Here is a 45026-nt window from a genome sequence, read left to right as displayed (position 1 = left end):
AGGATTCGACCGACAGCAGCTCGGCCGGCAGTTCGGCGATCTTCAGGTGATAAAACTGTTGCGGCGGCATGGCGGAGTCTCCAGGTGGACTTGCCCCTCGGGCCGTGGAGGCGGCCCGAGGGAGCGCTTAGTTCTTGGCCTTGGGCATTTGCGAGACCAGGGACAGGTTGATGTCCAGGCCTTCCACCTGGAAGTGAGGCACGATGAACAGCTTGACCTTGAAGAAGCCCGGATTGTCTTCGATGTCTTCGACGACGACCTGGGCGTCGCGCAGCGGGTGCGAGGCTTGCAGTTCGTCGCTGGGGTCGGTCATCTCCGTGACCAGGAGCTTGATCCAGGTGTTGAGCTCCAGTTCCAGCAGACGGCGGTCCTTGGTGGCGCCGATGTTTTCGCGCTGGATCAGCTTCAGGTAGTGCGCCAGCCGCGACAGCAGGAAGATGTAGGGCAGCCGCGCGTTGATGCGGCTGTTGGCGCTGGCTTGCTTGGTGTCGTACAGCGCCGGTTTTTGCGTGGAGTTGGCGGAGAAGAAGCAGGCGTAATCGCGGTTTTTGTAGAAGGACAGCGGGATGAAGCCCAGGTTGGCGAATTCGAATTCGCGGGTTTCCGGTATCAGCACTTCGGTGGGGATCTTCACCTGATTGCCTATGCCCAGGTCGTACAGATGAATGGGCAAGTCTTCCACCAGGCCGCCGGCCTGCGGACCGCGCACTTGCACGCACCAGCCGTTGCCGATGAAGCTGCGCACCATATTGGCGGCAAAGGCGAAGCCGGCATTGGTCCATAGGTAGCGCTGATGGTCCGGGCCTTTGACGTTTTCGGCGTAGTTGAAGCTGCGCACCGGCACGGTGTCGGGGCCGTAAGGCAGGCGGGCCAGGAAGCGCGGCAAGGCGAGACCGATGTAGCGGGCGTCGTCGCTATCGCGGAAGCTGCGCCATTTGATGTATTCCGAGCGGTCGAAGTAGTTGGCCACGTCCTGGATGGCGGCGACTTCGTCCATGCTCTCCTTGCCGAAGAAGGCCGGTCCCACGGCGCCGATGAAGGGCATGTGGGCGGCGGCGGACACTTTGGCGATGTCGCGCAGCAGGGCGATGTCCTGCGGCCCGCGGTCGAATTCGTAGTTGGAGATGATGGCGCCTATCGGTTCGCCGCCGGGGGTGTCGTATTCCTGGATGTAGGTGTGTTGGTAAAGGCCGCTCTGAATCACTTCCGGCGCGTCGTCAAAGTCGTTGCGCAGGTCTTCCTTGCTGACGTCCAGCACTTCGATCTTGACGTTTTTGCGGAAGTCGGTGCGGTCCACCAGGAAACGCAGTCCGCGCCAGGCGGATTCGATTTGCTGGAAGGACGGGTTGTGCATCACCGCGTCCAGCTGACGGCTGATTTGCGCGTCGATGCGGGCGATGTGGAAGTCCAGCAGGCTTTTGTCCAGGCGGTCCACTTTTTGCGAGGATTCCTGAATCATTTTCAGGAATACGTTCACCGCCACGGCGATGCGTTCGTCCAGCGGCGCGTCCGACATCGCTTCCGCGGTTTGGTAAGCCTCGATGGGCTGGGCGCTGGCCACCGGGGACAGGTTGATCTTGGCGCATAGCGATTCATACACGCTGGCCGGGGACTCCAGCACGATGGTGTCCTCGGGCTGCTGTTGTTTTTGGGTCGACATGAGCGGGCTCCTGATTTAGTGGGCGGCTTGGCTGAGCGGGATGATGCGTTCCAGTTCGCTGCGCAGGTTGGCGGAGAGGGAGTCGTCGCGCAGGATTTTTTCCAGCTCGCGGCGGAAGGAGGCGTTGTCCAGCAGATTGGCTTTGAGGTCGCGCAGCAGATTGCGCATCGCCAGCAGCGCGCGCAGTTCCGGAATCCGCGCCGCCACCTGTTCCGGGTGAAAGTCCTTCATGGCCTTGAAGTCCAGTTCCACCGCCATTTCGGAACCGTCGCCGGCCAGCGTGTTTTCCACCACCAGCTTGGCCTTGGGGTTGAGTTCGGCCAGCACCGCGTCGAAGTTGTTTTTGTCGATGGACACCTTTTCCCGTTCCGCCAGAGGCCGCTGTTCCTGGCCATGGCTGTAGTCCCCCGCCACCAGCAGTTTCAGCGGGAGTTCGACTTTCTTCTGCGCTCCGCCGGTATGCAGGTCCAGCTTGATGTTGACCCGCGCGGCGGGCACTTCGTTTTGAAAGCTTTCAGCCATGGTGTTTCCTCCTGCGATCAAGGTTTGAAGCATGTCCATTTTCCATGCGGGCAAATGGGCGGTTGGCCATCTTTCGCGTCGTCGCCGTGTTTTTTGCGATGCGCGATCTGGCGGGTATTCTGTGTTTTCCCCTTTTTTATTTAGGTCAACAAGCTTGCGTTATTTGATTTTGTATTTATGTATGTTTCGTTTTGTTTTTCAATGTTAACCAGATTATGGGGTTTGAGGCAATATGGTCGTTGGGTTGACAGGGTGGCTTGTTTGGTGGCTAGAATACGCCATGTTTATGGCTTCGTGCCTTGTTGATTTCAATGTCATAAATAGTTTATTTGTTTTTTTGGATTGATTTTATGGTTTAATTTTTGAAAATGTTTTTTGTTTTTATTGATTATTTATTTTTGATTTTTTATTGTGATTGGCTTGCTGTGAATTTTCAAAAACTCCGTGCGCTGTTTTCAATGTTACGGCGTGCTGTTTCAGAGCCTAATCAGAGGTTGTCCGCATGAAAGTTTTTCGTCCGATGTGGGTGGAGGGCGCTTTATTGTCCCCTCAGCATTTTCAGCAGCAGTCCTTGTGGTTTTCCCATTTGGCGGCCTTGTTCGGACGTTTGGCTCAGCCCTATTTTTGGGGCTGTTGGGAGGTGGAGTGGGATGAGGCCGCGCTGAGCCTGGGCAAGCTGAAGCTGGAAAGATTGCGTTTGGTCCTGCCGGACGGCGCCGTGGTCGACTGCGCCGAGGCGGACCGCTTGCCGCCGGCGCGGGATTTTGCCGCGCCGGCCGAGGCGCTGAGCGTGCAGGTTTTTCTGGGCTTGCCTTTGTGGGAGGCCGGGGGAGGCAATTGCGAGCGCGAAGGCGAGACGCCGGCGCGGCCCAGGCGGCAACGTTGCGAATACCTGGAAGTGGAGGACTTGTACGACGGCCCGCCGGCGGAGCTGGCGGTGGAGCGCGGCAATTTGCGCTTGCTGTTGGAGTTTGAGGAGCGGGCTGACTATGTCTGTTGCCCCTTGCTGCGTTTGAGCCGCAACGGTCAGGGAAGATGGACGCGGGATGCGACGTTCTGGCCGCCGGCGCTGCGTTTGGACACCGCGCCGGGTTTGCTGGACATGCTTGGGCGGATAGAGGAGATGCTGCTGGCGCGCAGCCGCCAGTTGTCGGAGCGCCGCCGCGAGCGCGGACACGGCTTGGTGGATTTTTCAGTGTCGGACGCGGGCCTGTTCTGGTTTTTGCACTGCGTGAACAGCGCCTGGCCGGTGCTGGCGCATTTGCGGCAGACGCCGGCCAGCCACCCGGAAACGCTGCACCGAGCGTTGGCGCAGTTGTGCGGCATGCTGTCCACGTTTTCGCTACAGCAAGATCTGGCGGATATTCCCGCTTACCGGCATGAAGACGCCAGGCCGGGTTTCCTGCGGCTGGAAGACTGGATCAGGGGCTGCCTGGATACGGTGATCCCCTCCCAGGTGGTGTCGGTGCCTCTGCAGAAAGGGGAGTCGTCGATGTGGCATGGCCAGTTGGCTGATCCCAGGCTGGGCGAGCAGGGCGGTTTTTATCTGTCGGTGAGGGCGGATATGCCGCCGGCGCAGTTGCTGGAGCGTTTTCCGGCGGTGTGCAAGATCGGCGCGCCGGAGGATGTGGAGACCGTGGTCAGCACCGCTTCCGGCGGCGTGCCTTTGAGCGTGCCGCCGCGTTTGCCCGCCGCCTTGCCGGTGCGGATGGAAAACCTGTACTTCGTTCTGGACGCCGGCCATCCGGCCTTCCAGCGCATGTTGGCCGCGCAGGCGTGCTCTTGCTATGTGCCCGCGTCTTTGCCGGGCGTGGTGGTTGAACTCTTCGTGGTGTTGAAATCATGAGCAAGCAATTTCCGCCGGAGGCTTTGGCCCGCAGTTTCCGGGACACCGCGCTGACGGTGTCGATGTTGGCCGACAAGGACGCGCCGGAGCATGTGGAGGATTGGCGCGAGCACGCGGCCGGACTGGTGAGCGCGACGCGCGAGGCGCTGCGTCAGGCCGGCGCAGGCGAGGCTTTGATCGAGCGGGCCAGTTACGCGCAATGCGCCTTGCTGGACGAGGCGGCGCTGCGCCGACTTGAGGGCGCGAAGCGGGCGGCTTGGGCGCGGGAGCCTTTGCAAGTGCGCTTTTTCAACAGTTATCAGGCCGGCGAGGTGCTGCTGGGACAGATGCGGGCGCATTTGGCGCAGCCGGCCGCGGAGCCGGCGCTGGGCTGGTGCTATGCGATGGTGCTGGCCTTGGGGTTTCGCGGCGGGGAGGATGACGCGGCCAGTCAGGTTCTGTTGGGGCAGTTGAGCGCGGGCCTGCCTGCGCCCTTGCCGCTGCCTTCCGGCGAATTCGACGGTGGGGTTGCCATGTTGCGCGGCGGCGCGTCCCGGCGTTTCCGGCGCTTGGCTTTGCCGCTGGCCGCGGCTGGGGCGGGCTTGCTTGCGGTGTGGCTTGCGCATGCCGCGCTGAGCGGCTGGTTGAATGCCGCCGATGCCGCCTTGGCGTTGACGTAAAGGGGGCGGGCGATGCGTATTCACGCGCATTTTTTCTGTTTATGGGCGCTGTCGCTGGCGGCGGCCTTGTGGTGGTTGGTGCAAATGGCGCCGTGGAGCGGGGCGGCGCGCCTGGGCGCGGGGCTGGCGGCTACGGCGTTCTGCTTGGGCTGGGCGGGCTTGAGGCTGCGGCGCTGGCGCCGCGACGGCGCGACGTGGGAGCTGTTGCTGCCGGGTTTGCTGGATTTGCCGCAGGGCTGGCGCAGCGGGCGCGCTGCGGTGGTGGAACTGGAAAGCCGGCGCGGCGCCTATGTGGCGGTGGAGGACGGCGTGCTGAGGGTGATGGTGCCGACTCCGGCTTTGCTGGAGCGCGCGGTAGCGGAACTGGTGGCCTGGCGGCGGGGTTCGCCGCCGGACGCCTTGGCCTTGCGTTTGGACGCGGCGGCCGAATGCAGCGAGCCGGCCTGGTTGGGGCGCTTGCAGGCGTGGCGACAGGCGATTGCCGACGTGGAACGTCGTTTGGCTTGCCGCTTGCCGGTTTATTTATTGGTGGGATTCCCCGCGCCGGCGCGCAGCGCGGGCATGGACGGCGCTCTGGGCGTGGTGTTGCAAGGCGCTCCGTGCGCCAGCCTGCGGCAGTGGCGAGAGCGGTTGGAGGATTGGCGCGGCCGGATGGAACTGCAGCCGCCGGCCTTGGGCGACGAGGGCGCGCGAGCGCTTTTCGATTTGCGTTTGCGCGCCGGCGCGGTGGGAGGCTGGCTGGGCGCTCAGGTCTTGCCCGCCATATTGCAGGGGGCGACGCCGGCCCCGGCGCCCGGCTTGCAGGGCATCGCCTTGCTGCCGGCTCAAGGGCGGGACGCGGCGCTGTCGCCGTGGGGCCGTTGCCGGCAGGCCTTGAGCGGTTTGGCCGTGCGTTCGCTAAGCCTGGACACGGGCGAGCCGGAAGGTGTGCCTGGAAGCTGGCTGTTCGGTTTGGCACCGGGCGCGCGCCTGCCTGCCGTCTGGCGGCTGGTTTTGAGTCTTTGGCTCTTGGCTTGCCTGACGGCCGTGGCGGCGTTCGCCGCTTCGGCCTGGTCCAACCGAGCGTTGCTGGAGCGCTTGTCGGCCAATGTCGCGCATTATCGCGCGCTGCCGATAGAGCGGGACGAGGCGCGTCGCCAGGCGCTGCTGACGCTGGAAGGCGACGCGCGCGAGTTGCGGAGCCATGTCGATCTCGGCGTGCCTTTGCGCTTGGGATTCGGCTTTTACCGGGCTCAGCCGTGGCGGGAGCGCATTGCCCGGCTGATAGCCGATTACCGCCCGCCGGCGGCGGCTCCGGCCTCGGTGTCACTGGACAGCCTGTCCTTGTTCGATAGCGGCAAGGCGGTGTTGCGCGCCGGAGCGGAGGCGGCGTTGCAGCCCGCATTGGCGGCGCTGGCGCTTTATCCGGAGCGAAATGTGCTGGTGGCCGGCCATACCGACAGCGTGGGCCAGGCGGAAGCGAATCAGCGCTTGTCGTTGCAGCGCGCCGCGGCGGTGCGCGACTGGCTGGCGCAGGAGACCGGCTTGCCGCTGACCCGTTTTGCCATCCAGGGCTACGGCGCTACGCGGCCGCTGGCGGGCAATGAGGATGAGGAGGGCCGGGCGCGCAATCGGCGAGTAGAGATTACCTTGCTGCCGGCGCTGCCCGTCGGGTGACGGGCGGCAGGCGGCGAGGAGGCCGCAGGGTGCGGCGCGCTCGCTCCGCGGCGTCGAGCTAGGACGAGACGGCGAGCGAGCTTGTTTAAACTTAAGTTATTAAGTTAAACCAAGGAGGGTTTGATATGGCGATACCAGCGTATATGTGGTTGAAAGACGACGGTGGCGCGGACATCAAGGGTTCTGTGACGGTGCAAGGCCGGGAGAACAGCGTGGAGGTGGTGGAGTTCGACCACGCGGTGCGCATTCCCACCGATGGCAATACCGGCAAGTTGACCGGCACCCGCGTGCATGAGGCGCTGACCCTGGTCAAGGAGTTCGATGCTTCATCGCCTTATCTGTACAAGGCGGTGACCAGCGGCCAGACGCTGAAGGAGGTCGAGTTCAAGTGGTATCAGATCGACGACGCCGGCAGCGAGCAGGAGTACTTCAACATCAAGCTGGACAACGTCAAGGTCGTGTCGGTGGCGCCTAAGATGTACAACATCAAGGATCCGGACCGCGAGCGCTACAACCACTTGGAGGAGGTGGAAATGCGCTACGAGAAAATAACTTGGGCTTACAAGGACGGCAACATCATCCACTCCGACAGCTGGATTGAAAACCGTTAGCGCCGCCGCGCACGGCAAGCGCGGGGCTTAGGCGAGCGGCCGGCTTGGCGGTTCGTCGCAGCGCCTCGCGCTTGCCGGCGGGGGTCCAAGGGAATTAGCGATGCCGGCCTTTCTGGCCGGCATGCGCTTTGTTTGGGAAAAGACGGACATGACTCTCGATTCTGTTCATTTGCTGCGGAGACTGAACGAGCACTGCGCCCGGGCGCTGGAGGCGGCGGCCGGGTTGTGCCAGGCGCGCACGCATGCCGAAATCACGGTTGAGCACTGGCTGGTGAAGTTATTGGAGCAGGGAGACGGCGATCTGGCCGCTTTGCTGCGGCATTACGAGATCGACGTGGATGAGATCTGGCAAGACTTGCTGGCCGCGCTGGAGCGCCTGCCGCGGGACCGGCGCGGCAAGCCGGGCTTGTCGCGAGGGCTGCAGGAGTTGCTGCAGGCCGCCTGGTTGATCGCTTCGCTGGATTTCGGCGGCCAGCAGATGCGTTCCGCTCATCTATACCTCGCCTTGCTGGCGGCGCCGGAGCGTTTGTCTTGCCGGCAGGCCTGGCCATTATTCAGTTTGTCCGCCGCGCAGGTGCGCGCGCGCTGGGCCTGGCTGGAGCAGGTGTCGGCGGAATCCGAGGCGTTGGGATCTGTGGAGGCCGCGGCGTCTGCGCCGCCGGAGGCCGGCCGCGACGGGGCCGCGGCGGCGGATGAGCTGCCTGAGGTGTTGAGCCGTTTTGCCGGCGATCTGACCGCCAAGGCGCGCGAGGGTTTGATCGATCCCGTGTTGGGGCGCGACAAGGAAGTGCGCCAGATGGTGGATATCTTGCTGCGTCGGCGCAAGAACAATCCGATCCTGGTGGGCGAGCCGGGGGTGGGCAAGACGGCTTTGGCCGAGGGCCTGGCCTTGCGCATTGCGGCGGGTGAGGTGCCGGAGGCATTGCGCCGGGTGCGTCTGCTCGTGCTTGATCTGGGCTTGTTGCAGGCCGGCGCGGGGGGCAAGGGCGAGTTCGAACAGAGGTTGAAGCAGGTGATAGAGGCGGTGCGCACGGCGGCGGAACCGATTTTGCTGTTCATCGATGAAGCGCATGTGCTGGTGGGCGCCGGCAATTCCGCCGGCGGCAGCGATGCGGCCAATCTGCTGAAGCCGGCGCTGGCGCGCGGCGAGCTGCGGACGATAGCCGCCACTACCTGGTCCGAGTACAAGCAGTATTTTGAGCAGGACGCGGCGCTGGAGCGTCGTTTCCAGATGGTGAGGGTGGACGAGCCGGACGATGCCGCGGCCTGTTTGATGCTGCGGGGTTTGAAGCCGCGCTATGCCGAGCATCACGGGGTGGCGATCCGCGACGAGGCGATTACGGCGGCGGTGAGCTTGTCGCGGCGCTACCTGGCCGGCCGGCAGTTGCCGGACAAGGCCGTGGATTTGATCGACACGGCGGCGGCGCGGGCGCGGATGAGCCTGGAAGGGGCCGCGGCGGAGCTGCAGGGTGCGCAGGCGCGGGTCTTGGCGCTGGAAAGCGAGAGCGAGGCTTTGCGGGAGGATGCGCGGCTGGGCGCGGGCAACGCGCAGCTTGAGTCCCGCCTGAGGGCGATCGAGTCGGAACTGGCGGCGGCGCGGCTTGAGAACGAGGCTTTGCAAGGGCGTTACCAGCAGGAACGGCAGGGCGCAGAGGCGCTGCGCAGGCTATGCCAGGAGTGGGCCGGGCGGCCGGACGGCGCGGCGCGGCTGGCCCAGGCGCGGGCCGATCTGGCTGCTTTGCAAGGGGAACGCCGCCTGGCGGCCGCCGACGTGGACGCCGCCTTGGTGGCGGAGGTGATTGCCGATTGGACCGGGGTGCCGGTGGGCAAGCTGCTGGCGGATGACGCGGCCAATCTATTGGGTTTGGCGCCGGCCTTGCGGGAACGGGTGCGCGGTCAGGAGGCCGCGGTGGCCGAGATCGCCCAGTCCCTGCTGGCGGCCAAGTCCGGATTGGCGCCGGGGCGAGGCCCCTTGGGCGTGTTCTTGCTGACCGGGCCGTCCGGCGTCGGCAAGACCGAAACCGGCCTGGCCTTGGCCGATCTTTTGTTTGGCGGCGAGCAGGCCTTGCTGACCATCAATCTATCCGAGTATCAGGAGGCGCATACCGTCTCGCAATTGAAAGGCTCGCCGCCGGGTTATGTCGGCTATGGCCAGGGCGGGGTGCTGACCGAGGCGGTGAGGCGGCGGCCGTACAGCGTGATCTTGCTGGACGAGGTGGAAAAAGCGCACCGCGATGTGCTGAACCTGTTCTACCAGGCGTTTGACCGGGGTTTCATGCGGGATGGGGAGGGCCGCGAGATCGATTTTCGCAATACCCTGTTTCTGATGACGTCGAATCTTGGCAGCGAGCTGTTGCTGGAACAGGAGGGGGAGTGGGAGCGCGGGGCCTGGCTGGACGCGTTGCGCCCCGTGTTGCTGGCCCATTTCCAGGCGCCGCTGCTGGCGAGGATGCAGGTGGTGCCGTTTGGGCTGCTGTCCGAGTCCGCCTTGGCGGAGATCGCTCAATTGAAGCTGGCGACGCTGGCCGCGCATCTGAAAGAGTCGCAAGGCATTGAGCTTGAGGCCGGAGAGGACTGCGCGCGGGCGATGGCCGGCGCTTGCGGTAGGCGAGACAACGGCGCGAGAGGCCTGGATCATCTGATCCGGCAGCAGTTGTTGCCGGAAATGGCGGCGCAGTGTTTGCAGTGGCGTTTGGAGCGGGGGGGCATGCCGGCGCGGATTGCGCTGGCGGCGGGGCAGGACGATCAGCTGGAAATGACGTTGTTGTAATCGTCCCGGAGCCTCGCCGATACTTGGCTTCGTCATTTTTCAGCGCTAGTGAATATCACCTTCCATGTTTTTTGCAGCTGGGAAAGCGGATTGATACAATTCAATCCGCTTTTTCTATTATGAATAGAATAAAAGTCGTGCTGTAATGGAAATCGCAGCGATCCGAAAAATCACAAAGACAGGACTTGACGCATGTTCGTCGGAATCGGGTACCTCATAATTCTTGGCTCCGTGCTGGGGGGATTCGTCGCTGCGGGGGGGCATCTCGCCGCGTTGATGCAGCCGCTGGAGGTGGTGATGATCGCGGGCGCCGCGCTCGGCGCTTTCGTGGTGGCCAACGGCGGCGCGCCGCTGAAGGCCACGATGAAGGCTTTCCCCACCGTGTTCAAGGGCACGCCTTACAGCAAGGCCTTCTACATGGAGTTGTTCTCGCTGCTGTTCGAGATTCTGACCAAGGTGCGCAAGGAAGGCCTGATGTCCATCGAGGCCGATGTCGAGAATCCGGAAGCCAGTCCTGTCTTTTCCAAATACACCACCGTTCTGCACGACCACCACGTGGTGGAATTCATCTGTGATTACCTGCGCCTGATGGTGGGCGGCAACCTCAACGCTTTCGAGATCGAGAACCTGATGGACGTGGAGATCGAAACCCACCATCACGAGGGCGAAGTGCCGGTCAACGCGGTCAAGGGCCTGGCCGACGGCTTGCCGGCCTTTGGTATCGTGGCGGCGGTGATGGGGGTGGTGCACACTATGGAGTCCGTGGGCGCGCCGCCGTCCGAGCTGGGCATGCTGATCGCCCACGCGCTGGTGGGCACCTTCCTCGGTATTTTGCTGGCCTACGGCTTTGTCGGCCCGCTGGCCACCATTCTGGAGCACAAGCTGGGCGACGGCACCCGAGTCTACCAAACCATCAAGGTCACCATTCTGGCCAGCCTCAACGGCTACGCGCCGCAAGTGGCGGTGGAGTTTGGCCGCAAAGTGCTGGCTTCGCATGATCGTCCGTCCTTCAAGGAACTGGAAGACCATGTGAAACAGGCGAAGAAATAAGCGGGGGGCGCGATCATGGCTGACGAATCGCAACGGCCCATTATCGTCAAACGCATCAAGAAGGGCGGCCACGGCCACCATGGCGGGGCCTGGAAGATCGCCTACGCCGACTTCGTGACTGCGATGATGGCCTTCTTCCTGCTGATGTGGCTGCTGGGTTCCGCGTCGCAGGGCACCTTGAACGGCATCGCTGAATACTTCAAGACGCCGCTGAAGGTGGCGCTGTCCGGCGGCGCCGGCGCCGGCGACGCCACCTCGGTGATCAAGGGCGGCGGCAATGATTTGACAAAGCAGACCGGCCAGGTCAACAAGTCCGGCTCGCCGCAAGACGAGATCATGCGCAAGCAGCAGGAAAAAGCGTCGATGGAGCAGCTGCAGAACAAGATCCAGAGCACGGTGGATCACAGCGAGCTGCTCAAGGAGTACAAGAATCAGCTCAAGCTGGAAATCACCCCGGACGGGCTGAAGATCCAGATCGTGGATGAGCAGAACCGTTCGATGTTCGACTCCGGCAGTTCGCGCATGCTGCCGCATACCCGCGTCTTGCTGCAGCAGCTGGCGAAAGAGCTGAACATGATGCCGAACAAGATCAGTATCTCCGGCCATACCGACGCCAAGCCATTCGGCAGCGGCCAGGGCGGCTACAGCAACTGGGAGCTGTCGGCGGACCGCGCCAACGCGGCGCGGCGCGAGCTGGTTGCGGGCGGCCTGCAGGACAACAAGGTCTTGCGCGTGGTGGGCCTGTCCTCGGCCAACCCGCTGGTGAAGACCAATGTGTTCAGCCCGGAAAACCGGCGCATCGCCATCGTGGTGCTGAACAAGGAAGCCGAGAGCAATATCCTCAACGACGGCTACAAGCCGCAGATGAACCAGGATGTGATTGGCGGGCCCGCGGAGGGCGGGGCGGAGCCGGCAGAGGCGCCGGCGGAAGCGCCGGCCAAATAATGCCGATGCGAGCCTTGCCTTGTTGAGCCGCTTGCGCCATCTGGGCCTGCAAGTGCTGGCGGCCTTGGCGGCGATGTATTTCGTCGCCCCCGCCGCCCAGCCCTTGGCTTGGGCGATCCTGCAGGGCCTGTGCGCGGCGGCCTTGGCCATTTTCATGCGCCTGCCGGGCTGGCAGCGTTTGCTGCACGGGCTGTTCGTGCCGGCGCTGGCCTTGATGCATCAGGCGGCCTTGCCGCCTTGGGTGTATTTGCTGGGACTGGCGCTGACTTTCGCGTTGGGCCGCAACGCTGTGCTGGAACGCGTGCCCTTGTATCGCTCTTCCGCTCAGGCGGCGGAGCGCCTGGCCGAGCGCCTGCCGGGGCGGGCCGCCTTGCTGGAGGCTGGCTGCGGAGACGGCCGGCTGGCGGTCTGGCTGTGCCGGCTGCGGCCGGATGTCAGGGTTAGGGCGCTGGAAAGCGCCTGGGGCAGCTGGTTGTTGGCCCGCGCGCGCTGGTGGCTGGCGCGGCGGCCGCGGCGGCTGGAGTTCGCCTGCCGCAGTTTTTGGAGGGAATCTTGGGGAGAGTACGATGCGGTGTACGTGTTTCTGTCCCCGGAGCCGATGGCTAAGGTCTGGCGCAAGTTTGTGGCGGAAGGCCGGCCCGGCAGCCTGCTGGTCAGCAACACCTTCGCCGTGCCCGATGTCGAACCCGATGAACGCATCCCGCTGGGAGGCGCTTTGCAAACCGAATTACTGATCTGGCGCCACCCACATGGAGCTTGCTAACTGGATCAAGTCCATCGCCGAACGGCGTTGGCCGATTCTGCCCAATACGCTGGGCGAGCTGAAGGACATCTGCGCTCGCCACAGCGATCTGATCAATTTCACCGACCTTGCCAATCTCTGTCTGTCCGACCCCTTTCTGCTGTTGGACCTGGTCCGGGTGGTGGGCGGTTCGCGCGCCTTGCAGCGCAATGAAAGCATTCCCTCGGTGGAGCAGACGCTGCTGCTGATGGGGCTGGAGGCGGTGACCAACCGCTTTGGCCGCGTCGCCGCGCTGGAGGCGGTGCCGGACAAGCTGGACACCGAGGTGCTGGAGGCGGTGGAGGACTGGCTGGGCCGCTCCCGGGTGGCCGCCTTGCTGATCAAGGAGTGGCTGTCTCTGCAGGGCGATCACAAGGTGGAAGACTGTTTCGTGGCCGCCTTGCTGTACAATCTGCCCGCCTGCCTGTTCATGATGCAGCGCAATCAATTGCCGGACCGCCCGCTGCTGCAGGAAATGTCCAACGCCTTCGATTGCGATTACGCCCAGGTGCTGGAGCAATTCATCAAGCTGATGCCCTTGCCCACCGGCCTGAACGCCCTGCTGGGGCCGGGCAGTCCGACCAAGCGCCGCCAATTGCTGCGCCTGGCGATGGCCACCGCCAACTCTCTGGAGCAAGGCATTTGGCGCAGCACCTGGCAGGTGGGCGTGGAGGCCGCGGCCAAGCTGATAGGCTGCGCGCCGCATCTGGCGCATCAGGCGGTGGTGCACGCGGCCTTGTCGGTGGCGCGCCACCCCCGGGCGGTGGGCTATATGTACCCGGTGCGCAGTCTGTTGATGCTGGAAGGGGAGTACAAGCGGCCCAGCTTGCAGAAAACCGCGGCCTTGAGCGACGCGGAGCAGATGGAAAAGGCGATACGCGAATCCATCCGCCACCTGGCCAACGATCTCAAGTTCGAGCGGGTGTTGTACTACCGTTACGATCAGGACGCGCATGCGCTGAAGCTGCGTTATCAGCTGGGCCTGGGCGACAGCCATCCGCTGCGCAAGCTGGCCCTGGGGCTGGAGCCGGGCTCTTTCTTCGCGGTGTTGACCAGCAAGCCGCAAAGCTTTCACGCGCCGGCCTTGGTGCGCCAGCAGTTGGAGCGGCGCTACGAGGACCTGTTTTTCGAGCATGTCGGGGACAATGAATTCGCCCTGATCACCCTGTTTGTCGGACATGCGCTGTCCGGCGTGTTCTATGTCGACAACGGCCATAGCGGCCAGGCGATCGACGAGGACAGTTACCACCGTTTCAAGGATTTAGTGGCGCGCCTGACCCTGCTGCCGCAATAGGACACATGTCGTACATCAGCAAAACCATCACTTCCGCCCATAACGACGAAATCAAGCAATTGGCGCGCCTGGCGCAAAGCCCGCGCGAACGCCGCAAGCAACAGTTGATGTTGCTGGAGGGCATTCATCTGACCGAGTCCTGCCTGGACGCCGGCATCGTTCCCGAGCGGGTGTATCTCAACGAGGCGGCGCAAGCGCATCCTGAGGTGCAGGCCTTGTTGCGGCGCCTGAGCGCGCCGACGGTCGTGGTCACGGTGCCGGAAGCGGTGTTGGCCAAGGCCACCGCGCTGGCCAGCGCCGGGGAATTGCTGGCCTTGTGCCCGCGGCCGCAAGCGCGGCCCTGCCCGGAAGCCGCATCGCGGGTGATGCTGGAGGATATCCAGGATCCGGGCAATCTGGGCACCATTCTGCGGTGCGCGGCGGCGGCTGGCGTCAGCGAACTGATGTTGTCCAAGGGCTGCGTCGACGTCTATTCGCCCAAGGTGCTGCGCGCCGGCATGGGCGCGCACTTCGTGCTCAATATCCACGAGCAGGCCGATCTTTGCGCCGAACTGGCGCGCTACGAAGGCCGCAAGCTGGTCACCCATCTGGAAGGCTCGACTTCTTTGTACGCGCAGGACCTGCGCGGACCGGTGGCTTTCGTGTTCGGCAACGAGGGCGCCGGCGTCAGCGCGGAGGCGCTGGCCCTGGCCGATGCGCGGGTGCGGATTCCGATGCCGGGCCACGCCGAATCGCTGAATGTGGCGATGGCGGCGACAGTGTGTTTGTTCGAGCGGGTGAGGCAGCTGGAGACGGATGCCTCATCCTGAGCATTGAGAACGCTGGACAAGGGGGGATATATGACTAGGTTCGCGCTGGCGGAGCGCATTCTGCCCAATTATCAGTTTGTCGAGACGCATTCCCGCATTCTGGCCGCCGATGCGGCCTCGACGCTGGACGCGGTGCAACGCGTCGCGCCGGCGGACGACCCTTGGGCGCGGCGCTTCATGGCGCTGCGCGAACTGCCCGGCCGCCTGAGCGGCGCCTTGCCCGGCAATTGTCCGCCGTTCGGCATGCACAGCTTCACGCCGCTGGCGCGCGACGGCGATAGCGAATTGACGCTGGGCCTGGCGGGCGCCTTCTGGCGCGCGGACTTCGGCCTGCGCGAGATCGGCGGCCTTGAGGATTTCATGGCTTTGAATGAGCCGGGCGTGGCCCGGCTGTTGCTGAGCTTTCACTGCGAAACCGTCGCCGAAGGCGTGCGCCTGTCGACTCAGACCCGCGTGCATTGCCCCGATGCGGGCACCCGTTGGCGTTTTGCGCCGTACTGGTATCTGATTCGTCCGGTCAGCGGCCTGATCCGCCGGCGCATGCTGCGGCAGGTGGAGCGGGAGTTGTTGCGCGACCCGGCAAGGGCTTGAAGCCTTGCGCATGAAAATTGAGTAGCGTTTGATTTTTATTTTGCCTGGTTTGCTTTATCATGCGCCGGAGATATTTAAACGGCAAATTGAAACAAAGGAAACCAGCACAGATGAATGAGACCGCGCTTGATTCTTCCTCATCCCGCTTCGGCGGGCTTTCTTCTTTTCTGCGGCAGCAGTGGGCCACCATCGGCCTGGTGCTCGCCAATCTGATCGTTTACGTCTGGATGGGCGCCTCGGGCGTTTCCTGGACCGAGCCCGATCCCGAGCAACTGGTGAGCTGGGGCGCCAATCTGGCGCCGTTCACTCTGGGCGGCGAAAGCTGGCGGCTGCTGAGCAGCATGTTCGTGCACGGCGGCGCCATGCACCTGCTGCTCAATATGTATATGTTGCTGCTGATCGGCCCCTTGGCGCAGAAGCGCTTCGGCGGCATCGGCTTTCTGGCGATTTACCTCGCCACCGGCCTGACGGCGGGCCTGGTCAGCGCCTGGTGGTACGGCACGCATCCGGTGACCAATCTGCTGATGCAGAGCAGCATCCGCCTGGTGGCCAGCGTCGGCGCGTCCGGCGCCTTGATGGGCCTGGCCGGGGCGCTGTGCGTGGCCGGCCTCAGCGACGCCGACATGGGCGGCTCGCAGGGCAAGGCCTTGGCGCAAGTGGTGCTGCTGAACCTGGGCATGGGTTTCATGGTGTCCGGCGTGGACCAGGCCTGCCATATCGGCGGCCTCCTGGCCGGCTTGCCCTTGGGTGTGCTGGGCTGGCTGCGCCTGCGTCCGCTGCCGCGGCTGTTGATGTTCGCGGCCTTGGCCGGCGCGGCGGCGCTGGGCGCGCATCAGGCGAGCCAGGCGCTGGGGTCCGAAGATCTGAGCGAGTTGGCGGCGCAGCTGCGTCAAGCGCCTGCCGCGGAGCCCGCGCAGCCTTGACGCGGCGGTCCGCTGGCCGGCTAGTCCAGCGGGATGTAGACTTCGCCGCGCATCAGCGGCCTGGCGGTGCGGGTCATCACCACTTCGCTGATGGTCCAGCCGTATTCGTCCGAGTGGCCCAGCACCGCTTCCACCGTTTGTCTGCCGCTGGCGTGGCTGAAGGTCAGCGGCATGCCGCGCACCGGCGCGCCGGCCACTTGCTGCGGCAGCGTGCCTTCGGTGGCGCAGGCGCAGGCCAGCGCGATGGCGCCGGTACCGGTGTAGGCGTGGTGGAGCGAGCGGCCGGAGGTCAGGATGCGGGCGTTGATCTGGCAATCCTCGTCCCGGCTTTCCGATAGCAGGCTGATCCGCGGCGAGCCGGGCCGTTCCCGCCGGGCGGCGAAAATGTCGGGCGCCAGGCCCATGACCACGGCGGCGATTTCCCGCGCCCATTCCAGCCGGTGGCGCGCTGTCTCAGGCAAGGCCGCCATTTCTTCGTCGCCCTTGAGGCCGAAGTCCCGGGCGCGGACGAACACCGTGGGGTTGCCGGCGTCCACCAGGGTGGCTTCCACCCGGCTGCCGTCCGGCAGCGTCAATTCGTCCACCAGCTTGCCGGTGGGGTAGAGTTCGCCGGAGCTGCCGCCGGCCGGGTCCAGGAAACGCAGCCGGATCGGCGCGCCGGGAAAGGCGACGCCGTCGATGCGGTAGTCGCCTTGCCAGACCGGCTGGCCGTGCATGATTTCCAGTTCGGCGACGATGCGCTTGCCGACATTGGCTTGCCAGATGCCAATGGAGGCCACGCCGTCGCGCGGCTCCACCAGTTTTTCCATCACCGCGAACAGCGGCACCGCGGCGCTGAGGTTGCCGCAGTTGCCGGACCAGTCTATCAGCGCGTGTTCTATCGACACATGGCCGAACAGGCAATCGACGTCGCAATCGTCGCGCCGCGACGGGCTGAGTATCATCACCTTGCTGGTGCTGGCCCGGCCGGTGCCCAGGCCGTCGATCTGCTTGCCATGCGGGTCCGGGCTGCCGATGGCGCGCAAGAGCATGCGTTCCCAGGAGGAGGTGTCCTCGGGCAGCGCGTCGGCGCGGATGAACAGACCCTTGCTGGTGCCGCCGCGCATCAGCGTGGACGGCAGACGGTAGATCGCGGCCATGTCAGTGCGTCTCCAGTTGCTCCTTGCGGACGGCGATGGCGCGGGTCCGGGCGCGATCTATCGCTTCCGGCAGCGTGCGCTTGTCTTCCCACTGGCGGGCGATGCCGCCGGCGTCCACCGCCAGCGCCGCGTCCAGCAGCGCGGACAGGTAGTCCGCCTGCGGATAGGGCCGGTCGTGGAAGCCCAGGCGTCCGCGCGCGTCCGCGCGGCAGGCGTCCAGCATCAGCAAGAAGCGTTCCGGCCGCCGCAAGGCGTCGGTTTGCTTGAACAATCTCAATATTGTGCTTGGCTTCAATTCGAAAGCACAGTGTACTTTGGTATGGCTCAACAGCGTGACGCGCGCCAGGTCGCGGCAGTCGGCCGGCACCCGCAAACGCTGACACAGCGTCAGCAGCGGGGCTTCGCCGGCGGCCTCGTGGCCGATGTGGCGCGGCAGCACGTCCGCCGGCGTCAGCGCCTTGCCCAGGTCATGGGTCAGCGCGGCGAAGCGCGCCGCCAGCGGCAGGCCTTGCTCGGCGGCGCAGTCCAGCGCCCGCATCACGTGGTCGCCGGTGTCGATTTCCGGGTGGTGGTCGGCCCGCTGCGGCACGCCGAACAGCGTGTCCAGCTCCGGCAGCACGCGGGCGAGGGCGCCGCAGGCGCGCAGGACCAGGAACATGCGCGACGGCCGCTCCTCCATCAGGCCCTTGGCCAGCTCCTGCCACACCCGCTCCGCCACCAGGGCGTCGGCTTCGCCGTCCGCCACCATTTGCCGCATCAGCGCCATGGTGTCCTCGGCCACGGCGAAGCCGAAACGGGCGGCGAAGCGCGCCAGCCGTAAAATGCGCACCGGGTCTTCGGCGAAGGCGGGGCTGACGTGGCGCAGAACGCCGGCCTCGAGGTCGCGCCGGCCGTGGTAGGGGTCGATCAGGCTGCCGTCCGCCGCCTCGGCGATGGCGTTGATGGTCAGGTCGCGTCGGGCCAGGTCCTGTTCCAGCGTCACGTCCGGCGCGGCGTAGACGGCGAAGCCGTGGTAGCCCTTGCCGGTTTTGCGCTCGGTGCGCGCCAGCGCGTATTCCTCGTGGGTGTCCGGGTGCAGGAATACCGGAAAGTCCTTGCCCACCGGCTTATAGCCCAGCGCCAGCATCTCTTGCGGGCTGGCGCCCACCACCACCCAGTCGCGGTCTTTCACCGGCAGTTTCAGCAGGCGGTCGCGCACGGCGCCGCCGACGATATAGCATTGCATTGATCCGTTTCCCGTTCAGCGCGCGATCTGGCGGCGGTAGGCGGACATCTGCAGATTGAATTCCTCCGCGCCCAGCAAGGCCGGCGCCAGCGCTTCCAGCGCCGTGGGGCTGAAGCCCAGCAGAGCGGCGGGGAAGGGCTGGTCGCTGACATTGTCCACGCTCAGCGAGCGCACATTGTCGCGGCTGATCAGCGCCGGTCCGGGCAGGCATTCCATCAATGCGGCCTGCAGCATGGCCAGGCCCTGCGGCAGCGCGATTACCGGACGCGGTTTGCCGATATGGCGGCCCACCAGGCTTACCAGTTCGGCCAGCGTGTAAACGCCGGGGCCGGCCAGGTCCAGGCTTTGGCCGATGGCGGCGCGGCGCGACAGGCAGGCCGCCACCGCGTGGGCGACGTCGCCGGCCCAGATCGGCGCGAAGCGCGTCTTTGCGCCGGCCAAGGGCAGAAAGGGCGCTTTGCGCAGCAGGCCGGCGAACATATTGAGGAAGCTGTCGCCGTGGCCGAACACCACGGACGGCCGCAAGAGGGTCCATTCCAGGCCGCTTTCGCGCACGCGCGCCTCGGCGCGGCCCTTGCTTTGCTGGTACAGGCTGGGGCCGCGCTCGTCGGCGCCCAGCGCGCTGATGTGGATCAGCCGGCGCACGCCCTGGCTGCGGCAGGCCGCGATCACCTTCTCGGTCAATTGCACATGGGCTTTGTCGAACTGCGCGGCGCTGCCGTGCAGGATGCCCACCATATTGATCACCGCGTCGTGGCCGGAAATCAGTTGTTCCAGCGCTTCCGGACGGTGGATGTCCGCTTCCACCAGCTGCGCGCCGGGCAGCACCAGCAGCGAGGCCTTGGCGCGTTCGCGCCGGCGGGTGGCGATGGTCAGCTGGCAGTCTTGTTCGGTCAGCCGTTCCGCGATGTAGCTGCCGATGAAGCCGCTGCCGCCGATGACGCAGATGCGTTGATAAGTCATGGGTTCCCTTTCTTCGAGCCTGCTCAAAGCCTGCTGCGCGTCGCCGATACGGCGTTAAAAACGATTTCGAAATGCTCATGCACCGCATGTACATTCCGCTTTCTCTATCGTTTTCGCCTTGTCTCGCTCTCGCTCGCTAGCCCTTGAACAGGTTCTTTATGGTACTTGTGGGAGGGCGCGCCGCCCTTGGGCGGCGCAGGCTTTCAGCGGGACGGCACCACGCCCATCCGGTTTTTCAGCGAGATGTTGGCGTGGCCGAAGGTGCTGGAGTAATAAGCGGCGTTGGCCATCACTTTCTGCACGTAGTCGCGGGTCTCGGTGAAGGGGATGGTTTCGGCGTAGATGGTGCCGTCCAGCGTGCGGTCCGCCTGCCAGGCGCGCGCGCGCCCCGGGCCGGCGTTGTAGGCGGCGGTGGCCATCACTTCGTTGCTGGACAGGCTGTCCAGCACGTAGCGCAGATACCAGGTGCCCAGTTGCACATTGGTTTCGATGTCGTTGACCGCGTATTGGCCCAGGCCGATTTTCTTGGCCACCCATTTGGCGGTGGCCGGCATCAGCTGCATCAGGCCGGAAGCGCCGACGCCGGAGCGCGCCATGGTGATGAAGCGGCTTTCCTGGCGGATCAGGCCGTAGACCCAGGCGTCGTCGATGTCCAGCTGCTTGGCGTAGCGCTGGGTGACGTCGCGGTAGGGCGTCAGGTAGCGCAAGGAGTAATCGTGTTCTTCCTTGGTGCGTTCGGCGCTGTAGATGGCCATATCGTAGAAGCTGGCGCGGCGGCCCACTTCGGCGGCGGCCAGCAGTTCGATGTCGCTGCGGTTGCGCATCGCCCAGCGCCATTCGCGCTGCGCGTCGGCGCGGAACTCGGGCTTGACGTGGCGTTCGGCCAGCTCCAGCAGCGCCAGCGCGCGTTTGATCGCCGGCTCCTCGCTCATCTGCTTGATGTCGTCCTTGGCCGGGCCGCTTTTGCTGGCCGGGGTGGACAGGCTGTTGCCCAGTTCTTCCAGCGACAGCAGCGCGTAGTAGTTGTGGCCGATGCTGGCCTGGCTGAACAGCGGCGTCGCCTCGTTCTGCCGACCCAGCTGTTGCAGCGAGCGGCCGCGCCAGTAGCGCCAGGCCGGTTTGGCGCTGACGGTGACAGGCATGGCGCGGATGATTTTCTCCAGCTGGGTCCATTGCTCCAGGCGCAGCGCCGAGCGCGCCCACCATTCCCATTGCTCGGAGGTCAGCTGGTCGGCGTCGGCCTTGTCGAACCACTGCAGCGCTTGCGCCGCCTGCTGTTTGCGCGCGGACAGCAAGGCCAGTTGGCCCCAGGCGAAGCCGGCGCGTTCCTTGCTCAAGGACTTTTCGTGATCGAGCAGTTTGCCCAGGCCGTTGCTGATATTGGCCTTGCCCTTGATCACGATGTCGTAGACCGCCGCTTCCTGGCCGCCGGGGGTGGACAGATCGGCGTTGGCCGGCTTGCTGAGCGCGGCGTTGTCCAGCGGCAGGCCGGTGTTGGCGGCCAGTTGGCGCGCCTGGCTCAGGTAGTTGCCGGCCAGGAGCAGGCGGGCGCGCTGCCACAGCCAGTCGCGCTTCACGACGCCGCGGCGTGCGGCCTCGGCGATCAGGCGGTTGCAGCCTTCCGGCAGCGGACGGCTTTCCAGGAAGCGGTCCAGATCCGTCGGCGCCTTGCCCTGATTCAGCTCGTTGAGTTGACCGTAGCAGCTGGATTCTTCGTCCCGGCCTTCCGGCGGCAGTTTTTTCCACTCCGCGGCGAAGCGGCTCCAGCTTTCGCGCGCGGCCAGTTTTTTCAGCCATTCGTTGCGCACGCGCTCCGGCATCAGGCCTTCGTCCACGCGGGCCAGGAAGTTCTGGGCCGGGCCGTCGTCGTCGCCGTCCAGCGCCTTGAGCGCCAGCCAGTAAGCCGGGTAGTCCTTCAAGGGGTAGTTGGACGGCATGCCGCCCGCCAGGCTGGCCAACTGGCCCAGCTTGTTGCCGCGAAAGGCGTCGCGGGCGGCGATCAGTTCGTCGTCGGCGCCTGCGAAGGCGGGCAGGGCGGCCGTCAGCGCCAGGCTGAGGGCGAGCATGCGGCTGGGGGCGGTGAATGTCATAGGGTTCATGATCCGGTTTCGTCTTTATTATCCGGCGCGGGGCGCCGCTTTGGTTCAGACCCGCGCGCGGCGGGTAAATTCTTCGCGTCCTATTTGCGCCAGAAGGCCGGCGTGAACAGGATCAGCAGGGTAAACACTTCCAGCCGGCCCAGGAGCATGGCCAGGCTGCAAGTCCATATCTGGAAGTCGGACAGCGACGCGTAGTTCGACGCCGGCCCGACCACGCCGAGCCCGGGCCCGGCATTGTTGATCGAGGCGATCACCGCGGTGAAGGCGCTGAGAAAATCCAGGCCGCTGGCGATCAGCGCGAAGCTTAGTATCACTATGCACATGCAGTAGACAAATATGAAGCCCATTACCGACAGCATCACGTCTTGCGGCACCACTTTGCCGCCGATTTTCACCGGGCGCACCGCCGCCGGATGCAGCAGCCGCGTCATTTCATTGACGCTTTGCTTGCTCAGCATCAGGGTGCGCACCATCTTGATGCCGCCGCCGGTGGAGCCGGAGCAGGCGGTGACGCTGGACAGGAAGAGCATCCACAATGGCACGAAGATAGGCCAGCGCGCGTAGTCCACGCTGGCGAAGCCGCTGTCGGTGGCGATGGAGATCAGATTGAAGCTGACGTGGCGCAGCGCGGTGGGGAAGTCGTAGACGCGGTGGGCCCACAGATAGGCGCTCATCGCCAGAATGCTGCCCAGCAGCAGCCACAACATGGCTTTGGCCTCCGGGTCGCGCAGATAGGCGCGCAGCGAGCGCTGACGCAGCGCCAGGAAGTGGGTGGCGAAGTTCATCGCGCCGACTATCATGCCGAAGCTCAGGATCAGTTCCACCGGCAGGGAATCGAAGGCGCCCACGCTGCTGTCCCGGGTGGAGAAGCCGCCCAGGGACAGCGCGGCGAAGGCGTGGCACACCGCGTCCAGCCAGCTCAGGCCGGCGGCTTTCAGGGCCAGGGCCACCGCCAGCGTCCAGCTGCTGTAGACCAGCCACAGGTTCTTGGCGGTTTCGGTGATGCGCGGCGCCAGCTTGCTGTCCTTCATCGGCCCCGGCGTTTCCGCCTTGTACAGCTGCATGCCGCCGATGCCGAGGATGGGCAGGATGGCCACCGCCAGCACGATGATGCCCATGCCGCCCATCCAATTGAGGAAGTGGCGCCAGAAGTTGAGCGAGGCCGGCAGGGCGTCCAGGCCGCTGATCACGGTGGAGCCGGTGGTGGTGAGGCCGGACATCGCCTCGAAGAAGGCGTGGCTGAAGGACATGTCCGGCCGCGCCAGCATGAAGGGGAAGGAGGCGGTGATGGCGAAGCCCACCCACAGCGTGGTGACCAGGATGAAGCCGTCGCGCGGCTTCAGTTCGCGCTGGTAGCGGCGGGTGGCGGACCACAATGTGAGGCCGATGGCCAGGCCGGCCACGGCGGCGGTGACGAAGGTGTCCAGCGCGCCGTCGCGGTACAGGATGGAGACCAGAGCCGGCGCGAGGAAGGTGCAGGAGAACAGCATGATCAGCTTGGACAGCACATAGAGGATGGCGAGTATCTTGCGCATGTCTCAGTCCCGCGGCTGGTAGAACTCGAGCGGCAAGCCGTCCGGGTCCGCGCAGAAGAAAAAGCGCGCGCCGGTGTATTCGTCCACGCGGACATCCTCCACCGCCACGCCCTCGGCCAGCAGGCTTTGGCGACAGGCGGCGAGATCGGCGCAGGCGAAGGCCAGGTGGCGCAGACCGCAGGCTTCCGGCCGCGTGGGGCGCGGCGGCGGCGAGGGAAAGCTGAACAGTTCCAGCTGGCCGCCGCCCGGCGCGGCCAGGTCCAGCTTCCAGGACTGGCGCTCGGCGCGCCAGTGTTCGGCCAGGATGGGCAGGCCGAGGACGCGGTGGTAGAAGTCGCGCGAGCGGGCGTAGTCGGAGGCGATGATCGCCACGTGGTGCAGGCCGGTCAGATGCATGGTCACAGAAAGCCCAGTTTGACCTGAATGAGTTTTTCCACCTGGCGGATCACCCGGCGGCGCGACAGGAAGATGATCAGATGGTCGCCGTTTTCCACCGTCAGATCGTGATGCGCCATCAGCACCTGTTCGCCGCGGATGGCTGCGACGATGTGGCTGCCGTGCGGCATGTCGATCTGCTCGATGCGGCGGCCGGTCAGCCGCGATTGCTGCGCGTCGCCGTGGATGATGACTTCCATCGCCTCCGACGCGCCGCGGCGCAGCGGATGCACCGCCTCCACGTCGCCCTGGCGGATATGGGCCAGGATGGAGCCTATGGTGGACAGGTGGGGCGAAATCACGATGTCGATGCGGTGGCCTTCCAGCAGGTCCACATAGCTGGTGCGGTTGACCAGGGCCACCACCCGGCGCGCGCCCATGCGCTTGGCCAGCAGCGTGGACATGATGTTGTCCTCGTCGTCGTTGGTCAGCGCGCAGAACACGTCCATCTCGTCCACGTTCTCGGCGTCCAGCAGCTCTTCGTCGGTGGCCTCGCCGCGCAGCACCAGCGCGTGTTCCAGCCGTTCCGCCAGCCATTGCGCGCGTTCCGGCCGCGCTTCTATCACTTTGACGCTGAAATCGTTCTCCAGCAGTTTGGCCAGCCGGTAGCCGATATTGCCGCCGCCGGCGATCATGATGCGCCGCAAGGGCCGCTCGCTGAAGCGCAGCTCCTTGAGCATGGCCTGCACGTGCTCGCGCGCGGCGACGAAGAAGACCTCGTCGCCTTCCTCCAGCACGGTGTCGCCGTCCGGCACCAAAAGCGTGTCCCGGCGGTGGACGGCGCAGACGCGGCAATCCGCGTCCGGCATGTGTTCGCGTATATGGCGCAGCGGCATGCCCAGCAGCTTGCCGCCGGAGTGGGCGCGGGACACCACCAGTTGCAGCTTGCCGTCGGCGAAGTCCAGCACTTGCAGCGCGCCGGGGTAGGCGAACAACTGATAGATGTGGTCGGTGACGATCTGTTCCGGACAGATGGCGGATTCGATGCCGAAGTGGGCGAGCGGATCGCCGTGCTCGGATTCCAGGTAGTCGCTGGAGCGGATGCGGGCGATGCGGGTGGGGATGTTGAAACAGGCTTCGGCCATTTTGCAGGCCACCAGATTGGTTTCGTCGTCGCGGGTCAGCGCCAGCACCATGTCGCTGTCCGCCGCGCCGGCATCGGCCAGCACCTGAGGATGGGCGGCGTTGCCGGCCACGGTGCGGATGTCCAGCCTGTCCTGCAGCTGTTTGAGCCGCGCGGCGTTTTGATCCACCACCGTGATGTCGTTGTTTTCCGAAAGCAGGTTTTCCGCCACATTGGCGCCGACCTGTCCGCCGCCGAGAATCAGAATCTTCACCGCGTTGGCCTGATTGTTGGTTTGTTTATGCAATTTTAACGGTTAGCGCGGCCGCTTGCTTGTCGATTAAAAAAGCAAATCAGCAGCCTTGCCACAATCAATTAGACGAATTTGCTCTCAGCTATCAGAATGCATCCATCGATTTATTAAACCTGTCAGTCAATCCAAACAAGGAGTCTCGCCATGTTGCAAAACCGTGAAGGCCAACGCGTACCGAATGTCACTTTCCGTGTTCGTGACAACAACGAGTGGAAAGATGTCAGCACCGCCGAACTGTTCGACGGCAAAACCGTAGCGGTGTTTTCGCTGCCGGGCGCGTTCACCCCCACATGTTCCTCCACCCACCTGCCGCGCTTCAACGAGCTGGCGCCGGCCTTCTTCGCCAACGGCGTGGACGCCATCCTCTGCGTATCGGTCAACGACACCTTCGTGATGAACGAATGGGCCAAGGATCAGGAAGCGCAGAACCTGGTAATGATCCCGGACGGCAACGGCGATTTCACCGCGGGCATGGGCATGCTGGTGGACAAGCAGGACCTGGGCTTCGGCAAGCGCAGCTGGCGCTACTCCATGCTGGTGAAGGACGGCGTGGTGGACAAGATGTTCATCGAGCCGCAAGAGCCGGGCGATCCGTTCAAGGTGTCCGACGCCGACACTCTGCTGGACTACGTCAATCCCAGCGCCAAGAAGCCGGACCAAGTGGTGGTGTTCTCCAAGACGGGTTGCCCGCATTGCGCGCGCGCCAAGGCGGTGCTGAGCGAAAACGGCTACGACTTCGTCGAAGTGCCGCTGGACAACAAGGTGCGCGGCAAGGTGCTGGGCGCCGTGGCCGGCAAGATGACCGCGCCGCAGGTGTTCATCAACGGCCAACTGATCGGCTCCGCCGACGAAGTGGAAAAGTACTTCTCCAAATAAGCCTCAACCGTGTTCGTCCCCGGTGGCTCGGGCCCTGATGCCACCGGAGTTGTTGCGGGCCGGATGCTCCGTCCGGCCCTTTTTTTACCGGGATACGAGACGGCATGCCCAGCGTGCCGTGCCGTATCCCGATACCGAAAGGAATGAAATGCATACCTTGAACATCGATGTCGCCGTGATCGGCGCCGGCACCGCCGGCCTCGCAGCCTACCGCGCCGCCAAGGCTCGCGGCGCCAGCGCCGTGGTGATTGAAGGCGGTCCTTACGGCACCACTTGCGCCCGTGTCGGCTGCATGCCGTCCAAGCTGCTGATCGCCGCCGCCGAGGCCGCGCACGAACTGCGTCACAGCGCGCCTTTCGGCGTACATGTGGATGGGGACGTGCGCATCGACGGCCGCGAGGTGATGGACCGCGTCAAGCGCGAGCGCGACCGTTTCGTCGGCTTCGTGCTCAAGGGCGTGGAAAGCATTCCGCCGCAAGACCGGCTGCGCGGCTACGCGCGCTTCATCGACAACACCACCTTGCAAGTGGACGAGCACACGCTGGTGCAGGCGCGCCGCGTGGTGATCGCCACCGGTTCCTCGCCTTTGATCCCGCCGCCGTTCCAGGTATTCGGTGATAGATTGATCATCAACGACGATGTGTTCGATTGGGACACGCTGCCGGACAGCGTGGCGGTGTTCGGCCCCGGCGTCATCGGTCTGGAACTGGGGCAGGCGCTGTCCCGCCTGGGCGTCAAGGTTCGCGTGTTCGGCCGCGGCGGCGGCGTCGGCCCGCTGTCGGACCCCGCTGTGCGCGACTACGCCAGCCGGGCGCTGGGCCGGGAGTTCTATCTGGACCCGGACGCCAAGGTGCTGGAAATGGGCCTGGTCGACGACAAGGCGCAAATCCGCTACGTCAATCTGGACGGCGAAGAAGTCTGCGAGCGTTTCGATTACGTGTTGGCCGCCACCGGTCGGGCGCCCAATGTGCGCGGTCTGGCGCTGGAAAACGCCGGCCTGGAACTGGACGCGGGCGGCGTGCCCAAGTTCGATCCGCGGACGCTGCAGTGCGGGAATTCGCCAATTTTCATCGCCGGCGACGCCAACAACATCCTGCCGCTTTTGCACGAGGCCGCCGACGAAGGCAAGACCGCCGGCGACAATGCCGCGCAGTATCCGGCGGTACAGCCCGGCCTGCGCCGCTCCAGCATCGCCGTGGTGTTTTCCGATCCGCAGATGATGATGGTGGGCAGCCGCTTCGCCGATTTGCCGGCGGATGGCTTCGTGGCGGGCGAGGTCAGTTTTGAAGACCAGGGCCGCAGCCGGGTGATGGGCGTCAACCAGGGTCTGCTGCATGTATACGCCGAGCGCGGCAGCGGCCGCTTCCTGGGGGCGGAAATGATAGGTCCGCGCGCCGAGAACCTGGCTCACCTGCTGGCCTGGAGCCATCAGCAAGGCCTGACCGTTGCCCAGATGCTGGAGATGCCCTTCTATCACCCGGTGATAGAGGAAGGCTTGCGCACCGCGCTGCGGGACGCCGCCGCCAAGCTGGCGCAAGACTGAGTCTTGCCGGCGGCATTCCCAAGCGGGATGTCGCCGTTTTTCCGCCCGTCCATGGTCCCCGCCATGGCGGGCTTTTTTGCGTCTGTCTAAGACCCGCTAACCAAACCCCTGATCCTGTGTTGCGCCTCCTTGTCGTACGGCTGGCGCTGCCTGCGTCGGCGCGCCTTGGCTCAGCTACGCTGCGCGGCTTGTTAGCGGCTCTAAGTGGAAGGCCATGAGGGAAATCCTCAACAACTCTAAATATTAATATATTAATTATTTAGATTTATTGATTTTTTTGAAGTGATGTGACTGAGGTTTGTTGTGCATTTTATGTTTGTGAATATTGAAATGGAATTGGTGTGCTTGTCGTTTTTTTAGGAAAAATCCTATTGTGACTGTTCTCGCGAAAAAGCAAGATGGCCTCGCCGCGAATCAATAGCGGGTGCCGCCGGAATGGGCGGCTGTCTTGCAAGAAAACATCGTCAAATACGAATGGTTTGATTGCGAACTTTCATCTAATTGGAGGTTTAATCATGAAGAAGCAGAATATGATTTTGGTGGTGGCCACGGTTTTTGCCGGAGCCGCTCAATGGGCTTCGGCAAATAGCGCGGATTTGCTGATTACCGGCAAATTGGTGCCGCCCGCGTGCACGCCGGCTTTGAGCGGCGGCGCGGTGATTGATTATGGCGATATCCCGGTCTCCAATCTGAGCAGTAGCGCCGCGTACACGCTGGAAGATCGTGATGTCAGCCTGACGGTAACCTGCCAGGAGGATACCGCGCTGGGCATACGCATCACCGATGCCCGCGCGGAGAGCAAACCCTTGCTGGGAGGCGAAATTCCGCAACCGGTCAAGCATTCTCAGTCCAATCTTATTGTTGCTACCAACAATAACCAAACCATGGGTTTGGGAAATGACGGAGCAGCGGGCAAGCTTGGCGTGTGGTGGATGACTATTGATAAAACCAAGCTGAAAGCAACCAATAGCCAATCCGAAGAAGTAAGCGAGCCCAAATTGTTGTACTCGGCCAATAATGGTACGAGTTGGGCGGAAACTCCCGCTGCACCGCTGGATCCGCATTTTGCCGGAGCCGGAGTAGGAGCTTTCGCGATCAAGAGAATTGGGTCATTTAGTCCTGCAGTGGCTTCCATTCACGAGTTTCCCATGGTGGTGGGGGCGGCATTGAATACCAAGGGGCGCTTGAGCGTGAAGGACGACACTAAGCTGGATGGTAAGGGTACTTTCACTATTTATTACCAGTGATTGGGTTGCGCGAGTCGGCGCTGAATAAGTCTTGAGTCAGCGTGCTTGAATACGGGCCGGCGGCATGCTTGCTGGCCCGGTTGATACGGTTTGACGCGGTGAATCAACGCCGTCCTTGATGGAAAAGAGTTTCATATGATGCATGCGCTGAATGTGTTCGCCGTTGCGGTCCGCGGCGGCGCTATGGCCGGCGCCTTGGCGCTGGCCCTGCTGCCCGCGGCGGCCTGGTCCGCCGGCGTGGTGCCGGAAACCTCGCTGGTGGTGGTAGAGGAAGGCGACGGCGAGGGCGTGATCAACGTCAAGAATACCGACGCCCACGCCAGCCTGATGTATGTCCGGCTGGAAAACCTGCCCGAGGACCCGGAGCAGCTATTGCTGGCGACGCCGCCGATTTCCCGGGTGGAAGGCGGGGAGAAACAACTGGTCCGCTTTTTGTTGAAATCGCCGCAGCCGCTGCGGACTGAGCGGCTGATGCGGGCGTCCTTCGAGGGCATTCCCGCGGTATCCGCCGATAAGGGGCATCGCATTCAGATGACTTTCAATCAGAACCTGCCGGTACTGATCCGTCCCAAAGGCCTGCCGCGCGAGCGGGAGCCGTGGGTCAAGCTGCAGTGGGACCTGACGGAAGACGGCCGGGTGGAGGTCAAAAACGACAGTCCTTACGTGGTGCGCCTGTCCACGCACAAGGTGGAGTTGCAGCCCGGACGGCAAGGGCTGGAGCTGCCCAAGGCCTATATCCTGCCCGGCGAGCGCTTGCAGCTGGCGTCGACCGGCCAGACGCCCTTGGACGCCACTCACGTCAAGCTGTGGCCGGCGACCAGCTACGGCTATGCGGTGGACTCCTTTACCGCGACCTTGAACTGAGCGGCCTAGCCCGTGATGAAATATCGCCAAGCAATCGCCGCCGCGCTATGCGCATCCATGCCGGTGCTGGCGGCGAACGCGCCATTCGCACTGACGGCCGAGGTGGTGCCGCCCAGCTGCACGCCCGGCTTTTCCCATAACGGCGTGGTCGATTACGGCCTCATCCCCTGGTCGGCCTTGAATCCAGGCGCGACGCTGCTGGGCGAGCGGGAGATCAGCTTGCATGTGCAGTGCGATCAGCCGGCGCTGGTGGGTTTGAGCATACGGGACAACCGCGGCGACAGCCGCGCCGGCATCGCCGCCATGGCCGGGCTTCAGACGACGGGGGCCGCATCGCCGTCGCTGCCGGCGGAGGCGGAGCAGACTCTGGGCCTGGGCCGGGACAGCCGCAAGCAAGCGCTGGGCTATTGGTGGCTGAGCCTGATCGAGGCTCATGCGGACGAGCGTCCGGCGACGCTGATGCGCAGCGCCGGCCGGCAGGAAGGCTGGTTGCAGGCCGGCGGCGAACCGCTAAACCTGCGTTACGGCTATGCCTTGGGCTCGCCGCAGCGCCAGGCGCTGCAGCCGGCCGGCACCCACGTGTTCAAGCTGCGCATCGGCGCGGCGCTCAGGGGGCGGCAGGCGCTCAGCGCGCGCGAACCGGTGCGCTTGGACGGCCACGCCACTGTCACGGTCTTCTATCCCTGACGTCTCCATCCATCCAATCTTGGGTCCTGTTAGATGAAGTGTTCAATTGAATGGCTGCTCAGACCCATTCCGCTAGTGCTGTGGCTGGCCGGGGCGTTCCCGACGGCGTCGCTGGCGGAGACCGGGGCGCGCGACGTGCCCGGCGAGGGCGTGCAGTTTGACCTGGGCGTGTTGAAGGCGAGCGGCATCGATCCCGGCGTGGCGGAGTACTTCAGCCTGGGCGCGCGCTTTGCGCCGGGCAGGAATCGGGTGTCCTTATTCGTCAACGGCGCCGGTCGCGGCGGCGCCGAGGTGAGCATAGACGAGGGCGGCCGCCTGTGCGTCGACGACGGATTCTGGACGGCAGCCGGCTTGCTGCCCGCGGACGGCCAACCGCCGGCGGAGGCCGGCTGCCGCGAGCTGACGGCTTTTTATCCGCAGGCGGTGGTCAAGCTGCGGCCGGAGCTGGCGCGGGTGGACATCCTGGCGCCCAGCGGCGCCTTGCAGCGCGAGCAGGAGCCACTGGGCGGCTACGACAGCGGCGGCACGGCCGGCCTGTTCAATTACGAGGTGTTGGCCATGCGCAGCAGCGGAGGTGGGCGGAGCCAGCAGTATCTGCAAGGTTTCACGGAAATCGGCTTCAATTGGCGGGACTGGATGGTGCGCAGCCGGCAAAGCTTCGCGCGCAACGAGGCGAGCAATCGTTTCCAGTATCTGTACAGCTATGCGCAGAAGACCCTGGTGGACAGCAAGGCCATCCTGCAAGTGGGCGAGTTGTCGCTGAACAACCCTCTGTTTGCCGGCGTGAATTTCTCCGGCGCGCAGTGGCTGCCGCAAGGGGCCTTGCTGCCGCGCGGCAATCGGCCGCAGGTCAGGGGCATCGCCCAGAGCGAGGCCCGGGTGGAGGTGAGGCAGGCCGGCGCTTTGGTGTACAGCACGCTGGTGCCGCCCGGCGCTTTCGAATTGAACGATGTGCCCATCCTGTCGGCGGGCTTCGATCTGAATGTCACTGTCACCGAAAGCGATGGCGGCCAGCACGCCTTCACCGTGCCGGCGGCGGCGTTTTTCGCCAGCCCGGGCGGCGACGTCGAGGGCTTTAATATGGCGGCGGGCAAGATGCGCCAGTTTGGCGGCCAGGACGGCGACACGCCGTGGCTGTTTTCCGGCAGCCGCAGCTGGCGGCTGGGCCGGGAGCTGGACCTCAGCCTGGGCGGCCTGTGGTCCGAACGCTTTCATTCCGTCGGCGGGGCCTTGTCTTATCTGTTGAGCCCCGGGCTGGTGGCCGGCATGCGCGCGGTGGCCTCCCGCGACGGCGAGGCGGGGCGGAGCGGCGCGCAATACAGCGCGTCCTTGAGCGCGAGCTGGGGCGAGCGCCTGTCCGGCGCGCTGAACCTGAGCCGGCAGAGCGCCCACTTCCGCACGCTGTCGGATTACGCGGCTCGTCAACAAGAGGCGCCGGCCGCGCTGACGCAGTACGGCCTGTCCCTGTCCTACCACCATGAATTCATGGGCGCGTTCAGCCTGGGCGCGACCCGCTCGCATCACGGCGGCGACGCCTCGCAGCGCTTGAACGGCGGCTGGTCGCGGCGGATGTGGGGCGCCAATGTCTCTTTGAACGTGGGCCGAGATTTGAGTCGGGGCGCGGGCGCGCATCGCAATCAGTTTTACTTGAACGTGGATCTGCCGCTGGAGCGGGCCAGCCTGAGCGCGTATCTGCAACGCTATGGCCAAAGCCAAACTTTGGGGACCAGCTACCGCGAAGTTGTCAGCGACAGCTTGAATTACGGCGTGGCGGTGGATCGCGACGCGGACCGGAACAGCACCGGCTTCAACGGCAATCTGCACTGGATTCCGCGTTACGCCCAGCTGGGCCTGGGCATGAGCCAGCGCGGCGGCGCGCAGTCGTACAACGCCAGCCTGCGCGGCGGCGCGCTGCTGCATGAGGGCGGACTGACCTTCTCTCCCTATCCGCTGCGCGACAGCGTCGGGGTGCTGTCGGTGGGCGGCTTGCCCGGCGTGAAGTTCAGCACGCCCAGCGGCCCGGTGTGGAGCGATGGCGACGGCCACGCGGTATTGGCCAATCTGAACGCTTACGCCGATACCCGAGTGGAACTGCAGACGCCTAGCCTGCCGCGGAATGCGGACGTGGCGAACGGCTTGAAAGTGGTGCGCGCCGGGCATGGCTCGGTCAGCCGGGCGGAGTTCTCGGTGCTCAAGACCCAGCGCTTGCTGATCCAGATCGCGGCGGAGGACGGCGAGGCCTTGGCGTCCGGCCTGAGTGTGGTGGATGGGGAAGGGCGTTTCATCACGCTCACCGGGAGCGGGGGCGAGGTGTTTCTGGATCAGGCGACCGCGCGGAACGGGCTGTATGTGGAGTCTCCGCCAAGGCGGCGCTGTCGCTTGGACTATGTCTTGCCGGACGAGGACGCTTCCGCCTTGTACCAAACCGTCAGGGCGCGCTGCGCGCCGGGTTCGCTGCTTGAAGCGGACGCATCGGAGCGCGGCGTCGGAGATCGAGGAGTTGAGGGATGAGCATGGGGAAATGGGTTTTGATGGCGCTGACGGCCTTGAGCGCCGGCGCGGCGGCCGAGGAAGGGCCGTGCGCGTTGAGCTTGAGCACGCCCAATCTGGACTATGGCGTGCTGCCCTTGGCCGCCTTGCGAGAGGGCTTCGGCCGGGGCGCGCCGGGGGGCGGCCTAGAGGCGCGTACCTTGAGTTTGCAGGCCGTTTGCGAAGAGCCCCGGGCTTTGGCCCTGCGTTTCAACGGCCCGGCGGCGGACGCGGCCTCGTTCCGCTTCGGGCCTCAGGGCGCGGCGCGCCTGATCTTGCGCGCGGCGACGCTGGATGGCCGCGACGCCTATTTCCGCGTGGAGGGGGAGAGCGGCGGCGAGCGCCTGCGCTCAGCCCCGCTACGCCCCGGCCAACTGGTGCGGGTGTATCCGGACAGCGGCGGCGGGACGGGGCGGGCCTTGCGCTTGGAGCTGGAAGTCCAGCCGCTCTTGCCGGCCGGCGCGGCGCATGCCCGCGAGCGGGAGCGCTGGCGGATGGACGGCGTGTTCGAACTGCAGGCCTCCGCCGCGGAATGAAGCGCCGGCCTCAGTCGCGCAGCGCGCGCAGCCAGTCCAGCCGTTGCCGCCAGATCACCGGCGCGGCGCTGAGCAGGTGCAGGGTGGCCAGGATGTTGAGCGCGGCGGTGGCCAGCAGCAGGATGGCGATGCTGTCGTAAAGCTTCAGCGCCAGCGCGCTGCCGATGGCGGCGGCCACCATGTAGAAGCCGTTGGCGATATTGTTGGCGGCCACGGCCTGAGAGCGGAAATCGTCCGGGCTGGCGGTTTGCAGCCAGGTGTACAGCGGCACGGTGAAGAAGCCGCCGAAGAAGCCCAGCAGCGCCACGTCGACCATATTGCGCCAGCTGCCGGCGCGGGCCAGGTAATCGGCGAGACCGATCAGCTCGCCGCGGTAGTGCGGCAGCGCGGACAGCGCCAGATCGCCGCCGAACAGCGTCATGCCGACGCTGCCCACCAGCACCATGCCCAATTGCAGTTTGCCTTGCGACAGCTTGGCGCACACCACCGAACCCAGGCCGATGCCGATGGAGAACAAGGCCAGCAGCAGGGTGTAGACGGCGGCGTCCCCGCCCAGATGCAGGCGGGTGAAGGTGGGCAGCTGGGTGGTGTAGACCGCGCCCATCAGCCAGAACCAGGAAATGCCGAGGATGGCGCAGCGCACGTCGCGGAGGCGCCAGGCGTCGCGCATCAGCAGCACGGAGTCTTTGAGGAAGTTGAAGGACAGTTTCAGCTGCGGCGCGCCGGGCCGGGCCGGCGGCATCTCGCGGCTGGCGCCGTAACCCAGCACGGCGGTGGCCAGCAAGGTGGCGGTGATCAGCAGCGGGCCGCCGGTGGTCAGCATGCTGCCGCCGATCTGGCCGATCAGGATGGCGAGAAAAGTGCCCATCTCGATCAGGCCGTTGCCGCCCACCAGTTCTTGTTCTTTCAGATATTGCGGCAGCACCGAGTATTTGAGCGGGCCGAAAAAGGCGGAGTGGGCGCCCATCAGGAACAGCGCGGAAAGCAAGAGGCCGGCGGAGTGCAGGAAGAAGCCGGTTCCGGCCAGCAGCATGATGGCGATCTCGGCCAGCTTGATCCAGCGGGCGATGGCGGCCTTGTCGTAGCGCTCCGACAATTTGCCGGCGGTGGCGGAAAACAGGAAAAAGGGCAGGATGAACACGCCGGCGGCCAGATTGACCAGTTGTTCCGGCGGCAGCCCGGCCAGGCTGAGTCCGTGAAAGCTGATCAGCACCACGATGGCGGTTTTCAGCAGATTGTCGTTGAAGGCGCCCAGGAACTGGGTGCCGAACAGCGGGAAGAAGCGCCGGGTGGCGAAGAAGGAAAAGCCTGCTTTCACGGGGATGCCGATCTTGTGTCATGAGCCGGAAACGCATGCTAGCGGATTCGCGCCGGCCTGTCAGCCGAGTGGCGGCGGGTTTTCCGTATAATGCGGCGCATGAAGCTACGTCTGTGTTGTTGCCTATTGATCTGCCACGCGGCCTGGGCCGGCGAGCTGTCGTCGCGGCTGGACGCCGCCTTGGCCGAATCGCGGCCGGCGCGGTCTTTGGCGCTGACGCGGATTCAGTCGCTGGACGAGGGGCTGATCGCGCCGGCGTCGTTGCAGCCGGCCTGGTCCCGCTACAGCCTGCGCGCCTTGCGGCAGCTGGAGGCGCACGAGCGTCGCTGCGAGGGGGATCTGTCTGCCCTGCCGGCGCTATGGCGGGATTTCGAACGTCGGCGCTGCGCGGACGGACGTCTGCCGGACGACTGGCTGCGCCTGCATCCGGTTCATCCCTTGGGCGGCAGCAGCGCCGCGCACTGGCGGCAGGGCCGGCCGCGGGCGGCGGTGGCGGACTGGCTGCATGTGCGCGAACGCGACGACGATCTGGGGCTGTTGGGCGGGCTGTCGGACGACAATCTGGACGCCTTGCTGGCCGGCGCGCGTTGGCTGTGGCAGGACGGCGCGCTGTGGCGGCTGCGGGACGGCCAATGGCGGCTGTACCCGGCCGCCGCCTGGCGGGAACGGGCGGAAGCGGCCGGGGTCAGGGTGTCCGCGGCCGGCGCGGGCGTCTGCGCGGAGCGCCAGGACGGACTGTGCTTGAACCCGACGCCGGCGCCGGCCTGGCCCTGGCGGGCTTTACTGGCGGGCCTCGCCGGGCTGGCGCTGGCCGCCGGCGGCTGGCTGGCCTGGCAGCGGCGGCGCCTGGAACGGGAGCGGCGTTTCGCCTTGCAGATGCTCACTCATGAATTGCGCACCCCCATCGCCGGCCTGGCCGGCGTGGTGGAGGGGCTGCGCCGGGATTTCGACCGCCTGCCGGATTCCGCTCAAGATCAGTTCGGACATTTGGCCGGCGGCGTCAGCCGCCTGCGTCAGTTGGCCGAAGCCAGTCGCCATTACTTGTCCGCCGAACGCCTGGACGAAGGGCGGCAAGCGGTGCGGCTGGCGGAATGGCTGGACGCGATCACGGAGCGGCATCAGGCCGCGTTTTGTCTGAATGAGGACGCGACTGTGCTGTTGCCGGCCTATTGGCTGGGCTTGTGCCTGGACAATTTGCTGGCCAACGCGCGCCGGCATGGCCGGCCGCCCTGGCGCGTGCTGGCGGATTGGGACGGCCGCAATTTGACGCTGACGGTGTGTGACGGCGGCCGCCTGAGGGATTATCGGCTGCGCCGACTGGCGCGGCGCGACGGCGGCGGCGAGGGCATGGGGCTGGGCCTGGCCATCGTCCGACGGGTGCTGAAGCGGCTGGGCGGCCGGTTGAGCCTGTCCGGGCCGCCCACGCGCTTTAGCTTGCAACTGCCCGTCAAGCGGGCGCCGCGACAGGATTCCCCGCGATGAACACTTTGCTCTTGATTGAAGACGACGCAACGCTGGGCGACGGCCTGAGCCGCTTTCTGGAGGATGCGGGTTATCGCTGCCTGTGGCTGCGGCGGGCGGAGGACGCGGCCGCGCAGTGGCTGCGCGCCGATCTGGTCATCCTGGACCGCAGCCTGCCGGACGGCGACAGCCTGCGGCATTTGCCCGGCTGGCTGGCGCAGAAAGCCTTGCCGGTGATCGTGCTGACGGCGCGGGTAGAGGTGGGCGACCGGGTGGCCGGGCTGGAGGCGGGCGCGCGCGACTATCTGAGCAAGCCTTTCGCCCATGCCGAGTTGCTGGCGCGGATTCGCGCCCAGTTGCGGCCTTTGGGCGACGGCAGCCTGAGCCTGGGGGCCTTGAGCCTGCAGCCGGCCAGGCAATCGGCGAACTGGCAAGGACGGGAGGTGGCGTTGACGCGCACCGAGTTCGAACTGCTGGCGTTGTTGGCGCGCATGGCCGGACGAGTGATGAGCCGCGACGAATTGCTGAATCAGGTCTGGGGCTACGACAGCTTTCCGTCCACGCGCACCGTGGACACTCACATCCTGCAACTGCGGCAGAAGCTGCCCGGCATCGCCATCGAAACCGTGCGCGGCGTCGGCTACCGTTTGGAGAAGAACTGATGCTGCGCGCATGGTGTTTGTGGCTGGCGCTGGCCGCGCCGGCCGTCGCGGATCCGCTGGCGGCCTTGAACCGCGCCTTGCTGGGCGCGGACGACGCGGCCGCCTGGCAGGCGCTGTCCGAAAGCTGGCCGGCCTTGCGCAGCCAGGCGCAGCGGCAAGCCTGGGCGCAGGCCTTGGCGGCGCTGAGCGCGGAGCACTGCGGCAAGGACGTGCCGCTGACGCTGCCGGCCTGGCTGCCGCAGCTGACGCTGGAGCTGTCGCAGCGTGACATGCCGCTGGCGCGCGCCTACCGGGTGGTGCTGAGCGGCCGCGGCGCGCTGGAGGACGCCCGGCTATTGGACGCTCAGGGGCATGACCTGCTGCGCGGCGGCTTGCTGGAGCGGGAAGACGGCCAAGGCTTCCGCCTGGAAAGCGCGGACCTGAGCCGGCCGCTGGCGGCGGGCGCTTACCGCTTGCAGCTCAGCGCCGTCGGCCGGCAATGGCAGGCCGAGCTGGCCTTGCCTGAGGTGGCCAATCTGGATTGGCTGTCGCGCAGCCCGCTGGCGGTGTCGCGCTTGCCGCCGCCGCGCGCGGCCTGCGCCCAGCCCTGGCTGGAGCAGTCGCTGTTGCGTCGCAGCGACTACGGCTTTGTCTGGTGGCGGCGGCGCGAGCTGGGCGAGGCGCTGCGCTGGCCGCCCGGCCGGGGCGAGTTATGGCAGAGCGTGGCCCTGGTGCGCGTCGAGGCGCGCGGCCAATTGGTGTTGAGGCTGGCGCACCGTCAGGTGGGGCCGCGCTGAAATCCTGACATTGGCCTGACAATCGGGGCGGCCTTTGCCTTTTTAATCTCTCCGTCTTGATTCCCATACGGAGAGTGCCCGCAATGCCGATATCCCCTCATTCCCTTGTTTTTGCGCTGGCGGCGATGTGTCTGCCCCTGAGCGCCTGGGCGCAGATCCGGCTGGAGAACGCGCAATGGAGGGTGGCGCTGGACCCGGCCACTCTGGCGGTGACCGCGACGCCGGCCGGACAGCCGCCGCTGGCGGTGTCGAGCGGCGGCCCGGCGCGCGCGGTGGCGGATCTGAACGCGGACGCGGCCGGCGCCGCCTGGTCCTGGGAGCGCGGCCGTTATCGCTTGAGCGCGCGCCTGGACGGGCCGGACTTGACGCTGACGGTTCAGGCCGGAGCCGGCGCCGCGGAGACCGTGCCGCTGCTGCGGCAGCCGGCGGCGGCGATGGGGCGCGGCTTGCTGCTGCCCTTGGCCGAGGGCAGTTATGCGCCGGCCGGCGACCCGCTGTGGCTGGATTTCCTGCCGCGCTTCGCCGGCGACGGGCTAAACACCTCGGAAAACCTCAGCCTGCCCTTGTGGGGCATGGACTACGGCGCGAGCAGCCTGCATTGGCTGCTGCTCAATCCCTTCAACAACCGTTTGAAGGTAAGCCGGGACGGCGCCGGCCTGGGGCTGGCGCTCAGCCATGATTTCAACGCCTTGAACCGGCGGGAGCCGATGACCTTGCTTTTGCATCTGGCGGACGGGGACCTCTTGGCCGGGGCCAAGCGTTATCGGCAATGGCTGATCGGGGCGGGGCGTTTCGAAAGCCTGGCCGACAAGATGCGCGCGCAGCCGGAAACCGCCAAGCTGGTGGGCGCCAGCCATGTCTATCTATGGGGCAACGATTTGCTGGGCGCGGAGGATGTGCGCGACTGGGGACGCTGGCTGAGTCTGTTGCGCGGCGACAGCGCGCTGGCGCGGCGGCTGAGAGGGCGCTTCGACGCCGAAGCCGCCGCGGCGCTGCGGACGGCCTCGGCCCGGCCCGACGCCTACCAGCGCCGGGTGCTGTTGGCGGCCTTCAATCAGGCGGCCACGGCGGAGGCGCGCGCCGGCTGGCTGAGCGCCGCGCCGGCGTGGAACAAGCTGGCCGAGCCTTACCGCCGCCTGCGGCGTGAGGTGAGGGAAGTGTTCGGCGCGGCCTTGGGCGAGCCTGACGATTGGGGCGGCGGCTTGTCGCTCCGCACGCTGCGGGCCTTGCGCGCGGCCGGCCTGGAGCGGCTGTGGCTGGGCATGGACAATTGGGAGGGCGGCTTGTGGCAGCCGCAAGCGATGAAGGCGGGCGTGCGCGCCGGCTATCTGATGGCGGCCTACGATTCCTATGAAACCGCCTTGCCGCCGGGGCAGCGCGAGGATTGGCTGACGGCGCAGCAGGGCGCCGCCGCGTACCGGAACTGCGGCATTACCTTGGCCAGCGGCCGGCGTAAGAGCGGCTTCCAGCAGTCCGGCTATTACACCAACCCGGATTGCGTGCGGCCGGTCTTGCGTCAGCGCAGCCAGGCGCTGCATCAGGCGCTGGGTTTCAACAGCTGGTTTCTGGACGCCTACGCCACCGGCATGGTGTTCGACGATCACAGCCCCGGCCGGCGGACCAGCCAGGCCGGCGTGGCGGCCGGCAATGAACGCAGCATGGCTTGGGTGCGGGACCGCTTCGGCGTGCCGGTGGGTTCGGAAAACGGCAACGCCGCCACCTCGCGCGGCATCGCCTTCGCGCACGGCATGCAGGTGCCGGTGCTGGGCTGGGGCGATCCCGATCTGCAGAAAAATCCCAAATCGCCGTACTTCCTGGGCCGCTGGTTTCCGGCGAATCAGCCTGAGGTGTTTTTTCGCTCCGTGCCCCTGAAACAGCCGTATCTGAATATTTACTACCAGCCGGGCTACCGTTTGCCGCTCTACCAGGCGGCGTTCCACGACTCCATCGTCACCAGCAATCACTGGCTGTACGACAACCTGAAGTTCAGCAACGCCTATGCCGACAATCTGCTGACGCAATGGCTGTACAACACGCCGCCGCTCTGGCACCTGAGCGCGGAGAGCCTGGAGAAGCGGCTGCCGCTGATGCGCTGCGCCGATCAGGTGTTCCGGCCGCTGCACCGGCAACTGGCGACCCAGGCCATGACTGGTTTTGCCTGGCTGACGCCGGACCGCTTGTCGCAACAGACCCGCTTTGCGGACGGCAGCCGCTTGACGGTGAATTTCAGCGCCGAGCCGCGGCAGCTGGAAGGACGCGAACTGGCCGGCCAGGCGATGCGGGTGCAACTGTCCGGGCAGCCGGAGCGCACGGTTTCTTTAAAGGACTGCGAGCCGGCTCCGGCCTGATGGACCGCTGTTTGGCCCGGCGTTCCGCAGGCATGAGTTAAACGCATTGATTTAATCGTCTATCTGATTTTTACACATGTCATAAAAATATCGTGCCACACAGCGCATTGGCAAAATGACAACGCGCCGCTGTAAACGCCACAGCGGCGGTCTGCGCGCCGCCATCGGGCGCAAGCCTTTGCCGGCGGCCTTTCCGGCCGATGGCGGCGCGGCGGTTTTCATCCAGGACGCCGCCGTGGGCGGAAAGACGGTATGTGACGATTCATGATGTCGATTGACCGTCTGTAATAAATGCTCCAAGCATCGTGTCAGGCCATATGACAAATAGTCTGCGGCTGGATGATCTGCCGAAAGCGTGTCTAGAGAAGCGCGCTAAGCAGGTTAGACACATGACTGGAGAAATCATGAGAACTAGCAAGAAGAAGTTGGTGCTGGCCCTGGCCCTGGCAGGCCTTGGCGGCCAAGCCGGCAGCGTTTGGGCGGCGGAATCGAGCAGCGGCACCCTGGACCGGGTGGAAATCACCGGGTCCAACATCAAGCGCAGCATCAAGCAGGAAAAAGCGCTGCCGGTGACGGTGGTTCGCACCGAGGAAATGAGCAAGCAGGGCTTCACCACGGTGGAGCAGGTGGTGAATTCGCTGGCCAGCAACCAGTCCAGCATGGTGGGCGCTTCGTCGGTGCAGACGGTGTCGGGCGGCGCCTCCTACGCCAGCCTACGCGGCCTGGGCTCGCAGTACACGCTGGTGCTACTGGACGGCCGCCGCGTCGCCAGCCAGGCGATTGGCGGCTACGCCACGGATTTGAACGCCATCCCGCTGTCGGCGATTGAGCGCATCGAGGTGCTGCGCGACGGCGCCTCCGCCATCTACGGCACCGACGCCATCGGCGGCGTGATCAACTTCATCACCAAGAAAAGCTATCAGGGCGTGACGGTGGCGGGCGAGCTGGTGTCCACCGACCACAAGGGCGGCAATACCGGCAGCGCCAGCATCACCGCCGGCATCGGCGATCTGAACAAGGACGGCTACAACGTTTACGGCTCTCTGAGTTATCAGAAACTGGACGCCATCACCACGCTGAACCGTTCCTTCGCCAACAAATACCTGACCGCGGACAATCTGAGCGGCCGGGTCTTCCCGTCCAACTTCACCTACAAGGGCAACGCCTACAACCCGACGGCGCCGAATTGCAAACCGCCGTACGCCAAGCCGATAGACGCCAACTCCTGTGGCGAGAACGCCACCCTCTACATGGACTTGACGCCGGAGGTGGAGCAACTGACCGCCTTCGCCAAGGGCACCAAGCAGATTGGGGAGCATACCCTGTCGCTGCAGTACATGGGCGCGCGCAACCTGAGCACCACGCGCATCTCGCCGGCGCCGCTGGCCAAGATCGCCACCCTGAAGGCGGGCGACAAGTATTATCCGACCCATTTGCCGGACGGCACGCCCACCGACGGCAGCGACGTGGTGATCAACTCGCGCGCGGTGCCGCTGGGGCCGCGCGTGACCGAGAGCCTGTCCACCACGCAGCGGCTGGCTTTCAACGCCGAAGGCTTGCTGGCGGGCTGGGATTACCGCGGCGGGGTGGCCTACTCCGAGAACAAGACCATCATCAATTACAAATCCGGCTATGTGCACGGCGACAAGATCGCCGCCGCCTTCCAGGACGGCACCATCAACCCCTTCGGCGATTCCGCGCCGGGCGCCTGGCAGAGCACCGAGCTGAAGGGCGACGGCTGGATCGCCAAATATCAGACGGTGATGGCGGACTTCAAGGTCAGCAAGGAGGTGTTTCAGTTGCCGGCCGGCATGGTGGCGACGGCTTTCGGCGTGGAAACCCGGCGTGAGAAGCTGGACAGCCAGATCCAGGACATCGCTCAGTTCGCGCTGGGCTCCGGCATCGCCGATTCCAAGTCCACCAGCGGCAGCCGCGGCGTGACCGCGGCCTATGTCGAAGCGGACATCCCCATCTTCAAGAACTTCGACGCCCAGCTGGCGGCGCGTTACGACCGCTACACCGACTTCGGCAGCTCCTTCAACCCCAAGATCGCCGTCAAGTATCAGCCTATCCCCCAGGTCTTGTTCCGCTCCTCGGCCAGCAAGGGCTTCCGCGCGCCGACGCTGTACGACGTGTTCACGCCCAATAGCAAGACCTATACCGCCAACAAGTTCAACGACCCCTTGCGCTGCCCGGGCGGCACGCCGGCCAACGGCGGCAACAAGGTGGATGATTGCAACACCCAGTTCGAAGCCTTGCAGGGCGGCAACAACAATTTGTCGCCGGAGAAGGCCAGCTCGCTGACCTTCGGCATCGTGATCGAGCCGATCAAGGAAATCACCGCCAGCGCGGACTTCTGGTGGACCACGGTGAAGGACACCATCGGCGCGCTGGATCCGGGCGTGATTTTCGCCGATCCGGGCAAGTACGCGGACAAGTTTGTGCGCAACCCCGACGGTTCGCTCAACCATGTGATCACCACCACCCAGAACCTGGGCACTTTGAGCGCGGCCGGCGTGGACATCAGTCTGGCTTTCCGTCTGCCCAAGATGGCTTGGGGCAATTTCGGCGTCAATCTGGACGGCACCTACACCTCCAAGTACCAGCAGCAAATGGAGCCCAAGGGCCCTTATCTGAGCTCTCTGGGCGGTTGGTATCAGAATATTCTGCAGCCGACCTTGCGCTGGAAGCACAGCCTGGCGTTCAACTGGGCCCAGGGGCCGTGGAGCGGGGTATTGGTGCAGAACTACTCGTCCGGCTACACCGACCTGAATCCCAACGATGAAGGCCATAATGTGCGCCCGTACTCCAACTGGAACCTGTCCGGCAGCTATGTGTGGGACAAGAAGCTGACCATTACCGCCGGCATCCGCAATCTGTTCGACCAGGAGCCGCCGTTTAGCAACCAGACCAAGACCTTCCAGTACGGCTTTGATCCGGTGGTGGCGGACCCGGTGGGGCGTGCCTACTTCCTGAAAGCCAGCTACAAGCTCTAAGCCTCGCCAAGGCGGTTTGATCTAGCCCCGTCGCGCCGTTTGGCGCGGCGGGGTTTTATGTTTTTGGAATGAACTTGGCTGGGGGCATGCAGCTAAGTTGGCGTGGTTTAGATTGGATATGAATGTTTTTTTACATGCCTGCCATTAAAAAAACGAATGCATAAGTTTTTGCAAAATTAGTCTAATCTGAAATTCTTGTACGAATTTGTCGTAAAAATGCAAAAAAGCAACAATGGCAAGTTGTTCTCACCATGGAAAATGACATGGAATTAGCGGCTTTCTGTAAAAGCTGCTGGCAAAAATCAGGGGCATAGTCTATTGATTTTCAAGCGCTAACATGATTTTTGCGCATTTCTCCGTCAAAAGGCGCGTTTAAACGGGGCGCCGGACGAGCAGGATCGCCCCTCAACAAATATTGACGGAGGGCAACAATCCTTAACACACTCGAAACACGGTCATGACGTTCGATTGTCGACGACCTGCAGTATCCAGCAAACGTTCGTCAGAAGCGCTGCTGGTTTCCGTGTGCAGTTAAGGAGAAATCAAGTTGAGAAGTCAAAAGAAGCAGCTAGTGCTTGCCCTGGCCATGGCCGGCATGGCGAGCCATGCGCCGTTCGCATTCGCCGCTGAGGCGAACTCCGGTCAACTGGACCGGGTGGAGATCACCGGTTCCAACATCAAGCGCAGCATCAAGCAGGAAAAGGCGCTGCCCGTCACCATTCTCAAAACCGAAGACCTCGCCAAGCAGGGTCTGACCACGGTGGAGCAGGTGGTCAACAGCATCGCCGCCAACCAGTCGTCGCAAGGGGCGGCAGCTGCAGTGGGCGCCTCCACAGGGGGCGCAGCGTTTGCCAGCTTGCGCGGCCTGGGCAATCAATACACGCTGGTGTTGCTGGATGGCCGTCGCATGGCCAATCAGGCGATTGACGGCACCTCCGCCGACCTGAACGCCATCCCCTTGTCCGTGATTGACCGCGTGGAAGTGTTGCTGGACGGCGCCTCCGCCATCTACGGCACCGACGCCATCGGCGGCGTGATGAACTTCATCACCAAGAAGAGCTTGAAGGGCTTCAGCATTGGAGGCAGTTTTTCCAATCCGCAGCATGGCGGCGGCGATGATAAAAACATCAATGTTTCCTATGGCTATGGCGATTTGGGTAACGACGGTTTCAATATTTACGGCGCCATCGATTACCAGAAGAAAGACCCGGTGATGGCATCTCAGCGCGGCTTTGCTTCGCTGATCAATAAAGATACCGGTTCAAGTCCCAATGCCTGGCCTGGCAATTATGTGGATGGGGTTACTGGGGACTTAATGACTCCATCCGCACCGAATTGCCGGCCGCCGTTCTCCACGTTCAATGGCGAAAACTGCCAGGAATATTACTCGCTGTACCCCAGCATTATTCCGGAGGTAGAGCAGGTGTCCGGCGTGATCAAGGCCACTAAACGCATTGGCGACAATCACGAGTTGTCGCTGCAATACACCCGTACCGAAACCACCACCACCTCCCAAAACGCGCCGTTGCCGACCGGGGGCGACATCACCCGCGCCAATGCGGTGGACCCGAGCAAGCGTGACCAGTTGTATGTGCGCACCATTCCGTTGGGTAATCGCGTGACTGAAGCCAATTCAGTCACCCAGCGCCTGATGCTGAATATGGAGGGCTTGATTGCAGGTTGGGATTACCGCGCCGGCATCGGTCGTTCGGAAAATTTGGTTAAGGAGAACCTGAACTCCGGCTATGTCAGCAAGAGCAAGATGCAGTCCGCGGTCGACAGCGGCGCTTTGGATCCGTTCGATTTGTCCGGCAACAATCTGGCGGCTTGGCGTTCGGTCAGCATGACCGGCCAAACCAAGGAAGCCAAGTCCACCATCGACATGGCCGACATCAAGGCCAGCCGCGAAGTGTTGCAACTGCCGGCCGGCATGATGGCCATCGCTTTTGGCGCGGAAGTACGCCGCGAGTCCTTGAGCACGGTCTACAACAAAGCGGTGACCCGCGACGCGCTGAGCACCGGTCAGAACAAGACGGAGGACGCCGCCGGCAGCCGTAATTCCTACTCGTTGTACGGTGAGGCGGATATTCCTGTTCTGAAGAACCTGGACGCGCAATTGGCCGCGCGTTACGACCACTACAGCGATTCCGGCAGCTCCTTCAATCCCAAGGTGGCGATGAAGTACCAGCCGTTGCCGCAGCTGATGTTCCGCTCCTCCGCCAGCACCGGTTTCCGCGCGCCGTCTCTGTACAATATGCACAAGCCTAACCAGTTGCAGCTGACAGGCCGCGCCT

36 protein-coding genes (1 of these 36 running past the window's edge) are annotated in these 45026 nt (G+C 64.8%); 25 read left to right on the top strand and 11 right to left on the bottom strand.

Features of this window, described 5'->3' with window-relative positions; genetic code table 11:
* Positions 1-127: 127 nt before the first annotated feature.
* Together tssC and tssB are read right to left on the bottom strand one after the other, a co-directional pair.
* The gene (gene tssC, locus DB032_RS10685) at positions 128-1660 is read right to left on the bottom strand and encodes a type VI secretion system contractile sheath large subunit (RefSeq protein ID WP_107799468.1); all 1533 of its coding nucleotides are present in this window, start codon (positions 1658-1660) and stop codon (positions 128-130) included.
* Between the two features lie 15 nt (positions 1661-1675).
* A complete protein-coding gene (gene tssB / locus DB032_RS10680) occupies positions 1676-2182 on the bottom strand; it encodes a type VI secretion system contractile sheath small subunit (protein WP_107799467.1) in 507 nt (168 codons plus the stop codon).
* 502 nt (positions 2183-2684) lie between these two features.
* On the opposite strand from tssB, the gene tssK reads away from it, so the two are divergent.
* From tssK to DB032_RS10620, 12 genes are all read left to right on the top strand, one after another.
* A complete protein-coding gene (gene tssK, locus DB032_RS10675; RefSeq protein WP_107799466.1) occupies positions 2685-4028 on the top strand; it encodes a type VI secretion system baseplate subunit TssK in 1344 nt (447 codons plus the stop codon).
* Entirely contained in the window at positions 4025-4687 is a 663-nt protein-coding gene (locus tag DB032_RS10670) for a DotU/TssL family secretion system protein (RefSeq protein WP_107799465.1), read from the top strand. The genes tssK and DB032_RS10670 overlap by 4 nt, the downstream gene beginning before the upstream one ends.
* 12 nt (positions 4688-4699) lie before the next feature.
* Positions 4700-6343 (top strand): OmpA family protein, encoded by a 1644-nt coding sequence (locus tag DB032_RS10665; RefSeq protein WP_107799464.1) that lies wholly within the window; start codon positions 4700-4702, stop codon positions 6341-6343.
* 125 nt (positions 6344-6468) lie between these two features.
* Positions 6469-6954, top strand: coding sequence for an Hcp family type VI secretion system effector (locus DB032_RS10660; RefSeq protein WP_107799463.1), 486 nt, complete (start codon positions 6469-6471; stop codon positions 6952-6954).
* Between the two features lie 148 nt (positions 6955-7102).
* Positions 7103-9724, top strand: a complete 2622-nt coding sequence (gene tssH, locus DB032_RS10655; RefSeq protein ID WP_107801812.1) for a type VI secretion system ATPase TssH — start codon at positions 7103-7105, stop codon at positions 9722-9724.
* Between the two features lie 192 nt (positions 9725-9916).
* Positions 9917-10774: a flagellar motor stator protein MotA gene (gene motA / locus DB032_RS10650; protein WP_107799462.1), complete on the top strand. Its 858-nt coding sequence runs from the start codon at positions 9917-9919 to the stop codon at positions 10772-10774.
* A gap of 15 nt (positions 10775-10789) precedes the next feature.
* Positions 10790-11719 (top strand): flagellar motor protein MotB, encoded by a 930-nt coding sequence (gene motB, locus DB032_RS10645; RefSeq protein ID WP_107799461.1) that lies wholly within the window; start codon positions 10790-10792, stop codon positions 11717-11719.
* 19 nt (positions 11720-11738) lie between these two features.
* Positions 11739-12482 (top strand): class I SAM-dependent methyltransferase, encoded by a 744-nt coding sequence (locus DB032_RS10640; RefSeq protein WP_227103703.1) that lies wholly within the window; start codon positions 11739-11741, stop codon positions 12480-12482.
* Entirely contained in the window at positions 12469-13794 is a 1326-nt protein-coding gene (locus DB032_RS10635) for an HDOD domain-containing protein (RefSeq protein WP_107799460.1), read from the top strand. The genes DB032_RS10640 and DB032_RS10635 overlap by 14 nt, the downstream gene beginning before the upstream one ends.
* Positions 13795-13799: 5 nt before the next feature.
* Positions 13800-14603 carry an RNA methyltransferase gene (locus DB032_RS10630; protein WP_107799459.1) on the top strand — a complete coding sequence of 268 codons (804 nt, stop codon included), beginning with the start codon at positions 13800-13802 and terminating at the stop codon, positions 14601-14603.
* A gap of 30 nt (positions 14604-14633) precedes the next feature.
* Positions 14634-15194: a hypothetical protein gene (locus DB032_RS10625; protein ID WP_107799458.1), complete on the top strand. Its 561-nt coding sequence runs from the start codon at positions 14634-14636 to the stop codon at positions 15192-15194.
* A 110-nt stretch (positions 15195-15304) separates the two neighbouring features.
* Positions 15305-16117, top strand: a complete 813-nt coding sequence (locus tag DB032_RS10620) for a rhomboid family intramembrane serine protease (protein ID WP_158274284.1) — start codon at positions 15305-15307, stop codon at positions 16115-16117.
* Between the two features lie 20 nt (positions 16118-16137).
* On the opposite strand, the gene DB032_RS10615 is transcribed toward DB032_RS10620, so the two are convergent.
* The 7 genes from DB032_RS10615 to trkA form a co-directional block, all read right to left on the bottom strand.
* Complete coding sequence (locus DB032_RS10615; RefSeq protein WP_107799456.1) at positions 16138-17256, bottom strand: 2-methylaconitate cis-trans isomerase PrpF family protein; 1119 nt, start codon at positions 17254-17256, stop codon at positions 16138-16140.
* A 1-nt stretch (position 17257) separates the two neighbouring features.
* Entirely contained in the window at positions 17258-18481 is a 1224-nt protein-coding gene (locus tag DB032_RS10610; RefSeq protein WP_107799455.1) for a multifunctional CCA addition/repair protein, read from the bottom strand.
* A gap of 15 nt (positions 18482-18496) precedes the next feature.
* Positions 18497-19444: a complex I NDUFA9 subunit family protein gene (locus DB032_RS10605; protein ID WP_107799454.1), complete on the bottom strand. Its 948-nt coding sequence runs from the start codon at positions 19442-19444 to the stop codon at positions 18497-18499.
* A 203-nt stretch (positions 19445-19647) separates the two neighbouring features.
* Entirely contained in the window at positions 19648-21543 is a 1896-nt protein-coding gene (locus DB032_RS10600; RefSeq protein ID WP_233246680.1) for a lytic transglycosylase domain-containing protein, read from the bottom strand.
* Between the two features lie 80 nt (positions 21544-21623).
* Positions 21624-23078 carry a TrkH family potassium uptake protein gene (locus DB032_RS10595; protein ID WP_199225874.1) on the bottom strand — a complete coding sequence of 485 codons (1455 nt, stop codon included), beginning with the start codon at positions 23076-23078 and terminating at the stop codon, positions 21624-21626.
* Positions 23079-23081: 3 nt separating this feature from the next.
* The gene (locus DB032_RS10590) at positions 23082-23474 is read right to left on the bottom strand and encodes a VOC family protein (protein ID WP_199226016.1); all 393 of its coding nucleotides are present in this window, start codon (positions 23472-23474) and stop codon (positions 23082-23084) included.
* A 2-nt stretch (positions 23475-23476) separates the two neighbouring features.
* On the bottom strand, positions 23477-24850 hold the full coding sequence (gene trkA / locus DB032_RS10585) for a Trk system potassium transporter TrkA (protein WP_107801804.1): 1374 nt from the start codon (positions 24848-24850) through the stop codon (positions 23477-23479).
* 183 nt (positions 24851-25033) lie between these two features.
* On the opposite strand from trkA, the gene DB032_RS10580 reads away from it, so the two are divergent.
* The 7 genes from DB032_RS10580 to DB032_RS10550 all read left to right on the top strand — a co-directional run bounded on the left by DB032_RS10580 (position 25034) and on the right by DB032_RS10550 (position 33171).
* Positions 25034-25765 (top strand): glutathione peroxidase, encoded by a 732-nt coding sequence (locus tag DB032_RS10580; protein ID WP_107799452.1) that lies wholly within the window; start codon positions 25034-25036, stop codon positions 25763-25765.
* 148 nt (positions 25766-25913) lie between these two features.
* Positions 25914-27308, top strand: coding sequence for a dihydrolipoyl dehydrogenase (locus tag DB032_RS10575; protein ID WP_107799451.1), 1395 nt, complete (start codon positions 25914-25916; stop codon positions 27306-27308).
* 515 nt (positions 27309-27823) lie between these two features.
* Entirely contained in the window at positions 27824-28555 is a 732-nt protein-coding gene (locus DB032_RS10570; RefSeq protein ID WP_158274283.1) for a DUF1120 domain-containing protein, read from the top strand.
* Between the two features lie 135 nt (positions 28556-28690).
* On the top strand, positions 28691-29419 hold the full coding sequence (locus DB032_RS10565) for a fimbria/pilus chaperone family protein (RefSeq protein WP_199225873.1): 729 nt from the start codon (positions 28691-28693) through the stop codon (positions 29417-29419).
* A 15-nt stretch (positions 29420-29434) separates the two neighbouring features.
* Positions 29435-30106, top strand: a complete 672-nt coding sequence (locus DB032_RS10560) for a DUF1120 domain-containing protein (RefSeq protein ID WP_107799449.1) — start codon at positions 29435-29437, stop codon at positions 30104-30106.
* A 33-nt stretch (positions 30107-30139) separates the two neighbouring features.
* On the top strand, positions 30140-32617 hold the full coding sequence (locus tag DB032_RS10555) for a fimbria/pilus outer membrane usher protein (RefSeq protein ID WP_107799448.1): 2478 nt from the start codon (positions 30140-30142) through the stop codon (positions 32615-32617).
* A complete protein-coding gene (locus DB032_RS10550; RefSeq protein ID WP_107799447.1) occupies positions 32614-33171 on the top strand; it encodes a hypothetical protein in 558 nt (185 codons plus the stop codon). The genes DB032_RS10555 and DB032_RS10550 overlap by 4 nt, the downstream gene beginning before the upstream one ends.
* A gap of 10 nt (positions 33172-33181) precedes the next feature.
* Here DB032_RS10550 and DB032_RS10545 read toward each other — a convergent pair whose 3' ends face one another.
* A complete protein-coding gene (locus DB032_RS10545; protein WP_107799446.1) occupies positions 33182-34489 on the bottom strand; it encodes an MFS transporter in 1308 nt (435 codons plus the stop codon).
* A gap of 99 nt (positions 34490-34588) precedes the next feature.
* Between DB032_RS10545 and DB032_RS10540 the strand changes: the two genes are divergently transcribed.
* The 4 genes from DB032_RS10540 (at position 34589) to DB032_RS10525 (ending at position 39736) form a co-directional block, all read left to right on the top strand.
* Positions 34589-35971, top strand: coding sequence for a DUF3404 domain-containing protein (locus DB032_RS10540; protein ID WP_107799445.1), 1383 nt, complete (start codon positions 34589-34591; stop codon positions 35969-35971).
* Positions 35968-36612, top strand: coding sequence for a response regulator transcription factor (locus DB032_RS10535; protein ID WP_107799444.1), 645 nt, complete (start codon positions 35968-35970; stop codon positions 36610-36612). Before DB032_RS10540 ends, DB032_RS10535 begins: the two co-directional genes overlap by 4 nt.
* On the top strand, positions 36612-37388 hold the full coding sequence (locus DB032_RS10530) for a DUF2861 family protein (RefSeq protein WP_107799443.1): 777 nt from the start codon (positions 36612-36614) through the stop codon (positions 37386-37388). The genes DB032_RS10535 and DB032_RS10530 overlap by 1 nt, the downstream gene beginning before the upstream one ends.
* Positions 37389-37471: 83 nt before the next feature.
* Complete coding sequence (locus DB032_RS10525) at positions 37472-39736, top strand: glycoside hydrolase (RefSeq protein WP_107799442.1); 2265 nt, start codon at positions 37472-37474, stop codon at positions 39734-39736.
* A 51-nt stretch (positions 39737-39787) separates the two neighbouring features.
* On the opposite strand, the gene DB032_RS24120 is transcribed toward DB032_RS10525, so the two are convergent.
* Positions 39788-39958 (bottom strand): hypothetical protein, encoded by a 171-nt coding sequence (locus tag DB032_RS24120; protein WP_158274282.1) that lies wholly within the window; start codon positions 39956-39958, stop codon positions 39788-39790.
* 182 nt (positions 39959-40140) lie between these two features.
* On the opposite strand from DB032_RS24120, the gene DB032_RS10520 reads away from it, so the two are divergent.
* Positions 40141-42732 carry a TonB-dependent receptor gene (locus DB032_RS10520; protein ID WP_227103658.1) on the top strand — a complete coding sequence of 864 codons (2592 nt, stop codon included), beginning with the start codon at positions 40141-40143 and terminating at the stop codon, positions 42730-42732.
* A 547-nt stretch (positions 42733-43279) separates the two neighbouring features.
* A protein-coding gene (locus DB032_RS10515; protein WP_233246679.1) for a TonB-dependent receptor crosses the window boundary here: on the top strand, positions 43280-45026 show its 5' portion. Its footprint extends 827 nt past the window's final position; the window shows 1747 of its 2574 coding nt (coding positions 1-1747); it begins with the start codon at positions 43280-43282; the stop codon falls past the right edge of the window.

This window comes from Chromobacterium sp. Panama (genome assembly GCF_003052555.1).
GTDB lineage: Bacteria > Pseudomonadota > Gammaproteobacteria > Burkholderiales > Chromobacteriaceae > Chromobacterium.
This window is presented reverse-complemented; position numbering and strand designations above follow the sequence as displayed.

Excerpts from the sequence above, each read along its gene's own strand:
- tssC (WP_107799468.1), bottom strand. The coding sequence starts at position 1,660 with ATGTCGACCCAAAAACAACAGCAGCCCGAGGACACCATCGTGCTGGAG.
- tssB (WP_107799467.1), bottom strand. The coding sequence starts at position 2,182 with ATGGCTGAAAGCTTTCAAAACGAAGTGCCCGCCGCGCGGGTCAACATC.
- tssK (WP_107799466.1), top strand. The coding sequence starts at position 2,685 with ATGAAAGTTTTTCGTCCGATGTGGGTGGAGGGCGCTTTATTGTCCCCT.
- DB032_RS10670 (WP_107799465.1), top strand. The coding sequence starts at position 4,025 with ATGAGCAAGCAATTTCCGCCGGAGGCTTTGGCCCGCAGTTTCCGGGAC.
- DB032_RS10665 (WP_107799464.1), top strand. The coding sequence starts at position 4,700 with ATGCGTATTCACGCGCATTTTTTCTGTTTATGGGCGCTGTCGCTGGCG.
- DB032_RS10660 (WP_107799463.1), top strand. The coding sequence starts at position 6,469 with ATGGCGATACCAGCGTATATGTGGTTGAAAGACGACGGTGGCGCGGAC.
- tssH (WP_107801812.1), top strand. The coding sequence starts at position 7,103 with ATGACTCTCGATTCTGTTCATTTGCTGCGGAGACTGAACGAGCACTGC.
- motA (WP_107799462.1), top strand. The coding sequence starts at position 9,917 with ATGTTCGTCGGAATCGGGTACCTCATAATTCTTGGCTCCGTGCTGGGG.
- motB (WP_107799461.1), top strand. The coding sequence starts at position 10,790 with ATGGCTGACGAATCGCAACGGCCCATTATCGTCAAACGCATCAAGAAG.
- DB032_RS10635 (WP_107799460.1), top strand. The coding sequence starts at position 12,469 with ATGGAGCTTGCTAACTGGATCAAGTCCATCGCCGAACGGCGTTGGCCG.
- DB032_RS10630 (WP_107799459.1), top strand. The coding sequence starts at position 13,800 with ATGTCGTACATCAGCAAAACCATCACTTCCGCCCATAACGACGAAATC.
- DB032_RS10625 (WP_107799458.1), top strand. The coding sequence starts at position 14,634 with ATGACTAGGTTCGCGCTGGCGGAGCGCATTCTGCCCAATTATCAGTTT.
- DB032_RS10620 (WP_158274284.1), top strand. The coding sequence starts at position 15,305 with ATGAATGAGACCGCGCTTGATTCTTCCTCATCCCGCTTCGGCGGGCTT.
- DB032_RS10615 (WP_107799456.1), bottom strand. The coding sequence starts at position 17,256 with ATGGCCGCGATCTACCGTCTGCCGTCCACGCTGATGCGCGGCGGCACC.
- DB032_RS10610 (WP_107799455.1), bottom strand. The coding sequence starts at position 18,481 with ATGCAATGCTATATCGTCGGCGGCGCCGTGCGCGACCGCCTGCTGAAA.
- DB032_RS10605 (WP_107799454.1), bottom strand. The coding sequence starts at position 19,444 with ATGACTTATCAACGCATCTGCGTCATCGGCGGCAGCGGCTTCATCGGC.
- DB032_RS10600 (WP_233246680.1), bottom strand. The coding sequence starts at position 21,543 with ATGAACCCTATGACATTCACCGCCCCCAGCCGCATGCTCGCCCTCAGC.
- DB032_RS10595 (WP_199225874.1), bottom strand. The coding sequence starts at position 23,078 with ATGCGCAAGATACTCGCCATCCTCTATGTGCTGTCCAAGCTGATCATG.
- DB032_RS10590 (WP_199226016.1), bottom strand. The coding sequence starts at position 23,474 with ATGCATCTGACCGGCCTGCACCACGTGGCGATCATCGCCTCCGACTAC.
- DB032_RS10580 (WP_107799452.1), top strand. The coding sequence starts at position 25,034 with ATGTTGCAAAACCGTGAAGGCCAACGCGTACCGAATGTCACTTTCCGT.
- DB032_RS10575 (WP_107799451.1), top strand. The coding sequence starts at position 25,914 with ATGCATACCTTGAACATCGATGTCGCCGTGATCGGCGCCGGCACCGCC.
- DB032_RS10570 (WP_158274283.1), top strand. The coding sequence starts at position 27,824 with ATGAAGAAGCAGAATATGATTTTGGTGGTGGCCACGGTTTTTGCCGGA.
- DB032_RS10565 (WP_199225873.1), top strand. The coding sequence starts at position 28,691 with ATGATGCATGCGCTGAATGTGTTCGCCGTTGCGGTCCGCGGCGGCGCT.
- DB032_RS10560 (WP_107799449.1), top strand. The coding sequence starts at position 29,435 with ATGAAATATCGCCAAGCAATCGCCGCCGCGCTATGCGCATCCATGCCG.
- DB032_RS10555 (WP_107799448.1), top strand. The coding sequence starts at position 30,140 with ATGAAGTGTTCAATTGAATGGCTGCTCAGACCCATTCCGCTAGTGCTG.
- DB032_RS10550 (WP_107799447.1), top strand. The coding sequence starts at position 32,614 with ATGAGCATGGGGAAATGGGTTTTGATGGCGCTGACGGCCTTGAGCGCC.
- DB032_RS10540 (WP_107799445.1), top strand. The coding sequence starts at position 34,589 with ATGAAGCTACGTCTGTGTTGTTGCCTATTGATCTGCCACGCGGCCTGG.
- DB032_RS10535 (WP_107799444.1), top strand. The coding sequence starts at position 35,968 with ATGAACACTTTGCTCTTGATTGAAGACGACGCAACGCTGGGCGACGGC.
- DB032_RS10530 (WP_107799443.1), top strand. The coding sequence starts at position 36,612 with ATGCTGCGCGCATGGTGTTTGTGGCTGGCGCTGGCCGCGCCGGCCGTC.
- DB032_RS10525 (WP_107799442.1), top strand. The coding sequence starts at position 37,472 with ATGCCGATATCCCCTCATTCCCTTGTTTTTGCGCTGGCGGCGATGTGT.
- DB032_RS24120 (WP_158274282.1), bottom strand. The coding sequence starts at position 39,958 with ATGAAAACCGCCGCGCCGCCATCGGCCGGAAAGGCCGCCGGCAAAGGC.
- DB032_RS10520 (WP_227103658.1), top strand. The coding sequence starts at position 40,141 with ATGAGAACTAGCAAGAAGAAGTTGGTGCTGGCCCTGGCCCTGGCAGGC.